We start from the raw sequence: 55869 nt of genomic DNA on the forward strand, positions 1-55869 counted from the left end.
TGAGTCCAGCGTGCGGAGAAGGGATCCGAGGGCGGTGCGGCGCGCCGTTGCGTCGGCGCCGGCCTGTCCGGCCCGCTGTGCGGCCTCGTTGATGCCGTACGCGCACAGCCGTCCCACGGCGTCGATCTCCGCTTCCGCGCCGTGCGGGTACAGCGCGGGCCCGTCGGCGCCCGCGCCGCCGAAGTGCCGGGCCAGGTCGCGCAGGATGTGCGGGGTGTGCGTGCTGACGATCCGTCCCGTCCAGTCGTCGCTCAGCACCGGCGCGACGGCGGCTCCGGGATACCGGTGCGAACTGGCCTCGTACAAAGGGCGCAGCGCGGAGTACCCGCCGTCGGGCCGGTCGGGCACGGCGGGCAGCAGTTCCACCGGGAGGACGTCGTCGAGGCCGAGCAGGCTGTGGGTGAGGGCGATCCTCAGACAGTGGGGACAGGACAGCGAGAGGTGGAGGCGGTAGCGGCGCACCGAGGCGTAGTAGCCACTGCTCGCGTCGCAGCCGATCCTGCCCCGGAACAACGGCAGGGACGGCGCGGAGGCCGGGCGTGCGGCAGTCATGTGTCGTACCGGGTCCGGGGTCGGCTCCAGACGCTCCATGTTTTCCTACCCTTTCACTGGGGATTCTGCCCTGGAGTGTTCGGGGGCTCTCACGGCCCCGTCAAGAGGGCCGCGTGGCTCGCGGCGGGTGCGGCATGACTGCTGTCGCCCCTGGGGGCGGGGGACGGGACGCATGTCCCTCGCCCGTCAGGTCTCAACCGGCGGCCGCCAGCAGGGCGGTACGGCTGCCGACGGCGTCGGAGAACTGGTCGACGACCTGTGCGAGCGCCTCGGCCGATCCCGGCGCGACCGTCAGTGTGCCGTCGTCGCCCACCGCGATGTCCTTGTCCAGCGTGAACCAGCCCGGGACGATGTGCGCGGCGCCCATCGAGCTGAGCACCGGGCGCAGCGCGTAGTCGATCGCCAGGACGTGTGCCGTGGTCCCGCCGGTCGCCAGCGGCAGGACCGTCTTGCCTGCCAGCCCGTACTGCGGCAGCAGGTCCAGCAGAGACTTCAACAGCCCCGAGTAGGCGGCCTTGTAGACGGGCGTGCCGATCACTATTCCGTCGGCGCGGGCGAACAGCGCGGCCGCCTCGACGATCGCCGGGTGTGCGAAGTCGGCGCCGAGCAGTGCCTCGGCGGGGAGGGTGCGAACGTCGAGCGGGATCACCTCGTGCCCCTGGGCCGTGAGCCTGGTGTCCAGGTGGCGCAGGAGCCGGGCGGTACGAGAGGTGGCGGAGGGACTGCCGGAGACTGACAGGACGGTGGCCATGGCGGATCCTTCGTGGAGGAGAGCGGACTGTGCGGGTGGGGCGCCCGTCCGGTGTGACGCGACGGGCTCCCCCGGAGAGTCAGGGGCGAGGAATGGGCTGGGCGGCCCTTCGTTCACGTGCCGCGGCCGGCAGGTGCTTCTCGAAGGGCAGCGGACCGATGGTTTCCGGGGCGGCCCTCGTATCGAACAGCGGTGTGCAGCCGGTGGCAGGTACAGGCTGCGGGCCTCGGGTTGGCGTGGCCCGGTGGGCCGTGGTGCAGCCGTGTGACGGCGCTTCAGGGTGATGGGGACGGTGCGGGAACGGGGGTGACGAGGCCGGATGTGCCGGGCTCCGGGCGAGGTGTTCCGGCGGCGGCGCGCGTCCCAGCCGGCGGAACCGTCCGTACGCGGCGGATTCAGCGCAGGTGCACGACGGTGCCGCGGACAGGGAACGCGGCCCGCGAGGGGGCGCCGAGGCAGAGCAGAGCCGCTCGGGCGGCCCGCCGCCGAGTCAGGCGTGACACGCCGCGGACCACACCCGACCGAAGTCGATGTGGTCACGGGTGACCAGGCGCTGCTCGGCATTCATGCGACCCATTGAGCAGTGCATCGGTCTCGGCGTCAACTGCGGCCCGGATGCCGGACACCGGCATGTGCGAGGGCGACACGGCCCCGTTCACGGCAGGGATCAGGACACCACGGTGGCCGGATCGGCCAGCCTTCCCTATCTTTCCTATCGAATTACTGGGAAAGCATTGACGGTACCGAGGGTGACGCGCAGGATGATCCGCATGTCCCCCACAGAGCAGCTACTCGCCGGTCCCGGCCGCGCGCACTGGCTGCGCGTGGCCCGCGAGACCGCGGACGACCTGGCCACGGACGCGGTGGCCCGGGACCAGGCGGGCAAGGTCCCCTTCGACGAGGTGTCCCGCCTGCGCGAGGCGGGACTGCTGACGCTGCTGACGCCGGCCCGGTACGGGGGCGGTGGCGCGGACTGGGACACGGCCTGCGCCGTCGTCCGGGAGATCGCCGCGGCAGACGGCGCGATCGCCCAACTCCTCGGCTCCCACTACTTCCTGTCATGGAGCACCCGGTTCTTCGGTGCGCCCGCTCGCGCCGAGCGCCTCGACCGGGAGTCAACGGCCGGACAGTGGTGCTGGGGTGGCGGCTTCGCCCCTCAGGAGCCGCCTCTGACACTGACGGCGACCGCCGACGGCCATCTCCTCAACGGCCGCCTGAGCTACGTCTCCGGAGTCCTGGTCGCCGACCGGCTCGCCGTGCGGGCGGTGCGCTCCGACACCGGCGAACCGCTCGCCGTCACCGTCGACCCGGCCCGTCAGGGCGTGCTGACCGAACGCGACACCGACCCCTTCGGCCAGCGGCTGGCGGCCGGCGGCAGCGTGGAGTTCGACTCCGTACCGGTGGCCGCCGACGACGTCCTCGGTTCGCTGTCCGCGGACGACGACATCCTGTCGCCCTCGGCCGCTCTGGCGTCGCCGGCAGGGCGTCTCGTCTCGGTGCAGCTCTGTCTCGGCATGGCCGAGGGCGTCCTCGCCGAAGCCCGCGAGTACAGCAGGGCGGGCGCCTCGCCCCGGCAGCCGGCCTGGCCGGCCGGCTCCCTCGCGGATCCGCAGGTACTGGCCACCTACGGGGAGCTCACGGTCGTCACCCGCGCCGCGGCAGCGCTCGCCGAGCAGGCGACGGCAGCTCTGCACACCGGGATGGCGCGCGGCGAGGACCTCGGCTACGACGAGTACGCGGAGATCTCCGCTCTTGTGGCCGTGGCCGAGGCCGCGGCCTCCAGGGCCGTGCAGGAGTCCACCTCCCGCGCCCTGGACATCATGGGTGCCCGCTCCGCGTCCGCACGGCTGGGGTTCGACCGCTTCTGGCGCAACGCCCGCACCCACACCTTGCACCAGCCTGTCGCGCCTCGGCTCCGGGACGTCGGGGACTACTTCCTCAACGGCGCGTATCCCCCGTTCGTCCTCCCTGCCTGACCGCAACCGCCCCAAAAGGCGTTCCCTGGCCTGCCGTACCCCGCCGTTCGACACGGCAGAACCTCGAATCACACGCCACGTAATGCCCCGTCATGACCGCGCGTCGGAGCGTTTGTGAACGCGACGCTTCACGCACATGTCAGGTAATTCAGTATGCGAGACGCAGCTGAACGAGACATTGACGTGGCCGGTTTCCGCTGCAACTCTCTTGGCTATGAGCACGTTCGAGAACCTCGCCGCGCGGCTGCACGTCGATCTGCGACGCCAGGCCAGCGCCATCTGTGCCGTCGGCCGCTAGGGCCTCTCGTTTGGATCATGCCGGGCTCGCGGGCCCTGGCACGCACGCTCGCCGCGTTGTCGTCGGTCGCCATGGCTCCGCCATTGTCTCCCTCCTCCGCCTTGCGATCGCACGCACCAGACCCCGCTCACTGATCCGGCATGATCCAAACGAAAGACCCTAGACCCGTCGTCGCCGACAGGCACCGCTCTCCTGCTCTCTTTCCGGAATCCTCGCAGGATTTCTCTGCCGGGACTCGCCGTACGTAATCGGCATCTGCCATTCCCTCGAAAAATCCGGCGCGCCGCTTTCTGCTGACATTTCCCAAGCGAGCGGACAGATGGCGGCCGGAAGAACGCCGCACATTGTGCTCCAGCCGCTCCCCGCACTCCCAATCGACCCGAACAGGACCTTTCCATGGCCACGACTGCATCGACCCGACGACAGTTCCTCACTCTGCTCGGTCTTTCGGCGGTCGCGGTGAGCTGCGGCACGACCGCAACGGGCGCCACGTCCGGCAAGGGCGGGACGAAAACGCTCCGGTACCAGGGCTGGGCCGGCCAGGTCACGCCGCCCGAGCTGGCCGAGGACCTCGGCTATCTCGAGGACGGGAAGCTGGAGTGGGTCGGCAACACGATCAGCGGGCCGCAGGACATCCAGTCCGCGGCCACCGGCCAGACCGACTTCGGCGGCGCCTTCAACGGCGCGGTCGTCAAACTGGCCGCGAACAACGCCCCCATCAAGGCCGTCATCAGCTACTACGGGTCGGACGAGCACGCCTACAACGGCTACTACGTCCTCGAGGACAGCCCGATCCGCTCCGCCCGCGACCTGATCGGCAAGAAGGTCGGCATGAACACCCTCGGAGCCCATTCCGAGGCCATGCTCGACATCTACCTGCAGCGCGGCGGCCTGTCACCGGCGCAGATCGGCAGGGTCGAGCCTCTGGTGGTGCCGCCGGTCAACACCGAGCAGTCGCTGCGCCAGCAACAGATCGACGTGGCCGTCCTCGGCGGCATTCTGCGCGACAAGGCTCTCGCCGCCGGCGGTATCCGCCCGCTGTTCACGGACCACGAACTGCTCGGCTCCTTCAGCGCCGGCACTTATGTGATGACCGACCGCTTCCTGAAGCAGAACCCGGACACGGCCCGGACCTTCGTCACCGCGGTGGGGCGGGCCATCGAGTGGTCCCGGTCCGCCTCTCACGAAGAGGTCATCGCCCGGATGACGGACATCGTGAAGAAGCGGGGCCGCAACGAGGACACCGCGCCCCTGAAGTACTGGCGGTCCTACGGTGTCGCCGAGACCGCGGGCCGGATCAACGGCAAGGAACTCCAGCTGTGGATCGACTGGCTGGCCGAGCGCGGTGACATCGAGAAGGGCCGGGTCGCGCTGTCCGACCTCTACACCAATGAGTTCAACGCCGGCGGCGGCACGGCGTCCGCCTCGCCGACCCCCTCCGCTGCGAAGAGCGGGAGCTGATCACCATGCCGGAACCTCTCACTCCCAAGATCGAGTTCGAGCGCGTACGCAAGGACTTCAGGGTCAAGGACGCAGCCCGCAAGGACCGTTCGGGAGCACGGAAGTCCACGGAGTTCACCGCTCTCGACGGCATCGACCTGGAGATAGCGGCAGGCGAGTTCGTCGTGCTGGTCGGTCCCAGCGGCTGCGGCAAGTCGACGCTGCTGGATCTGCTCGGCGGCCTCGCCCGGCCCACCGGCGGACGGATCCTGCTGGACGGCGCGCCCGTCACGGGGCCGGGCCTGGACCGCGGCATCGTCTTCCAGCAGTACGCGCTGCTGCCGTGGCGCACCGCGCAGGGCAACGTCGAGTTCGGCCTGGAGGCCACCGGCGTCCCGCGGCGCGAACGGGCCGCATGTGCCCGGGAGTTCTTGGACCTGGTGGGTCTGTCGGGCTTCGAGGACCGCCATCCGCATGAGCTGTCGGGCGGGATGCGGCAGCGGGTGGCGATCGCCCGCAGCCTCGCCTACGACCCCGACGTCCTGCTCATGGACGAGCCGTTCGCCGCGCTGGACGCCCAGACCCGGGAGTCCCTGCAGGACGAGCTGCTGCGCATCTGGCAGCGCACCGGCAAGACCGTCGTCTTCATCACGCACGGCATCGACGAGGCCGTCTACCTGGGACAGCGCGTCGCCGTCATGACGTCGAGGCCGGGCCGCATCAAGCGGATCGTGCCGGTCGCCCTCGGCTCCCGTACGGCGACGGACGACGTCCGCTCCAGTCCCGAGTTCGCGCGCCACCGGCACGAGATCTGGTCACTGCTCCACGACGAGGTGGCCAGGGCCCAGCAGTTGGAGAAGGAGGAGGCTTCCGTATGAGCCCCGCAGCCGGCACCACCACCGAGAAGACGACGTTGCCGGGCCCCGCGGGCGTCGCCGAATCCGCCCGCGCCCCCTCCCTCGCGTCGGCGCCGGCCGCGGCGTCGCCGCCGGCCGTGCGCCGGGCACCCGCCTGGACGACCGCCGCCCGGGCGGCCCGCCGCCTGCCGTCCCTGCTGGTGAAGGGGGCGACCACATCCGCGGCGATCGTGGCTCTGCTGCTGCTGTGGGAGACCGCGCCGAGGCTCGGCCTGGTCGACCGGACCTTCCTGCCGCCGTTCAGTGAGGTCGCCCGCGCCTGGTGGGGGCTGGCCACCGACGGTCAGCTGGCCGACAACGCACGTGCGAGCCTGGTGCGTTCGTTCAGCGGATTCGGTCTCGCCGTGGCCCTCGCCGTGCCGCTGGGCCTGCTCATCGGCTGGTACCGGCCGGTCGCCGACCTCCTCGGACCTCTGCTGGAGGTCTTCCGCAACACCGCGGCGCTGGCCCTGCTGCCGGTGTTCGTCCTGCTCCTGGGTATCGGCGAGACGTCGAAGATCTCCATCGTCGTGTACGCGTGCACGTGGCCGATCCTGCTCAACACCATCAGCGCGGTCCGTAACGTCGACCCGACCCTGCTGAAACTGGCGAAGTCGATGGATCTGTCCGCGCCCCGTCTGTTCCAGAAGGTCATCCTGCCGTCCGCGGTCCCGGTGATGTTCACCGGGATCCGGCTGGCCGGTGCCGTGTCGATCCTCGTACTGGTCGCCGCCGAGATGATCGGCGCCAAGGCCGGGCTCGGGTATCTGATCAACGCCTCCCAGTACAACTTCGCCATCCCGCAGATGTACGCGGGCATCATCACGATCTCCGCCATCGGCGTGGTCTTCAACCAGTTCCTGGTGGCCGTCGAGCGGCGGCTCAGCTCCTGGCGCGTTCCCACCGGCGGCTGACGTGGCCGCACTCTCCGTCTTCCGACCCCCGATCCGAGGTACCTCATGACCGCGTCACGCCCCCGACACCTGCGTCTCAACGCCTTCCTGATGAACGCGGGCCACCACGACGCCGCTTGGCGGCACCCGCGCACCCAGCCCGAACGCGTCACCGACCTGCGCTACTTCCAGCAGCTCGCGCAGACCGCCGAGCGCGGCCTGCTCGACTCGGTCTTCCTCGCCGACGGCCTCGCCCTGTGGGGCAAGGTCCGGTACAACGCGCTCGGCGGCTTCGAACCGCTCACCCTGTTGTCCGCCCTGGCGGCGGTCACGGAGCACGTCGGCCTGATCGCCACCGTGTCCACCACCTTCAACGAGCCCTTCCACACCGCCCGCAAGTTCGCCTCCCTGGACCACATCAGCGGTGGCCGGGCCGGCTGGAACATCGTCACCTCCGGCACCGTGAACGAGGCCCGCAACTTCGGGCAGGAGGAGCACCTGGAGCACGGTGTGCGCTACGAGCGGGCGCGGGAGTTCGTCGAGGTCGCCACCAAGCTGTGGGACAGCTGGGAGGACGACGCGATCCTGCTCGACCGTGAGCGGGGCGTCTACGCCGACACCGACAAAGTGCGGGAGATCAACCACCGCGGGGAGCACTTCGGGGTGCAGGGTCCCCTGAACGTTCCGCGCAGCCCGCAGGGCCACCCGCTGCTGGTGCAGGCCGGCTCCTCGGAGGACGGCAAGGAGTTCGCCGCCCAGTACGCCGAGGCCGTCTTCACCGCCCAGCAGACCCTCTCCGACGGCCAGGCCTTCTACAAGGACCTCAAGTCCCGGCTGGCCCGTTACGGCCGCACCGAGGACCAGCTGCTCGTGCTGCCCGGCATCGCCCCCGTCATCGGGTCGACCGAGGCCGAAGCCCGTGCGCTGGAAGAGGAGCTGACCGAACTTCAGGTCCCGGAGTACGGGCTGGCCCAGCTGTCCGGGATGCTCGGCACCGACCTGACCGGGCTGCCGCTGGACGGGCCGCTGCCCGAGCTGCCGGAAGAACGGGACATCAACGGCAACAAGAGCCGCTTCACGCTCGTCGCCGAACTCGCCCGCCGCGACGGCCTCACCCTGCGCGAGCTCATCGCCCGCCTCGGCGGCGGACGCGGCCACCGCGTCTTCGCCGGCACGCCCGAGCAGACAGCCGACCAGCTCCAGGAGTGGTTCACCCAGGGCGCCGCCGACGGCTTCAACATCATGCCGCCCCACCTGCCCGGTGGCCTGGAGGACTTCGTCGACCATGTCGTGCCGATCCTGCAACGGCGCGGCCTGTTCCGCACCGAGTACACCGGCCGCACTCTGCGCGAGCACTACGGCCTGGCCCGCCCCGCCAACCGGCTGACCGCGGCGGCCACAGGAGAAGGGCGACCGGTGTGACCGGGCTCGAACTCACCACGGACGTCCTCGTGGTCGGCGGCGGACCCGCGGCCACGTGGGCCGCGCTCAAGGCGGCCCAGGACGGAGCGGACGTCGTCCTGGCCGACAAGGGCTACTGCGGCACCAGCGGCGCCACCGCCTCGAGCGGTACGGGCGTCTGGTACGTCCCGCCGGAGCCCGCCGCACGGGAAGCGGCCATGGCGAGCCGGGAGGCACTGGGCGGACATCTGGCCGACCGGCGCTGGATGACCCGGGTGCTGGACCAGACGTATGCGGGCATGAACGAGCTGGCGGCGGCCGGACGGTACCCCTTCCCGACGGGGCCGGACGGACAGCAGCTCAGGAACGGCCTGCAGGGGCCGGAGTACATGCGCAGGATGCGTATCCGCGTCCAGCGGGCCGGGGCACGCATTCTCGACCACAGCCCGGTCACCGAGTTGCTCACCGACCCCTCCGGCGCGGTCGCCGGGGCCAGGGGGCACCGGCGCCAGGCCGGGCGGCCGTACCGGGTGCGCGCGGGGGCGGTCGTCCTGGCCACCGGCGGCTGCGCGTTCCTCAGCGGCGCGCTGGGCTGCAACGTCAACACCGGCGACGGTGCGCTGTTCGCCGCCGAGGCGGGCGCGGAGATGTCCGGCATGGAGTTCTCCAACGCCTACGGCATCGCACCCGAAGGCACCTCCGTCACCAAGACCGCGTTCTACTCCTTCGCGACCTTCTACCGCGAGGACGGCTCGGTCCTGGAGGGTGCGGCCAGTCAGGGCGGCCGGTCCGTGATCGCCAGGACACTGCTCGGCGAGAAGGTGTACTGCCGCCTCGACCGGGCGGACGCGGCTGCCCGGCAGGCGATGCGGCTGGCCCAGCCGAACTTCTTCCTCACCTTCGACCGGCTCGGCATCGACCCGTTCACCCAGCGCTTCGCCGTCACGCTCCTCGCCGAAGGCACCGTGCGCGGCACCGGCGGCATCCGCATCACCGGCGACGACTGCTCCACCACCGTCCCCGGGCTGTACGCGGCCGGAGACGCGGCGACCCGTGAGCTGATCTGCGGCGGCTTCACCGGCGGTGGCAGCCACAACGCCGCATGGGCCGTCTCCTCCGGCACCTGGGCAGGCCGTGGCGCGGCCCGCCACGCCCGCTCGCTCGGCGGCCGTGCAGCGACGCGGCGTCTCGCCGCTGCCGGCGGAGCGGGGCTCCGGCCCACCGGGACTCCCGGTCCGGCCGACGGATTCCGGGACGTCGTCGCGGCAGTCCAGGGCGAGGTGCTGCCGTACGAGAAGAACTATCTGCGCCACGGCGACCGGCTCGCCGCCTCGCTGGAGGTGCTCGACAGCGTGTGGGAGGAGTCGCGCGCCTCTCTGCGCGCAGGCGGCGGGGACGTCGTACGGGCCAGGCAGGCGGCGGCGATGGCGGCCCACGCCCGCTGGATGTACACCGCGGCGCTCGCGCGGACCGAGACCCGCGGCATGGCGAAACGGCTCGACTTCCCGGAACAGGACCCCGGGCAGCACCACCACATCGTCACGGGTGGCCTCGACCGGGTGTGGACCCGCACCGAGCCCCTGGCAACCGCACCGGCAGCACCCCTGGAGGTGGCATCGTGATCGAACTGGTCTCGGCGGAACGCTGTATCACCTGTGACAAGTGCATCAAGGTCTGCCCGACCGACGTGTTCGACCGCGGCGAGGACGGCATCCCGGTGCTCGCCCGCCGCGACGACTGCCAGACCTGCTTCCAGTGCGAGGCGAACTGCCCGGCCGACGCCCTGTACGTCTCGCCCCTGACGCGCCCGGCCGACGACTCCGCCGCCCGGGACGAAGAACACCTGGACCGTACCGGCCTGCTCGGGAGCTACCGCCGGCACATCGGGTGGGGACGGGGCCGTACACCCGGCGCGCTGCGAGCCGTCGGCCCTCCCCTCGGCCCGCCGGAGGCCAAGGGCCCCTCACTGCCCATCACATCCTGATCACCTCCGGAAGGACCGCACATGACCACCAGCACCGGCTTCGACGTCCGCAGGATCGGCGGCCGTATCGGCGCGGAGATCCTCGGTGTGGACCTCGGCGCCGACCTCGACCCCGCCGTCGTCACCGAGATCAACTCCGCGCTCCTGGAACACAAGGCGCTCGTCTTCCGCGACCAGCAGCTCGACGACGCGGGCCAGCTCCGCTTCGCCTCCCTCTTCGGCGAGCTCACCACCGCGCACCCGACCGTCCCTTCCGTCGACGGCCGGCCCCAGGTGCTGCCCGTCGACGGCGACGAGGGCATCCGCGCCAACCACTGGCACACCGATGTCACGTTCGTCCGTACGCCTCCCAAGGCGTCCACGCTGCGCAGCATCGTGGTCCCGCCCTACGGCGGCAACACCCTCATCGCCAACTCGGCGGCCGCGTACCGGGATCTGCCCGAGCCGCTGCGCGAGCTGGCCGACAAGCTGTGGGCGGTGCACACGAACGCCTACGACTACGCCGCCCCGAAGAGCGAGAAGGCGGCCGAGCACCGCAAGCAGTTCGTGTCCCGGAAGTACCGCACCGCGCACCCGGTCGTCCGGGTGCACCCCGAGACCGGGGAGCGCGGGCTGTTCATCGGCGGCTTCGCCCAGAGCATCGTCGGGCTCGGCCCCTCCGACTCCCGCGACCTGCTGCGCCTCTTCCAGTCGTACGTCACCCGCCCCGAGAACATCGTGCGAGTGACATGGACGCCGGGCGACCTCGTCCTGTTCGACAACCGCATCACCCAGCACTACGCCCCGGACGACTACGGCGACCTGCCGCGCCTGCTGCACCGGGTGACCGTCGCGGGCGACGTGCCCGCCGGTGTCGACGGCACACTCAGCCATGTCCTCGAGGGCGACGACGCCTCCCACTACACCCCCGCCGCGGCCTGAGCCCCTCGGCCGCCGGGCAGGTGCCCCCTGCCCGGCGTCGGCGGCCCCACCCGCGGCGGACGCCGATCTGCCCCCGGGATATCCCCACTGGCCCGCGCCCCGGTCCCCGGACCGGCCCCTGATCCCCTCGTCCATCAGGGGGTTCTCACGACACGAGATGCGGTTGTCCATCATTTGGGCAGCCCCTTGGGGCGAGCGCCGCCCTCTGCCAATATCCCTATCAACCAGGTGGGAAAACTAGGGATCGGGTGAGGTGGCCGTGCGAACGCTGAACCACGCAGGCCGTCCGCTTCCCCTTCTGACCTCCCGGCGCCACATCGACTTGGGCCGCACGTCCAGCGCCATCTGTCAGCCCGTCTGACGCCGTCCACAGGACCTGGCTCCGCAGAGCACCGCTGTGCTCCTTGCCCCCGCCGGCCGTCGGCCGGGCGCCCCCTGTACCGACCACGCCACCCCCGTCTCCATGACTGCCTGTCCTCGGGCGCGGCGTGGCATTGACGACGGCTGGACATAACCCCGCGGCATCCGACACATATCCGCTTCTCCGCCTGCGACGTCGCCCCCGTCGCCGCCGGCCGGGGAGCGGGTGCAGTGCATGCCGACGGCTTTGCGTCGCGTATTTCCGTACCTCCCTGAACACCATCCCGTGAAAGGACACCCACCGTGTCTGCCGCAAGACCGCTCACCACCCTGCGCGCCATCGCCGTCATGGCCACGCTTCCCCTCCTGCTCACCGCCTGCGGCTACGGTTCCGAGCCCGACGACGACAAGAAGACCGAGGTGGCCGCCAAGGGCGAGAAGCTCTCCGCCGACACCGTCCGCATCGGCTACTTCCCGAACCTCACCCACGCCACAGCACTCGTCGGCGTCCAGGAAGGCCTGATCCAGAAAGAGCTCGGCGGCACCCAGCTCAAGCCGCAGACCTTCAACGCCGGCCCCTCCGAGATCGAGGCCCTCAACGGCGGCGCGCTCGACATCGGCTTCATCGGCCCCTCACCCTCCATCAACGGCTACGTGAAGTCTGAGGGCAAGAGCCTGCGGATCATCGGCGGCTCGGCCTCCGGCGGCGTCAAGCTGGTCGTGAACCCGAAGAAGATCAGGACCCTGGACGACGTCAAGGGCAAGAGGATCGCCACCCCGCAGCACGGCAACACCCAGGACATCGCGTTCCTCAACTGGATCGCGGAGAAGGGCTGGAAGGTCGACGCGGAGAGCGGCAAGGGCGATGTCTCCGTGGTCCGCACCGACAACAAGGTCACCCCGGACGCCTACAGGTCCGGGGCGATCGACGGCGCCTGGGTACCCGAGCCGACCGCGTCCAAGCTGGTCTCCGAGGGTGCGAAGGTCCTCCTCGACGAGTCCACACTGTGGCCGGACAAGAAGTTCGTGATCACGAACATCATCGTGTCCCAGACCTTCCTGAAGGACCACCCGGACGTGGTCGAGGCCGTGCTGCGCGGCACGGTGAAGACGAACGCGTGGATCAACGCCAACCCGGACAAGGCGAAGGCGTCGGCCAACGCCGCCCTGAAGGCGGAGACCGGCAAGGAGTTGGTGGCCAAGGTGATCGACCCGGCGTGGCCGAGCATCCAGATCACCGACGACCCGCTGGCCGCGACGCTGAAGACGCAGGCCGACCACGCGGTCAAGGCCGGTCTGCTCAAGGAGCCCGATCTCAACGGCATCTACGACCTGACGCTCCTCAACAAGGTGCTGAAGGCCGAGGGCAGGCCCGAGGTCTCCGACGCCGGTCTCGGCGCCGAGTAACCGCGTCCGCACTGCTCAACCCGGTCACCGGGGCCGAGGCCCGACAGCCGGCTCCAGCGACACTCCCGGCGGCCCGGCGACGGGCGGGGGGATACACCCGCGGTCCCGCCGCCCACCGCACACCTGGCCCACAACACCGGCTCCGCGAAGGCATTGCCCGCAGCGGAGCCGGTGTTGTGATGCGTGGAGGGACACGCAACGCAGGCGGACGGTCCCGGGGGCTATCGGCGAAGCCAGGGAACTGATCGCATCCTGGGCACCTGATGTCCGCGATATGGGCAACAGGATGGCGGATCTTACTGTTACACCACTGAAACCGCAGGTCAGAGCGTTCCTTACAGGTTGCCTGGTGGCGCAATATTGCGGCAACACCACCAGCGGCGCTCGCCCAGTACGTTCCCTTCCATGCCAGCCGAACCCGCCCCCGCCGTCTCTCCCCCGGTCGCCGCCGCGCGTCGACGACGACTGCGTGCGGACCGTGCCCGGCAACTGGCCGACCTGCTGCGCCACCAGATCCTGGCGGGAGGCTTCCCCGACGGCGTCCTGCCCCTGGAGGACGTCATCGCCGCCGACTACCGAGCCAGCCGCAACACCGTGCGGCAGGCCCTGGACCTGCTGCGCGGCGAGCGGATCGTCGACCGGCAGCCCGGCGTCGGCACCGTGGTGGTGTGCGAGAAGTACCCGCACGGGCTGGACCGCCTCCAGGGCCTGGCCGAGACCCTGCACGAGCACGGCCGGGTCACCAACGAGGTCCGCACCGTCGGGCCGGTCACGGCCCCCGGCCCGGTGGCGCACCGGCTGGGGCTGCCCGAGCACACCGACGTGCTGTGTATCGAGCGGTTGCGCCGCCTGAACGGACTGCCGCTGTCCCTGGACCTGTCCTACCTGCCGATGGACGTGGGCGGTGAGCTGCTCGGCTGCGACCTGGAGAACACGGACGTGTTCCGGCTCCTGGAGTCGTTGACCGGCGGTCCACTGGGCCATGCCGAGATCACCCTGGAGGCCGTGAACGCCGACGCGCACTCCGCCGCGGTGCTCCAGGCCCCGCGCGGGGCGGCCGTGCTGATGCTGGAGCGGCTGACCTGTCTGCCCGACGGGCGGCCGGTGGACCTGGAGTTCATCCGGTTCCGCGGCGACCGCATCACCATGAGCGGCGTGCTGCGCCGCTCCCTCTGATCCCTCGCGAGAACTTTCCCGGGTTCCCGTGTTCCTTCCCCCGTTCCAGTTCCCCGCCCTTTCCGGGCGCTTGGAGACAACCATGCCTCTCGTTCCGCAGCGCGCCGACGTGCCCGTGACCATCGACGAGTCCAAGTGCATCGACGGCTGCACGCTCTGCGTCGACATGTGTCCGCTCGACTCACTCGCCATCCGCGAGGACAACGGCAAGGCGTACATGCACGTGGACGAGTGCTGGTACTGCGGCCCGTGCGCGGCCCGGTGTCCCACCGGCGCAGTCACCGTCAACATGCCCTACCTGCTCCGGTGAAAGGCCGAATTCCCATGACCAGCAAGAGAATCCCACTCCTCCCGCTCCTCCCGGTCGCCCTGCTGCTCCCACTGACCACCGCTTGCGGCGGCACGGCCGGCGCCGACGGCAACGCCGGCGCCAAGACGGTCACGGTGACCGTCGGCTACCAGTCGAAGACCATCAACACCGTCACCGCCGGCACCCTGCTGCGCTCCCTCGGCTACTTCGAGCAGGAGCTCGCGGCCCGCGGGAAGAGGGACGGCACCACCTACAAGGTCGAGTGGCAGGACTACGCGACCGGCGCCCCGATCACCGCCCAGATGACCGCCGGGAAAATCGACATCGGTTCGATGGGCGACTTCCCGCTGTTGATCAACGCGGCCCGCGGCAAGCAGCTGGGGCAGCCGACCCGGCTGGTCGCGGTCACCGGCTACAACCTGCGCGGCGGCCTGAACACGGTGGTCACCGCCCCCGGTTCGCCCTTGCGGTCACTGGCCGACCTGCGCGGAAAGAAGGTGTCCACCAGCGTCGGATCGGCTGCCGACGGCACCCTGGTCCGGGCCCTCCAGCAGGCCGGCATCGACCCGGACAAGGGCATCCGGAAGCTCAACCAGCAGCCCAGCGTGGGTGCTTCGGCCCTGGCCGCGGGCAGCGCCGACGCGCTCTCCCAGTTCGTCGCCTGGCCCGGCAAGCTGGCCTTCGAGGGCCGGGCCACCGCTCTGTACGACGGGGCGGAGCTGAACCTGCCGACCTTCCACGGGGTCACGGTCCGGGAGAAGTTCGCCAAGGAACGGGCCGGGGTCCTCGACGACTTCCTCAGGGCCCAGCGGCGGGCCACCGACCACCTGCGCGCCCAGCCGGTCGCCGCCGCCGAGTCGGTGGCCGAGGAGACCGGTCTGCCGGCCGAGGTGGTCTACCTCTACAACGGCGCCAACGGCATCGCCACCTTCGACCCTGAGCTCCGCCCGGAGCTGATCGCCGCGCTGAAGGAGGACGTGCCGGTGCTGAAGGCGGCCGGGCTGGTGGGCGACGTCGACGTGGACGCCTTCGTCGATCCGGCGCCGCTGAAGCGGGCCGTGCGGTCCCCCGCCTACCCGAAGGCGAGCGCCGCCAAGTCCGAACTGTGGCTGAAGGGCAGGACCACCACCCGCACCTTCGACAGCCCCAAGGAGCTGCTGAAGGCCGCCGAGGCCGCCGACGTGCGGGCCGCGTACGTGCCGGACGCGCTGACCGGAACCCTGTGGTTCGCGGACAAGGCCGTATGGGTCGCGGACGGCGCCGAGCTGCGCGCCTTCGTCACCCCGGCCAGTGCGAAGAGGTACCTCGACGGTCACGCCGGGGCCCGGATCATCCGCTACACGGACGCCGTGGGTCTGGCGTCATGAGTGGGGGCCGCCGGCTGCTGCGCGCGGCCTCCCTGACCGCGGCCCTCGGGCTGTGGCAGCTGCTGACCTCTTGGGACGTCAACCTGTGGCTGCGGTTCGAGCAGTTCCCCACGGTCGGCGAGGTGGCGTCCGCCTTCGCCGACCGGGTCACCACCGGCCCGTACTGGCAGGACCTGGGCCACAGTCTGCGCCGGATCGTCGTGGGCTTTGTGCTGGCCGCGGTGGTGGGGGTGGCGGTCGGCACGGCCGTCGCCCGGTCCCGGTGGGCCGCCGACCTGCTCGGCCCGCTGGTGGAGGTGGTGCGGCCGGTGCCGGCCATCGCCCTGGTCCCGGTCGCCATCCTGCTGTTGCCCACCAACGAGCAGGGCATCGTGTTCATCACCTTCACCGCCGCCTTCTTCCCGGTGGTGGTGTCGACCCGGCACGCGGTCCGGGCGCTCACCCCGGTCTGGGAAGAGGCCGTGCTCACCATGGGCGGCGGCCGGCTGCGGGTGCTGTTCTCGGTGGTGCTTCCGGGAGCCCTGCCGGGCATCTTCGGCGGCTTGTCGGTGGGCATCGGCGTCTCGTGGATCTGCGTGATCTCCGCGGAGATGATCTCCGGCGAGTACGGGGTGGGCTACCGCACCTGGCAGGACTACACGATCGTCGACTACCCGGGAGTGTTCGTCGGCATGGCCACCATCGGCGTCCTCGGATGGCTCACCTCGACCGCTGTGGAACTGCTGGGCCGTCGCGCCACTTCCTGGCTGCCCCGCCCGGCCGCGCGGGGAGCTGCCGGCGCCGCACCGCGTCCGGCGTTCCGCAGGGCCGGCCGCACCCCCGCGGCCACCGGCGCCGGTCCCGCCGCCGCGGTCCGTACCACTGTTCCCCGTAAGGAGCCGGTCCCATGAGCACCGCGACCTCGCCCGCCGCACCCGCGCCGGCCGGCGCCGAACTCACCCTGCACGACGTACGGCTCGGCCACCCGGACGGCGCTGCCGTCCCCGGCACGGTCGTGCTGCGGATCGCGCCGGGCGAACTGCTGGCGGTGGTGGGGCCTTCCGGCTGCGGGAAGTCCACCCTGCTGCGCACCCTGGCCGGGCTGCTGCCCCCACTGGACGGGCGGGTCACCCAGGACGGTGAGCCGATCGGCCGGCCGGCCGCCGACCGCGCGCTGGTCTTCCAGCACGACGCCCTGCTGCCGTGGCGGACCGTCCGTGCCAATGTGGAACTGCCGCTGGCGATCCGCCGGTTCCCCCGGGCCGAGCGGCGACGGTCCGCGGCCGACTGGCTGGAGAGGGTCGGTCTGGCCGGGCACGCCCACAAGCTGCCGCATCAGCTGTCCGGCGGGCAGCGGCAGCGCGTCCAGCTGGCCCGCGCCCTGGCCGGCCGGCCCCGCGCGGTCCTGATGGACGAACCCTTCGGCGCACTCGACGCCCACACCCGCGCCGAAATGCAGGACCTGCTGGTGGACGTCCTGCAAGGCACCGGCGCCACCGTCGTCTTCGTCACCCACGACGTGGACGAGGCCCTGCACCTCGGCGACCGGGTCCTGTTGCTCGGATCCGGGCAGGTGCTGGACGTATCCCACCCGCGTGAGCGGGACGCGCGGCACGCCCCCGACACCACCGAACTGCGCCGCCGAATCCTCGAATCCCTCTGAAAGGCACGCCCCGTGCACACCCTGGTGGACACCCCCCTGGCCATCCCCGCCCTCGCCGACGCGACCGAACTCTCCTGCGACGTCCTCGTCATCGGCGGTGGCACCGCCGGCACCATGGCCGCGCTGACCGCCGCCGGACGCGGTGCGCAGGTGCTGCTGCTGGAGAAGGCGCATGTGAGGCACTCCGGCGCGCTCGCCATGGGCATGGACGGGGTCAACAACGCGATCATCCCGGGCCGGGCCGAGCCCGACGACTACGTCGCCGAGATCACCCGCGCGAACGACGGCGTCGTCGACCAGTCCACCGTCCGGCAGACCGCGACCCGCGGCTTCGACATGGTCAAGCGCCTGGAGTCGTACGGGGTGAAGTTCGAGAAGGACGAGCACGGCGAGTACGCGGTCCGCCAGGTGCACCGGTCCGGCTCGTACGTGCTGCCGATGCCGGAGGGCAAGGACGTCAAGAAGGTCCTCTACCGGCAGTTGCGGCGTCGCGAGATGCGGGAGCGGATCCGCATCGAGAACCGGGTCATGCCGGTCAGGGTGCTCACCCACCCCGACGACGGACGGGCCGTCGGCGCGGCCGGGTTCGACACGCGCACCGGCGCGTTCGTCACCGTCCGGGCGGGCGCGGTGATCCTGGCGACGGGTGCCTGCGGCCGGCTCGGCCTGCCCGCCTCCGGCTACCTTTACGGGACGTACGAGAACCCGACGAACGCCGGCGACGGGTACGCCATGGCCTACCACGCGGGGGCCGCGCTCACCGGGATCGAGTGCTTCCAGATCAACCCGTTGATCAAGGACTACAACGGGCCGGCGTGCGCGTACGTCGCGAACCCGTTCGGCGGGTACCAGGTGAACCGGCACGGCGAGCGGTTCGTGGAGTCGGACTACTGGTCGGGACAGATGATGGCCGAGTTCGCGGCCGAACTCGCCTCCGACCGTGGCCCGGTGTACCTCAAGCTCAGCCATCTGCCCGAAGAGACCATCACCGCCGTCGAATCGATCCTGCACACGACGGAGCGGCCCACCCGCGGCACGTTCCACGAGGGCCGCGGCCACGACTACCGCACCCACGACGTCGAGATGCACATCTCGGAGATCGGACTGTGCGGAGGGCACTCCGCCTCCGGGGTACGGGTGGACGCGCATGCCCGCACCACCGTCCCCCGGCTGTACGCGGCCGGCGACCTGGCCTGCGTCCCGCACAACTACATGATCGGCGCGTTCGTCTTCGGCGACCTGGCCGGCGAGGATGCCGCGCGGTACCGGGCCTACGAGGGCGAGCTGCCCCGGGACCAGCTGGCCGCCGCCCACGACCTCGTCTACCGGCCGCTGCGCAACCCGGACGGGCCGCCGCAGCCGCAGGTGGAGTACAAGCTGCGGCGGTTCGTCAACGACTACGTGGCACCGCCGAAGACCGGGGCGAAGCTTTCCCTGGCGGTGGAGGCGTTCACCCGGATGTCGGAGGAGATCGCCGGGATGGGCGCGCGCACGCCGCACGAACTGATGCGGTGCGCGGAGGTCACTTTCATCCGGGACTGCGCGGAGATGGCCGCCCGGGCCTCGCTGGCCCGCACCGAGTCCCGGTGGGGCCTGTACCACGAGCGGCTGGACCACCCGGGGCGGGACGACGCGGGCTGGCTGCACCACCTGGACCTGCGCAAGTCCGCATCGGGGGCGATGGAGTTCACCGCGCGGCCGGTCGAGCCGTACGTGGTCCCGGTGCCGGAGTTCGCGCCGGCGCCGGGGCCGGAGCGGCGCCTCGGCGAGGTCGCGCTGGTGCCGGTGGCCACGGCCGGCCCACGGGACGCCGCCCCGGCCGCCCGCCCGGCCGCGCCCGCGGCGGCTCCGGTCCCGGCCGGGACCCCGGAGGTCTCCGCGCCCAGCCCCGCCCTCCTGCGCCTCCTCTCCCTCGCCGAGGAGTCCCCCGACCTGGACGCGCTGCGCCCCTATCTGGGCGACGCCGATCCGGCGGTGCGGGCGGCCGCCGTGGCCGCCCTCGGTGAGACGGTGCCGGCCGGTGCCGGGCCCGCGCTCGCCGAACGCCTGCGGGACGCCGCGCCACAGGTCCGGGCCGCCGCCGCGGCCGCGCTGCGCGAGCTGGTCGAAGTGCTGCCCGCCGAGGGGGATTTGGGGGCCGGTCTGCGGGAAGCGCTGGGCGTCGCCGATCCGGCCGTCCGGGCCGCCGCGCTCGACGTGCTGCGTGCCCTGCGGCTGGGCGACGCCGGCGTGTACGCCGCCGCGCTCGCCGACACCGACATCGAGGTCCGTATCACCGCCGTCCGGGCCCTCGTCTCGGTGGATGCGGTCCCGGAACTGGCGGTAGCAGCCGCCGACCCGGCCCGCGAGGTCCGGGTCGCGGTGGCCCGCGGTCTCGGGGCCGTGCACGCCGCGGCCCCGGCGCCTCTCGACCCACTGCTGGATGACGCGGACCCGCTCGTCCGGGGCGCCACGTTGACCGCGCTGGCCGCCACCGGCTGCCCGCCCCGCTACGCCGCGCTGGCCGCGGCCGCCCTCGACGATCCCGCCTGGCAGGTCCGGGCCGGCGCCGCGACCGCCCTCCGGGCGGCCCCGCCCGCCCAGGCCGTCCAGGCCCTCGCCGGGGCCTTGGCCGACCCCAACGCGGATGTCCGCAAGGCCGTCGTCCTCTCCCTCCTCTCGCACCGCGACGAGCCCGGGGCCCGCACCGCCCTCGCGGCCGCCACCACCGACCCGGACGCCGACATCCGCGCCTACGCGTCCCGTGCGGCCTCGTGATGCCGGTCGACCAGCGGCCGATCAAGTGGAGTTGCTCATTTCCCATGCCGTACATGGACCACCCGCGCCGCGTCCCCAGGCTCGTCGTCATGGCGGGGAGCCCCCGCGCCCGCGCCGCGGCCTGTGCCCCTCGGCCGAGGGGCACCCACGAGGGACGCCGGCCCACGCCGTACGGGATAATGGGCGCATGCGGATCTCAGCCAGGGCGGACTACGCGGTACGTGCCGCGCTGCAGCTCGCCGCGTCCCAGGACGACGGGCCGCTGAAGGCCGAGGTCATCGCGGACGCCCAGGACATCCCGCACAAGTTCCTCGAGAGCATCCTGAACGACATGCGCCGGGGAGGTCTCGTGCTCAGCCGGCGCGGCGGCAACGGCGGCTACCGGCTTGCGCAGCCCGCGGATTCCATCAGCATCGCGGATGTCATCCGCGTCGTGGACGGGCCGCTGGTCTCGGTGCGCGGGGTCCGGCCCCCGGACCTGTCCTACACCGGCCCGGCCCGGTCGCTGCTCCCCCTGTGGATCGCGCTGCGGTCCAACGTCCGCGAGATCCTGGAGGGCGTGACGCTGGCGGACGTCGCGTCGGCCGACCTGCCCGCCGGTGTGTCCGCACTGACCGAGGCCCCCGGCGCCTGGACCAACCCCTGACCCGGTGCCCCGGCAGGCGGGGCACCGGATCGGAGTGAGGCCGGCGGAATCAGACCGCCGGAGCCGGGTAGGTCGGGTACTCCACCCCGGAGACGTGCTGGACGACGCGGATGACCTGGCACGAGTAGCCGAACTCGTTGTCGTACCACAGGTACAGGATCGCGTTGTCGCCGTCGACCTTGGTGGCGCCGGCGTCGACGATCGAGGCGTGGCGCGAACCGACGAAGTCCATGGAGACGGCGTCGGGCGCGGTGGTGAAGTCGATCTGGCGCTTCAGCGGCGAGTGCAGCGAGACGTCGCGGAGGTAGTCGAGGACCTCCTCGCGGGTGGTCTCGCGGCCCAGGCGCAGGCTGAGGATGGCGATCGAGACGTCCGGCACGGGGACGCGGATCGAGCTGCCGGTGATCGGCGCCTTGAGGTCCGGCAGCGCCTTGGCGACGGCGGAGGCGGCACCGGTCTCGGTGATGACCATGTTCAGCGGCGCGGAACGGCCGCGGCGGTCTGCCTTGTGGTAGTTGTCCAGCAGGTTCTGGTCGTTGGTGAACGAGTGAACGGTCTCCACGTGACCGCGCAGCACGCCGTACTCGTCGTCCATGGCCTTCAGCGGCGGGACGATCGCGTTGGTGGTGCAGGAGGCGCAGGACAGGATCTGCTCGTCCGGCTTGATCGTGTCGTGGTTGACGCCGTGCACGATGTTGGGGACGTCGCCCTTGCCCGGAGCTGTCAGCACGACCTTGTCGATGCCGGGGCGCAGGTGCTTCGACAGGCCCTCGCGGTCGCGCCACTTGCCGGTGTTGTCGATGAGGATGGCGTCCTTGATGCCGTACGCCGTGTAGTCGACCTCGGAGGGGTCATTGGCGTAGATCACCTTGATCGTGTTGCCGTTGGCGACGATCGTGTCGGTCGCCTCGTCGACGGTGATCGTGCCCTGGAACTGGCCGTGGATCGAGTCGCGGCGCAGCAGAGAGGCGCGCTTGACGATGTCCTGGTCGCCGCCCTGGCGGACGACGATGGCACGCAGGCGCAGGCCGTTGCCGGAGCCTGCCTTCTCGATGAGCAGGCGGGCGACGAGGCGGCCGATGCGGCCGAAGCCGTAGAGGACGACGTCGCGTCCCTCACGGCGCTCGATCTTGTTCTCACCGGTGGCGCCGGCGACGGCCTGGGCGGTGAAGTCCTCCACCGACAGTCCGCGGTCGTCGGCGCGGTAGGTCGCGGCGAGCATGCCGATGTCGATCTGGGACGGGCCGAGGTCGAGGGCGGCGAGCGCCTGCAGGAAGGGGAAGGTCTCGGTGACCGAGAGCTCCTCACCGGCGATCTGCCGGGCGAACCGGTGGGTCTTGAGAATGCTGACCACCGACTTGTTCACCAGGGAGCGGCTGTGAAGCAGGACGGTGACGTCCCGCTCCCTGTGCAGCTTCCCGATGATCGGGATCATCGACTCCGCGATCTCTTCGCGGTTCTTCCAGTTGGTGAACGAGTCGTCGTTGACAGTCACAGGTTTATCTTTCGAGCTAGGCGGCGCTCATATGCTAACCCCCTGCCATTTCGATCATCCAATCGACCCTGCGACAGCGTCGACTTGCCCTCGCTTGCCCCGATATACCCCTGGGCAGTCGCCGTCCTGCGTCAGGGACCGCCTGGAGAACCAGGTGATTCCGGCGGCCCTTCCCTCAGCGTGCGCAGGGCCTTCTCCAGCCGCAGGCGCCGGGACCGCGCCGTACCTGCCTGGAGCAGCGGCAGCATCAACAGGTACCGCTCGGTCCTGTCCAGCGCCTCGAACGCTTTCCTCGCCCCGGGGTCCGCCTCCAGTGCGGCCGTGAGGTCGGGCGGTACGGCGGCCGACTTCTGCGACTCGTACGCCCGGGCCCAGCGCCCGTCCTCCTGCGCCCTGCGGACCTCCGCCAGGCCGGGCTCCCGCATGCGTCCCTCTGCCGTGAGCCGCACGGCCTTGTCGACGTTCACCTGGGACCAGAGACTGTGGGGCCGTCGCGGAACGTACTTCTGCAGGTAGTGCCGGTCGTCGAGCGACCGCCGCTGTCCGGAGATCCAGCCGTAGCACAGCCCCGCGTCCACCAGTTCGTCGCTGGTGACCGACGGGATGCCGGAGTTCCGTTTGGCGACCTTGACCCACACGCCCTCCTGGCGCGTGTGGTGGTGCGCCAGCCAGTCCTCGAACGCCCGGGCGTCCGGGAAAGCGATGATCTCCACGCCGTCGAGTTCGTCCACGCGAATCAGGCTATCGCCCGCCGTACGGCCCGAAGTTGTGGTGGCACGGGAGCATGTCGTGCGGGCCCAGCGGGCCTTGATCTCCGCGAGCCGGTCGTAAGCCCGCCGGTGAACGCCTGACGCACGGCCCGGGCTCGCCGCGGACGCGCGGCGGAATCCGGCCCGGGACGGCGGGCCGGCGGCGCGGACAGGCGCCGGGTCAGACGCGGGTCACGCTGCGAGCCCCAGCTCCTGCCGCACCACGACGGCGTCGAGCCGGATCGCGAACGGGGCCACGTCCGAGATCTCCAGGGCGTCGACCTCGCTCCTGCCCAGGCCGACGGTCACATCGATGCACAGCGCCATGGCATAGAGGTGTTCACCGGTCTCCTCGTCCTGCAGGGCGAAGAAAAGGTCCCGGTAGTAGCTGGTGCGGTCCGCACCCTCCTCGTAGAACGAGAGCCCCGGCTCGCCCTTCTGCGCGCCGAGACCGGCGAACGCGCGGACGAGTTCCTGTTCGACGGTGTCCCAGCAGGAGGCGTCGGCGAAGGTCCCCGGGAGCGCCTGGCGGACGGCTTCCTTGAGGGAGATCACCATGACCATGACGGGTGCGGTTTCCTGGAGCCCCCAGCCGCGGACCATCTTGACGATGGCGCTGCCGGGAAGCGAGGCGGCGGCCTGCCGGATGTTGTCGAAGTCGAAGTTGACGGTCGCCGGGGCGATCGCCTCCTGGAACAGCCGGTCGACGGCGCGGGCCTGGTCGAGACGGTCCGGGTCCACCCGGATGACGGTCTTGAAAGCGGCGGCCAAGGCTCCTCCTGTGAGTCGCGGTGATCAAGAGAGGTCAGTATGCCGAGCCGGCCGCGCCGGGGCGACGGCGTCCCGCCGTGCGGACGGCGCCCGTACGAGGCCTGGCATCACGCCCTGGCACCCCTCTGTCACTCCCGAACCGCGCTGCTGCGGCGGGGCCTCGGCGCCCACGGACCCGACGCCCGAACCGCCCTCCGGCCGGGAGCCGCGCGCCCTACGGGGACACGAGCCCGGTCTCCGGCCGGCAGATCTCGCAGGGCCTGATGTCGGCCTCCCCGAGGGCGATCATCGCCTCCTCGCGGTTCAGCCGGCCGTGCGGACGCCGGTACATGTGACAGCCGCCGCGGTGCAGGATCGCGAAGTCGTCGGCCGTCGCCCGGGACGGCTCGATCTTCCACGAGGACCCTTCGCGCGCGGCGCGCTCCTGTTTCAGCCGGCGTACCTCCGCCGCCTCCAGCTCGCTGATCGTGGCCCGGGTGCGCTCCAGCTGGTAGGCCTGGTACTGCTCCACGATGCGCAGCTTCTGGAGACGGGACAGCTGAGGTGTCGGTTCGGACATGGTGCAAAGAGGTGTCTCGGTCGATCGCTCTACGCGGCAGTCCCGACGTCCACGACGGGCACCGCCTCGGGCCGGGTGGCGGCCTTCAACCGCATCCGGGAGTCGACGGCCTTCTCCCGTTCGACGGTCTTCCAGTACGGGTGCGTGGCCACGGTGGCGGACAGTGCGAGGCACTCCGCGCGGAGCCTTTCCACGGCCGCTTTCTGCTCTTCCGTCCAGCCGGGGCTGTCGTCGCGGCCGCCGGTGACCTCGCCGGTGTGCGGATGCGTCAGGCCTTCCCACCCGGCCTGGGGCTCCACGCTCCACGGCAGGGTGCGGCACAGGGCGGCCAGCTCCGATGTCGCCTGGTGGAGGCGGGTCTGGGCGCCCCGCAGATCGTCGGGGAAGTCGGTGTCGGCCATGACCGAAACCATACTCCTGTTCGAATTTAATTGGCGAGTGCGGCGCGAGGTGTCGACACCTTGCTGCGGGCGCCTTGTCTCCTCGCGCCGTCACCGCCTCCGGCCGGTCACCGCGTCACGCGGCGTCGGCGCTACGACCGGCGGCGTGGCCTGCCGCGCTTGCCGCCCCGGGCGGCGCCGGAACCTGCCCTCGAGCTCCGGCCGGCCGACGTGCCGGCGGCGGGCTTGCGCTGTGCGCCGCCCTTGTCCTGGCTCCTGGCCTTCGCCCTGGCCTTGTCCGTCGCCTTGGCCTTGGGCTGGGCCTCGGCCGGGGGGCGGCCCCGCGTGCTGTTGACCGTGCGCCCGCGCACGATGCCGATGAACTGCTCCACCAGGTCGGTGGTCTCGTCCTGCGGCCAGGACAGCGCGACGCGTGACTGGGGGGCGTCCGAGACCGGCCGGTAGGTCAGGTCCCTGCGGTGGTGCAGGCGGGCCAGTGACTGCGGTACGACCAGCAGTCCCACCCCTGCCGCCACCAGTTCGACCGCGTCCGCGGTCGTGGCGGGACGCTCGATCGCGGGCCGCCCCGGAGGGCTCTCCCAGTCGAGAGTGTCGTCGAGGGGGTGCAGCACGATGTCGTCCGCGAGATCCTCGCTGGTCACCTCGTCGACCGCCGCGATGAGGTGGTCCTTGGGGACCACGACCACCGTCGTCTCGGTGTAGAGGGGGATGGCGCTGAGGTCCGTCCGGTCGACCGGCAGCCGTACGAGGCCGGCGTCGGCGCCGCCGCCGCGCAGCGCCTCGAACGCCTCGGCCGCCGCCACCCCGACGAGGGTCAGCGGGACATCGGGCAGCCGCTCGTTCCAGATCCGCACCCACTTCGTGGGCGTCACTCCCGGGACATAGGCGAGCCGGAACGAAGGGGATGCATCCGAACCTGTCACGCCGCAAGGCTACCTTTCGTGGTCAAAGGCAGCACACACGCTCGATACCCTTGACGCATGACGTCGCACCAGAGCACCCAGACGATGAAGCCCGCGACCGCGGCGAAGAAGCTGGGTGTGTACCTCGAGGCCACCCCCGCCGAGTTCCAGGAGGGTGTCGTCTCACGCGCCGAGCTGAACGCTCTGCAGGCCGACCCGCCCCAGTGGCTGCAGGACCTGCGGCGCGACGGCCCGCACCCCCGGCCGGTGGTCGCGGCGAAGCTCGGCATCTCGATCGCGGCCCTCGCCCGGGGCGGGATCACCGAACCCCTCACCACGGAGCAGATCGACGCGCTGAGGAAGGACCTCCCCGAGTGGCTGCAGAAGGAGCGGGCCACCCAGGCCGAAGTCCGGAAGGAAGCGGCGCGCATCAAGGCGAAGAACGCCGAGCGGACCGACCAGACGCGCCCCTGACCACAGGCTCCCCTGACCTCCCGGTCCGCACGACGCGGTCCGGTTCTCGGATCACCCGGCGGCTCGTCGTCGGCGGCGCGTGTGCGCCGAGGCCCACCGGGTTCGGGCCGTCGACCGGGCGTGCAACCTTCTCGCAACCTGTCGCGGAGTTGACTGGTCACCGTCCGCGTCATCAGTCCGTCGAGAGGGGTCGTCCTGTGAACGAGCACGGGAGCCGCCCGGTGGAGCTCACGTCCGCGGCCGCCGGACTGCTGCGGCGGCTGCGGGCGGCCCACGGGCCGCTGATGTTCCACCAGTCGGGCGGGTGCTGCGACGGCAGTGCGCCCATGTGCTACCCGGCCGGGGAGTTCCGGACCGGGGCGTCGGACGTGCTGCTGGCCGAGCTGCGCGTAACGGGGGTCGGGGAGCCGGTGCCGTTCTGGATGTCCCGCAGTCAGTACGAGCGATGGAGCCACACCCGGCTCGTGGTCGACGTGGTCGACGGCCGGGGCAGCGGCTTCTCGCTGGAGGCCCCCGAGGGAGTGCGGTTCCTGATCAGGTCGTTCATGGCCTGAGGCTGCCGACGACATTGGCCGTCGCCGCGATGCCCTCGTGAATGGTCGGCGCCATGCTCGTGCCCGCGAGAAAGAACCCGAGCAGGGCGCAGACCAGGGCATGGGACATCTTCAGACCACCGTTGCGCAGAAAGATCACTGCGAGGACGAGGAGCAGAAGCACCAACGAGATCGAAATGGCCATCGCCAACCTCCTTCGCCGCGCCGGAATTGCGGCATTCGGCGGCCAGTCTGGCGCAGCGCCGGGCCCGCACGGCCGACTGGCGTGTCCGCCGTACGGGTGACTCGGCTCAGCGGTCCTTCGAGCGCAGGAACCTCTCGAGTCCTGCCAGGTCGTCGGTGTTGATGTGGTCGACCCCGGCGGCCAGCAGTTCGCGCCATACGGCGTCGCGCGCCGGACCGGGCGTGTCGGGTGTGGCCCAGAAGCGGACCCGCCGTCCGCGCCCGTGGGCGGTGGCGACGAGGGAGCACAGCTTCTCCCGTTCCGCCGCGGGGAATTCACCGGTGCCGAGCCAGCTGAAGCTGTGGCTCCAATTGCCCGAGATCAGCGGGATGAAGGAAGCGGGAGCGGGTGCCGGGGCGGCGAGGTCGTCGAGGCGCCCGTCGTAGAAGGCGTACCTGTGGCGCTGCGCCTCCATGGGGGCGCGGGCGGCGCGGTCGCCCGAGACGACCGGAGTGACCGCGCCCAGGCGGACGCGGCCGTCGGTGCAGCTGCTCAGCATTCGCCGGTACTCGCGCAGTTGGCGGTCGAGTTCGAGGTAGGCGGCGACGCCGTCCGTCTTGATGTCGACGAGCAGTTGCACCGGCCGGTGGTAACCGCGGTAGACGCTGCCGTGGTTGGCGCGCACGCGGGCGAGCAGCGGTTCGAGGTAGAGGCCGCTCAGGGTGCGGGAGGGGTCGAGCTCGGCGGGCTCGTGGGCGACGAGCAGCTCGCCGTCGACGAGGAAGATGTCGGCCTCGACGCTGGTGAAGCCGTGCGAGAGGGCGTCGTGGAGCGGCCGTTCGTGCAGGTAGTCGTTGTGGGCGTGGGCCCGGCGGAGCGGCCTGGGCCGGGCGGGTCCGCCGCCGCGCTCGGCGGCCTGCGCGTGGGCGGGGGCGGCGACGGCGCCCGCCAGTGCGGCGGCGATCGTCGTGACGGCTCTGCGACGGGTGGTCGGCACGGTGGCCTCCGGGCTCGGCGAGTCGGACGGGACCCGGTGAGTATCCGACGGCGAGGCCCCAAGGGGCAGGGCGCAGCGAGGAGTTCGGCCATTCGTCATCTGTGTGCCCATCGCCGCGACTGCGGCGACGGGCGGTTGGCGTGTGGTCAGGAGGTGATGTCGGACCAGTGGACGGTGCGGTCGCACCAGCGCTTCAGCAGGGCGTGGTCGTGCCCCATCGCGAGGAGTCCGGCGCCGCTGTCCTGCCGGTAGCTCTCGACGACGGCCACGAGGGCCGCCGTGGTGGAGGTGTCCGGCATCGCGGTCATCTCGTCGCAGACCGGCCGGCGCGGACGGAGCACCAGTGCGCGGGCGAGGCAGGCGCGTTGCAGCTGCCCGTCGCTGACCTCGTGGGGCAGGCCGCCGCGCCGAAGGTCAGCGCGGCGGCGTGCGCCTGGCGGCCGCAGCCCGTATCGATCGGGGTGTCACGGGGCCTGGAGATCGACGAGCGCGGCCAGCACCTCCTTGTGCCGGCCCGGGGTGCCGAGCGCGATCTCGTCGGCCTTGGCCCGCTTCAGGTAGAGGTGCGCGGGGTGTTCCCAGGTCATGCCGATCCCGCCGTGCAGCTGCACGCACTCCTCGGCGGCGTGCACGGCGACCCGGGAGCAGTACGCCTGGGCGACGGCCACCGCCACCGCCGCGTCGGGGCTGCCGGTGGCCAGGGCGTCGGCAGCGGCGCGCGCGGCCGCCCGGGCCGAGACGACCTCCAGCCACAGCTGGGCCATACGGTGCTTGAGCGCCTGGAACGAGCCGAGGGGCCGGTTGAACTGGTGCCGCTCCCGCGTGTGCCGGACCGTCTCCTCCAGACACCATTCCGCGACGCCCAGTTGCTCGGACGCGAGCAGGCCCGCCCCCGCGAGCAGCCCTCGCCGCACGGCCGCCTCCCCCGTCTCGCGGTCGGCGACGCGGGTGCCGGCCGGGCCGGGGGTGACGGCGGCGAGCGGACGGGTCAGGTCGAACGCGGTCTGCGGCTCCACCGAGACCTCGGAACGCTCCAGCAGGTACAGGCCGTCCGCGCGGAGCACGAGGAACACGTCGGCGCGGACGGCGTCGGCGACGCCGGTGACGCGTCCCGCGTCGCCCGCCGGCGGTGCGTCGGCGGCCGACAGCGGCAGTGCGGCCACGGCGGTGCGGCGGCCCGCCGCGAGGTCGCCGAGCAGCGCGGTCACGTCCCCGGAGGCGTCACCGAGCGCGAGCAGCACCTCCGTCGCGATGACGGAACTGGTGAGGTACGGCGCCGGGGCGACGCTGCGGCCGAGTTCCTCCAGGACGACGGCCGCCTCGCGGTGGCTCGCGCCCTGGCCGCCCAGCTCCTCGGGCACGAGAAGTCCGGCGGCGCCGACGTCGGACGCCAGGGCCTTCCACAGACCGGCGTCGTACGGGCTGCCGCTCTCGGCGGCGCCCGCGACGAGCGCGGCGGGGTCGGCGTGGTCGGAGAGCAGCGAGCGGACGGCTGCCCGCAGATCGGTCTCGGTCTCGGAGTACAGCAGATCCGTCATCGCGCGAGGTCCTTCCAGGCGATGTCCTTGTCGCTGCGCGGTTCGGCGGGCAGGCCGAGGACACGTTCGGCGACGATGTTCAGCAGCACCTCGCTGGTGCCGCCCTCGATGGAGTTGCCCTTGGAGCGCAGGTAGCGGTAGCCGGCCTCACGCCCGGTGAAGTCGACGAGCTCGGGGCGGCTCATGGTCCAGTCGTCGTACAACAGCCCTTCTTCACCGAGGAGTTCGACCTCCAGGCCGCTGATCTCCTGGTTGAGCCGGGCGAAGGCGAGCTTCGTGCCGCTGCCCTCCGGGCCGGGCTGGCCCGCGACGAGCTGCTGGCGCAGCCGTTCGCCGGTGAGCCGGGCGACCTCGGCCTCGACCCACAGCGTCATCAGCCGCTGGTGCAGGTCGTGGGTGCGCAGCTCCGGGCGTTCGCGCCAGGTGCGGGCGACGGTGCCGATCATCCCGCCCTCGCGGGGCAGCCGCATGCCTCCGATGGAGACCCGCTCGTTCATCAGCGTGGTCTGGGCGACCCTCCAGCCGTCGCCGACCTCGCCGAGCCGGTGCGCGTCGGGGATGCGCACCTCGGTGAGGAAGACCTCGTTGAACTCCGCCTCGCCGGTGATCTGCCGCAGCGGGCGGACCTCGACGCCGGGGTCGGTCATGTCGCAGACGAAGTAGGTGATGCCCTGGTGCTTGGGCACGTCGGGGTCGGTGCGGGCGATGAGGATGGCCCAGCGGGCGACGTGGGCGCTGGACGTCCACACCTTCTGCCCGGTCACCACCCAGTCGTCGCCGTCGCGGACCGCGCGGGTGCCGAGCGCCGCGAGGTCGGAGCCGGCGCCGGGTTCGCTGAACAGCTGGCACCACACCTCCTCGCCGGTCCACAGGGGTTCGAGGAAGCGCTGCTTCACCTCCTCGGAGCCGTAGGCGAGGATCGTCGGCGCGGCCATGCCGAGGCCGATGCCGATGCGGCGCGGGTCGTTGTCAGGCGCGCCGGCGGCGTCGAGCTCGGCGTCGACGACGGCCTGCAAAGAGCGCGGCGCGCCGAGGCCGCCGAGGCCCTCGGGATAGTGCACCCAGGCCAGGCCGGCCGCGAATCGGGCCCGGAGGAAGTCACCGCGCGCGGTGGTGCCCGGAGGGTGTGCGGCGAGCAACTCCTGCGTGCGTGCCCGCAGTTCGGCTGCGTCCGGTGCCTTCTTCATCGGCCGGCTCCTTCCGGGACGACGACGAGGCGGCCGGTGGTCGTGCCGTCGGCGACTCGCTGGACGGCGTCGGCGGCGTCCTTGAAGGGGACCCGCTCACTGACCAGGGGCTTGATCAGACCCTTGGCGGCGTACTCGGTCAGCGTCCGGTGGCAGTGCGCGATGGACGCGGGGTCCTTGCGGGCGTAGAGGCCCCAGTGCAGGCCCATGATCGAGTAGTTCTTGACCAGGGCGTGGTTGAGCGCGGGCGCCGGGATGTCGCCACTGGCGAAGCCGACGATCACGATGCGGCCCTCGAAGGCCACGCACTTGGCGGACTTGGCGTACGCGTCGCCGCCGACGGGGTCGTAGATCACGTCGGCGCCGCGGCCGCCGGTGGCCTCCTTGACGGCGGCGACGATGTCCTCGGTGCGGCGGTCGACGACCACGTCGCAGCCCAGTTCGCGTGCGACGGCAGCCTTCTGCGGGCCGCCGACGACACCGATGACCTTCGCTCCGGCCGCCTTGCCGAGCTGCACGGCGGCGCTGCCGACGCCTCCGGCCGCGGCATGGACGAGCAGCGTCTCGCCCTCCTTGAGGCCGGCCCTGCGGTGGAGTCCGAACCAGCCGGTCTGGTAACCGATGTGCAGGGCCGCGGCCTCGGCGTCGTCCAGGGCGTCGGGCGCGGGCAGCAGAGCGGCCTCGTCCGCGATCACGTACTCGGCGAGACCACCGTGCGGCAGGGCCGGGTTGGCGATCACCCGGCGGCCGTCCTCGGTCTCCCCGCAGATCTCCACGCCCGGGGTGAAGGGCAGCGGCGGCTTGATCTGGTACTGGCCCCGGCACAGCAGCGCGTCGGGGAAGTTGATGTTCGCGGCACGGACCCGGAGGAGGACCTGCCCTTCGCCGGGCGTGGGCCGGTCCACCTCCTCGAGCCGCATCACCTCGCTCGGCTCGCCGCTCCGGTGCACTTGCCATGCCTGCATGTCAGGGCCTCCCACAAGCCGTAGGGCGTACTGTACTGGGAGCATACTAAGCGGTCGCTTGCCCCTCGTGGAAGACCCTTCCCGGCCGCCCGCCGGATTCTCAGCCGCGCTTGGGCCTCGCCCGGACGTGCATCCGCTCCCCCTGCGGGCCGAACAGGCTCAGGAACTCCACCGGCCGGCCGTCGGCCGCACCGAACCAGTGCGGCACCCGGGTGTCGAACTCCGCCGCCTCCCCCGGACCCAGCACCACGTCGTGGTCGCCGAGCAGCAGCCGGAGTCGGCCGGAGAGCACGTACAGCCACTCGTACCCCTCGTGCGTGCGCTGCTCGGGGGGCTCCTCGGCCGGCCTGTGCACCACCTTGTACGCCTGGAGCCCGCCGGGCCGGTTGGTGAGCGGATACATCGTCCGGTGACCGCGCACGATCGGCTTCGACCGCACGCGCGGGTCACCGACGGGAGGGGCCCCGACCAGTTCGTCGAGCGGCACCTGGTGGGCACGGGCGATGGGCAGCAGCAGCTCCAGGCTGGGCCTGCGTCCGCCCGACTCCAGCCGGGACAGGGTGCTCACCGAGATGCCGGTCGCCTCCGACAGGGCTCCGAGCGTGGCGCCTCGCTCGCGCCGGATCCTGCGGAGCCGCGGCCCCACCTCGTTCAGTACGGCGTCCAGCCGTGCGTCGTCGTCCATGCGTTCCATTGCAGAAACAGCAAGGACTTTTGTCAATCTCGCGTGACCCCAGGCCCTACTCGCGCGACCCCAGGCCCTAGCGGACGATGACCTCGGCGATCTGCGGCGTACCGCTCTGCCACACCAGGCGAACCGCGTCGGCCGTGCGGTTGCCCGTGTTCAGCTGCGAGTACGCCCGCCGGATCTCGCCGACCCGCCGCCAGGTGCCGTCCTGTGCCCGCAGCTCGACGAGCGCGCGTGCCACGGTGTCGCCGGGCTGGAGCACCTTCACCGTCCGCACGGCCCGCGCGGGGCCGAGGTCCACGGTCAGGGCCTCGTCCGGCTCGGGAGCACGTCCGGCACGGTAGGCGGTGTCCGGGTCTCCGTCGGCCGCGGCGCGCAGTGCGGAGCCGGCCGCCGGGGGCGGGCCTCCGCTCACGGAGGCGCTGTCCGTGGCGACCGAGAACTCCCTGACGACGAGCCAGTTGGTCTGGCCCGCCGTCGCCCTGGCCCGTACGTAGCGGGCGGTGGCGCCCTCGGGGGCGGTGGCCGTGACGTCGGGCGTTCCGGAGAAGGCCGTCAGCTGCTGCCAGTTCATGCCGTCGGACGAATACTCCAGCACACCCTGGCGCAGGTAGTCGTTCGGGCTGGTCGGCTTGCCCATGGCCAGCGTGACGGTGCCGATCGGCCGCTCCCGGCGCAGGTCGACGCCGACGTGGTCGCCCGCCGCGGGCGCCCTGCTGCTCCAGTAGAACGTGGTGTCGTCGTCGTCGATCATCCGCGCGGGCACGTTGTCACGGTAGGTGCCGATGCTGCTGGTGGCCCTGATGCCGCCGGGCACGCCGAGGATGCGGTCGTGCTCGGCCCGCGCGTCCTCGACGAACCTGTCCAGCACGCCTTCGCCGACGACGACGGGGACCTTCGTGCCGCCGAGTCCCGTGTAGAGGAACGACCTGGCGGTGGCGAGCAGTCCGGGAAGGCGACCGCGCAGCTCCCACGCCTCGGCGGCGTCACCGTCGCGGGCGGCCTCCACGAGCCGCAGCGCGGTGCCTGCCGCCACGGCCCACGCCTCCGTCGCGTCGAGCCAGGGGCCGGCGTCGTCGACGAAGCCCGGCTCGGGAAGGCGGTCGCGCAGCACCGACGGCGCCGTACGCAGCCCGTCCAGGGTCGCGTGGAGCCGGTCCGCGTCACCGTCGCGCCAGAACCCCTCGAAGGCGGCGGCCAGTTCGGGCGCCTGCTGTACGTTCAGCCGCGAGCTGTAGTTGACGTCCGCGAAGGCCCGCAGGGCCCGTTCGGTGCGGCCGTCGCCGCCCGCGTACCACCGCAGCGCGGCCAGCCATGAGGTGCGCGGGTCGTAGGCGCTGTCGTTCCAGGTGTAGTCGGCGACCGTGAACAGCGCGATCTTCGACGCGTACGGCTGGATCATCGGATTCGCGGTGATGCCGGCCAGTTCGGCGGGCAGACCCTTCTCCCGGCCGCTGAAGGGGCCGAGCAGCAGGCGGTTGGTGACGTAGTCGTTGACGGGGTAGTTGTCCCAGGTCAGGATCGGGTGGGCGAAGACCGAGCGGGCGGCGCGCGCCTGGGCGACCGTCATGGTCGGCGCGATGACACCGATGCCGGTCCACTCGACGACGACGTCCGCGTCGAGCTGCCCGGCCAGCGCCTTCTTGTAGGCGGTCGCCGTCACGTTGTAGTACTCGGTCGGCACCATCTGCAGGGGCTCGGCACCGGGGTGGGCGGCGATGAACTCGCGGTTCACCCGATTGAGCAGGTGGGCCTGCGCCGCACCCGCCGCACCGCCGCCGGTGCCCCATCGGGCCTGGTCCTCGGGGCAGTTCCACTTCGTGTAGCTGATGTCGTCCAGCGGCACGGCGAAGGTGCGTACGCCGATGTCCCAGATCGTCCGGAACTTGTCGATGAGGGCGCGGGTGTCGGCCTCGGAGCTGTAGCAGACGGACAGGCCCGGGGACAGGGCGTAGGTGAAGTCCACGTGCCGCTGCTCGGCCCGGTCGACCAGCTCCTCGATGCGCGCCAGCGCCGAGGCCGGGTAGGGCTCGCGCCACTTGTCGCGCAGATAGGGGTCGTCCTTGGGCGAGTACACGTAGATGTTCATCTTGTGCTCGCCGTAGAAGTCGAGCTGGTCCAGCCGGGCCTCGTGCGACCACGGGGTGCCGTAGAAGCCCTCGATGACGCCGCGCAGGGGGGTGGCGGGCCAGTCGCGGACGATCAGGCCGGGCACCTGGGCGCCCGGGCGGTCGCGGTGCGGCAGGACCTGGCGCAGGGTCTGGGCGGCGTAGTAGGTGCCCGTGGCGTCCTTGCCGGCGAGGACGATCCGGTCGTGGCCGATACCGAGGACATAGCCGTCGGCGGGAAGTTGCTCCGGGCCCTCGGCGTCGAGCGCGGCCAGGGCGTCCAGGGCCCCGGCGGAGCCGACATGGACGGTCAGCCGGTCGTCGACGGCACGCTCGCCGCGCACGACCCGGTCGGCGCCCGCCTCGTGCAGCGCCTTCTCGGTGACGTCGAGTGCCTGCGGGTCGGCGTCCTCGTCGGCGACCAGAGTGACGGTCGAAGTGATGGTGACCCGGTCGTCCAGGGACTGGACCTCGCGTGGGGTGGGGGTGACGGCCCCAGACCTGCCGTCCGGCCCGTGCCCGTCGGCGGCCTCGCCGACGGCTGGGGTACATGCGAGCGTGAGTGCCGCGACCAGGGCGGCTATTCGCAGGCGAAGCGTCACATTTCCTCCATGGGCCGCTCGGGTCGCACAAGGAAGTCGCGCATCACATCACTGCCCAGTGATGTGCCCGGTCACAAGCCGTGTCAATCCGCAGCCCACGCTGTCCCGTTCCCGTAGGGCTCGTTCACGGCGCGTACAGGGACGCGGCCGCCGGACGGGCAGCGCCTCGGGACGAGAAAACGAAGCCCCGGACCGCGACGCGGTCCGGGGCCGGGGTGCCGGCGCGTCAGCGCGGGAACACCTCGAACGTGACGGCGGGCCGGCCGCCGAAGCGCGGCGCCGCCGCCTCGGCCATACCGGTGAGGAAGGTGCGGCAGTACTCCTCCGGGTCCTTGTCCGTCAGACCCTCGATGTACAAGCGGTGCTCCAGGAGCGAGCGCACGGAGCGCTCCAGACCGGGCCCCGCGTCGACCGCATGGGTCGGGTTGTTCGAGCCCGCCACGGCCACCCACCGCACGCCGTCCCAGGGTTCGAGCCCTTGCTCGGAGATGAGCTCGGGGAAGATCCAGCGGTTGCCCGCGTCGCCGGCGGCGTCCAGGGTCGCCCGTCCCACGGCGCGGTGGTCGGGGGTGTTCCAGACCGTGCCGCCCCAGGTGTCGCGGTGGTTCAGTGTGATGACCAGCTCGGGGCGGTGGCGGCGGATGGCGGCCGCGATGTCGCGCCGCAACCCCGTCCCGTACTCGATGACCCCGTCCTCGTGGTCGAGGAACTCCACGGTGGGGACACCCACGACCGCGGCGCTGGCGCGCTGCTCCTGCTCGCGCAGCGCCGCGCACTCGGCCGGGGCGATGGAGTCGATGCCCGCCTCGCCGCGGGTGGCGAGGACGTAGACGACCTCGCGTCCCCCGTCGGTCCACCCGGCGATGGCGGCGGCGCAGCCGTATTCGAGGTCGTCGGGGTGGGCGACGACGGCCAGGGCGCGCTGCCAGTCGCCGGGCATCTCCTGGAGCTGTTCGGTCACTTGATCCGTCATGGCCGCAGGATACGGCCCCGCCTGCCGGACACAACGGATGGTGCGTCAGACCTCGTCACGGGCGAGGGCCAGCAGGCGGTCGAGGACCCTGGTGCCGCTCGCCCGCACGCCGTCGTGCTCGTACTCGTCGGTGACCCAGGTGCGCAGACCGCGGACGGCGCGGGCCGTGCGCAGGGAGTCGGCGGTGTCGACGTACATGTCGTCGTGGTAGACGGCCGCGGCGACCGGCACCTCGTTGACGGCGAGACGCGCCGGGTCGTAGAGCGCCGGCCAGTCGGCGCGGGCTGCGAGCAGTTCGGCGGCCTCGCGCAGCGGGCGCAGCGCGGGGTCCGCCTCGAAGTGCCAGGGGTGGATGGTCTCCCCGGTGAACATCAGCGGACTCTCGCCGGCGAGCGTCGTCGCCGCGTCGAACTCCGGGAACTCGGCGCGTACGCGTTCGGCGGACCAGCCGGTGGGCCGGCCGCCCTGGGCGTAGATCGCCTCGTGGAGCACGGCGTACAAGGGGTTGGCGGCGAACGACAGGACGGGGCGGACGGCTTCCTGGAAGGCGTCGGAGAGTTCCTGGCCCGCCGCGGTGCGCACGAAGGCGTTCTCGAGCAGGTAGTGCAGCTGGTGGCTGCCGTCCTGGCCGCCGAGGAGGATGCCGAGCGACTGGAAGGCTTCGGGCGTGAGGGTGTAGCCGCCGGGCAGCACGGTGGGACGGTCCGCGAGGTGGGCGGCGATGCGGCGGGCGCGCTCGACGTCCTGCGGGTAACGGGCGTAGTGGGCCTCCACCTTGCGGCGGATACGCGGATAGGCGGCGCGGTAGACGTCGTCGGCGTGCGCGTCCAGGGCGGGCAGACCGCCGGTGATCAGAGCGGTGTGCAGTCCTTCGGGGGCCGTGGACAGATAGTGGGTGGTGCAGAAGCCGCCGAAGCTCTGGCCGAGGACGGTCCAGGGCGCCCCGCCGGTGAGCCGCCGCCGGATGGTCTCGCAGTCGCGGACGATGGAGTCGGCGCGGAAGCGGGCGAGGTGCGCGACCTGTTGCCGAGGTCCGCCGCGCAGCGGGAGCGTCTGGCGGTTGAGGGGCGTGGAGCGGCCGGTGCCGCGCTGGTCGAGGAGGAGTACGCGGTACTCCTCCACGGCGCGGGCGAGCCAGGCCTGCGCCCCGGTGAAGCGGCGGGCGGCGTTGCCGGGACCGCCCTCCAGGTACAGCAGCCAGGGCAGGTCGTCGCCCGTGCGGCCGGCGCCGGTGACCTCGCGGCCGTAGAGCTCGATCTGCTCGCCGTCGGGATCGCCGTGGTCGAGCGGGACGGTGAAGCGGTGGTCGGTGAGGACGACTCCCGGCTGCCGGTAGCTGGCCAATGCTGCTCCTGATGTGTGACCTGTGTTCCCTGTGCGCGCCCCCGCCCGCCCAGTGGATCACAGGGGCGGGCGGGGACGCGCGACGGGCCGGTCAGCCGGTGGGGAAGTCGTCCGGTGTCCTGATGCGGTCGCGGACCCAGACGCCGGCGGGCTTCAGCGACGTGGTGCCGGTCCAGGGACCGTTGTCGGCGCACGTCCCCGTCTTGAACACGGCTCCGGAGCGGTGGTCGTCCGAGTAGTTCCAGTTCACCCAGCTGATCTTCTTGCTCGCCATCAGATCGAGGTAGCGCTGGGACATGGCGAAGTCGTTCGCCCCTTCGCCCGCGTAGTCCTGGGTGCCGAACTCGGTGACGAACACGGGCAGTTTGTCGGCCGCGCGGGACAGGGTGTTCAGGTACTCGTCCCGGTGCGAGGCCGCGTAGAAGTGGAACGTGTACATGATGTTGGCCGCGTCGACCGGGTTGTTCACGACCTCGCTCTCGTTCGAACCCTCCGAGACGCCGAGCGAGGACCAGGCGCGGGTGCCGACGAGGACCGGGGTGTCCGGGTCGTTCTGCCGGATGACGGGGACGAGCTGCTCGGCGTAGTTCTTGATCGTGGACCAGCTCACTCCGCTGGGCTCGTTGGCGATTTCGAACAGCAGGTTGTTCTTGCTGCGGTGGCGCTGGGCGATCTCGGTGAAGAACGTCCTGGCGCGGGCGAGGTTGTGGTTCGGGTCGCCCGGGCTGAGCATGTGCCAGTCGACGATCGCGTACATGCCGCGTGCGGTGGCCTGCTCGATGATCGAGTGGACCTTGTCGGTGAAGCCGCGGGGGTCCGTCTCGTAGCCGCCTTCCTGGATGTACATGGAGATGCGCAGGACGTCGGCGTTCCAGTCGGTGGCCAGGGCGCCCAGGGATCCGGTGGTGACGCACTGGCTGTACCACTGGAGGCCGTGGGTGCTCATACCGCGCAGCTGGACGGGCTTTCCGTACTGGTTGCACAGCTTGGTGCCGCACACCTTCAGCTGGCCGTTGACGGCGACGGGCGTGCCGGCGGAGGCGGGTGCGGTGTCGACGGCGAGGTGGTCGACGTTGGGTCCGCCGTTGGCGGTGGTGGCGGTCGCCCTGATGGTGTTGGCACCGGCCCTGAGGTCGGCCGCGACGGTGACCGTCGACCAGGAGGTCCACGAGCCGGTCCCATTGAAGGCGCGCTCGTCGGCGGCCAGGGTGCCGTTGACGGAGAGGTCCATCGGGCGGTTCGCGGTGGTGCCGTTGGCGTAGCGCAGGGTCAGGGTCGCCCGGCCGGCCTGTGCGGCGTTGACCGTCCACTGGACGTAACCGCCGCTGACATTGTCGTAGTTGACGAAGCCGGTGCCGGTGTAGCCGGTGTGGTCGGACTCCACGAGCCCGCGCGAGACGGTCGCGTTCTCGGCCTCGTGGGTGACGGCCGCCGCGGCGGCGCGGGGTTCGGGGACGGGGGCTGCGGGCGCCGTGGGCGCGGCGGTCAGGGCGAGCGTCAGTGCGGTGCCGATCACGCCGAGGGCGGTGAGCGGGTGTTTCCAGAGCCGTGCCGGTCTCATGGGGGGTCTCCGTTGGCTGGGCGGAAGGGCCGGGACAAGAACCGGTGCATCGCGCAGGGTCGATTGGAAGGAAACTTTCCTAACCGAGAGGGATAGCAGGGGTGACCGCCGCTCGGCAAGGGCCCTGACGGCAGGAGCCCGTCCGCCATGGGAGCGGCGCGCCGCTCGTGAGCCGTGCCCTTGCCAGGCGGTGGCAGGCCATGTTGATCTGCTCCCTGCCCCCGTAAGTGAAGGTGGTTCCCATGGCCCTGTTCGATCTCCCGCTCGACGAGCTGCGCAGGTACCGCAGCGCCTCCGCCGAACCGGCGGACTTCGACGCGTTCTGGACGAAGACGCTGGAGGAGTCCCGCGCCCACGCCCTCGGCGCGCGCTTCGAGCCCGTCGCGACCGGTCTGACGTCGGTGGAGGTCCACGACGTGACCTTCGCCGGATTCGGGGGCCACCCGGTGAAGGGCTGGCTGGTGCTGCCCGCCGGGACCGCCGAACCGGTGCCGGTGGTCGTGGAGTTCCTCGGCTACGGCGGCGGACGCGGACTGCCCCACACCCATCTGCTGTGGGCGTCGGCGGGTCTCGCACACTTCGTCATGGACACCCGCGGGCAGGGCAGCGGCTGGACGAACGGCAGCACACCGGACCCGGTGGGCAGCGGGCCCGCCTTCCCCGGCTACCTAACGAGGGGTATCGAGGACCCGCACGAGTTCTACTACCGGCGAGTGTTCACCGACGCCGTACGCGCGGTCGAGGCGGCGCGCTCGCATCCGCTGACGGACGCCTCCAGGACGGCGGCCGTCGGCGTGAGCCAGGGCGGCGGCATCGCGCTCGCGGTGGGCGGCCTGGTGCCGGATCTCGCGGCCGTCGCCCCGGACGTGCCGTTCCTGTGCGACTTCCCTCGTGCCACGACGCTGACCGACCGTGACCCCTACCGGGAGGTCGGCAACTACCTGCGGACCCATCGCGGCCGAAGCGAGCAGGCGGCGCGCACCCTCGCGTACTTCGACGGGGTCCACTTCGCGGCGCGAGGGCGTGCCCCGGCGCTCTTCTCGGCGGCGCTGGAGGACCAGACGTGCCCGCCGTCGACGGTGTTCGCCGCCTTCAACGCCTATGCCCACGAGGACAAGCGGATCGAGGTCTACGACTTCAACGACCACGAGGGCGGCGGCCCGCACCAGGAGGCCGCCCAACTGGCCTGGCTGCCGGGCGCGTTGAGGCGGTGACGGGACGGCCACAGGCGGGGCCCTCTTGACCGGACCGGGCACCCTCCCTAACGTGCCGTAGAAAGCGCTTGCCCAACCGGCCGCCCGCGCACCCCGTACTCCCCCGAGGAGGCCCGAGATGAACCCTCCCGGTGCAGCCGCCGTGTACGACGGCCTGCCCGGCGGGATCGGCGTGTCCCGCCTGCGCGTGTACGACTGGCCGGCAGCGGACGGTCTGCGCGGCGGAACGCCCCATCTGCACCTGACCTGTTCGGAGGGGTACGCCGTGACCGGAGGGCGCGGCGCGGTGCAGACGCTGGCCGCCTCCGGGTTCGAGGAGACGCCGCTCGCTCCCGGCGCCCTGGTCTGGTTCACGCCCGGCACGATCCACCGGCTGGTCAACGAGGGCGATCTGACCATCGTCGTCCTCATGCAGAACTGCGGTCTGCCGGAGGCCGGTGACGCGGTGCTCACCCTGCCGCCGCCGTACCTGGCCGACCCGGCCCGCTACCGGGCGACCGTCGCCCTGCCGCCGACCGCCTCCGAGGAGGAGCTCGCCACGGCCGCCCGGCGCCGCCGCGACCTGGCGATCGAGGGCTTCACCGCGCTGCGCGCGGCGGCTGCGGCCGGGGACCCTGAGCCGCTGGCCGCGTTCCATCGGGCGGCGGCCTCCCTGGTGCGCCCGCTCGCGGGCCGCTGGCGCGAGCGGTGGCTGACGGGTGCCGCGGCCGCGTCGGCCGCCACCGGCACACAGTTGGCGCGCCTGGAACGGGGCGACGCCCGCTACCTCGCGGACGCCGTCGTACGGGCGGAACGACCCGCGGCACGCGGCCGGTTCGGCATGTGCGGCCGCCTCGACGTGTACGACGCAGAGCCCGCAGACGTACGCGACGCGCGGCCCGCATGAGGCCGGCCCGGGGGGTCGGTCCACTGAGCCGGGGCGCGGGCGCGGGCCGGAGGGCGGCCGGCGGTGTCCCGGCAGTCCCCGGGACGGCGGCCCACGCGACGGTGAGCCGCCGGCACGTGGGCGCATCGAACCAGTCGCCGCCCAGCGCATGCGGCGCGTTCACAGGAGGGAGCGCGAGGACACCTCCCGTACGGTTCCCGAGGCCAGTCCCCGCGGCAACAGGCTGCGCGGCAACGCCCAGGCGCACCCCGCGTTCGGACGTGGCGAGGATCAGATGACGCCGCGGATCGCCGCCTCGAACCCTTCGACGTGGCCCGCGGCGAGGGCTGCGGCCTTCTCCGCATCGCGGTCGATGACGGCGCGCAGCAGCGGCCCGTGCTCGTGCACGTGACCCGCCAGATCCGGCAGGCGGTCGATGAACAGACACCAGATCCGCGTGGCCAGGTTGTCGTACCTGACCAGGGTCCGCACGGTGCTGGCCCAGGGCTGTGCCATCGATCTGGATCCGCGGGTGACGCCCGTCGGTTCGTGCCTGACAACGGTGCTGGCGCAGGCTCCGATCACCCTTGTCGTGCGGGGTGAAGGAGCTTCCAGCGTGTGGCTGATGGTCCGCTCCTCGTTCGCGTCCTACCTTGCCACCTGGCTCGTCGACGCCTGCACGGAATACCGGGGAGACACCGGATGAGCATCAGTGTCTTCGACATGTTCAAGGTCGGCATCGGGCCCTCCAGCTCCCACACCGTGGGCCCGATGCGCGCGGCACGCTCCTTCGTGTACGCGCTGGAGCAGGACGGCCTGCTGGCGGAGACGAGCCGCGTCCATGTCGAGCTGTTCGGCTCGCTGGGCGCCCACCGGGCACGGCCATGGCAGTGTGAAGGCCGTCGTCCAGCCTGACGTGCGATCCGGTCGGCGGTCTGGTCCAGATCCCCTGTATCGAACGCAACGCGGTGGCCTCCCTGAAGGCAACCGGACCGTGGTCTTCAGCTGACGCTGCTGAGCCTCCCGCTACGCGGCCGGAGCCGCCGGTGCGGCGAGGAAGCGGTGCAGTGAGGTCTTCAGCGCGGCGACGAACGCCTCGCGGGTCGCCTCGTCGACGAGGTCCAGGGACAGGTACGGGTTGAGGTCCTCGAGTTCGACGAGCAGCAGTCGCAAGTCGCGGGTGCGGCAGGCGTCGACGCGCTGGATGCCGTGGTCGACGGTGTTCCAGGCGATGAAGCGCCGGGCGAAGTCGAGGTCGGCCGCGGTGGGTTCGTACGGCTCCAGGTCCCAGCGGCGGGCGGGGTCGGGGGCGTGGAGGGCGTACTGGAAGGTGTCGTCGACGAAGTAGAAGGAGACCTCGTAGAGGAAGTCGACGCGCGGCTGTATCAGCACGTCGCCGCGTATGAGGCCGGGGAGCTGCTCGGCGTCCGCGAAGTGGAGGCCGATGGAGTCGGCGCCGGCCCTGGGCTTGACGGCGTACGCGTCGCAGGCGGGCAGCAGGCCGAGGTCGTCGAGCCGGTCCACCGTGGGGATGACCGGGTAGCCGGCCCTGGTGAGGTCCAGCAGGTACTGCTTGCCCGCCATGTCGCCGCGTGCGGTCAGCGGGTTGTAGATCCGGGCGCCGGTCCTTGTGGCCTGCTCGCGGAAGGCGTCGTACGCGTCCTGGTAGTGCAGGACGGGCCCGCTGTTGCGCACCACGACACCGTCGAAGCCGTCCATCAGCGCGGCCGCGTCCGCCGGGTGGGCGAGGGCGAGGTCGAAGTCCTCGCGCAGCCGTGAGGACAGGTGGATGTCCTCGTCGCAGTACCGCCGTCCCTTGGCCGGGTAGGCGAGGTCGGTGACGTACAGCAGGCGGGGCCTGGCGGACACGGGGCGGCTCCTGAGTTCGGTTGACCGTAAAACTACCCGGGTCCGGTCACAGGCGGTGCAGCAGGACCTCGGTCAGCACGCCGTCCGCCGCCCGCGCGGTCATGTACGTGTGGTGGGGCTGTCGCCTGCGGTCGGTCGGGGAGCCCGGGTTGAGGAGCCGCAGGCCGCCGGGGGCCGTGGTGTCCCACGGGATGTGGCTGTGGCCGAAGACCAGCACGTCGAGGTCCGGGAACCGCTCGGCGCAGCGCCGTTCGCGTCCGGCGGCGGGGCCTGTCTCGTGCACCACGCCGAACCGGAGACCGCCGAGCTCCGCGCGGGCCACCTCCGGCAGCCGGGCGCGCAACGCGTCGCCGTCGTTGTTGCCGTACACAGCGAGGAGGCGGGCGGAGCGGTCCTCAAGGAGGTCGAGGGTCGCGGTGTCGACCCAGTCGCCGGCGTGGATCACCACGTCGGCCTCCCCGACACGGGCCATCACCTCGTCGGGAAGGCGGCGGGCGCGCCGGGGCACATGGGTGTCGGAGATCAGCAGCAGTCGCATGCCTCCCACCTTCCCGCCGTCGGCGCCGGGTGAGCACATGGCCGCGCCGGGCGCCGCCCTGACGTGGTGTCAGAGCAGGCGCCCGGCGCGATTCCCTCTGCAATCGAAGCCGCGAATTGCGGGGCTACGGTCAGTACGGACCGTTCACGTTGTCGATGGAGCCGTACCTGGCTGCGGCGTAGTTGCACGCGGCGGTGATGTTCGCGACCGGGTCGTAGCTGTCGAACGGCGTGCCGGGCACGTGGTAGGCCCGGAACGTGGGGTCGATCACCTGGAGAAGGCCCTTGGAGGGCGTTCCGTTCACCGCGTTGATGTCCCAGTTGTTGATCGCCAGCGGATTTCCGGAGGACTCACGCATGATGTTCCGGTGGATTCCCTCGTAGGTGCCGGGAATTCCGTGCTTGGCCATGATGTCGAGCGATTCCTTGATCCAGCCGTCGAGATCATTGGAATACGTCTTGGCCTTGGCGGGCTTCGCGGCCGGGGCCTTCTTCGCCACCGGCGTGGTGCGGGCCTCGGAGCGGTCGGCGCGGCCGGCGTCCGCGGCGCGGTCCGCGGGCTTGGCCTTGGCGCCGATGGTCAGCTTCAGGCCGGGGCGGATGAGCGCCGGGTCGGCGCCGATGTTCCGGCGGTTGTCGTTGTAGAGCTTCTTCCAGCCGCCGCTGAGGGAGTACTCCTCGGCGATCTCCGACAGGGAGTCGCCCGCGACGACGGTGTACGTCGCGGGGGCCTTCTTCGCCGCGGCGGGCGCCGTGACGGCGGCCTTCGCGGTCGCGGCCTGGGCCGGCTGCGCGGCACCGGCGGTGGTCGCGCCGAACAACGGCAGGGCGAGCGCGGCGCCGCCCGTGCCCGCGGCGACGAAGCCGCGGACGAGTCGGCCGGACTTGGGACGGCGGTGCTTACCCTTTGCAGGCATGACGCATTCCTCTCCGTCGCCTGCGAGGTGAGCTGTCGGGTTCGGGCTGGAGATGCCCGGTCGCATGGTCGGTGCGACTTCACCCCGAGCCGTTCCGGTTTCCGGATCGGCGGCTTACCTGGGTCCCCCGCTCCTGCCGAACGTGAGTGTGGTCGGATTCCCGGACGGCGGCAGGATTCGGCGGTCCATCCGGATTGCGGTGACCGTAAGCGAGAGCGGCCCGGCGGAACAAGCCCTGAATTCACAACCGCAATGCAAGACCGGAGAAAAGAGACGAAAATGACCTTCCTGATTTCCTGTCGGGAACTCAACTCTCTTTCCGCGCAAGGTGTCTGCGAAGCCTGCCCGCCACCCCGGGCATTCCGTCACGTGACCGACGTCACGAAACCGGCAATCAGGAAAACCCGTCGCACACTTCATACGCAAACGGACATACAGGCAATGAAAGATAAACGCCCCATACCGGAAAGTCCGGCACTCCATTGAGTGCCAATAGTCCGTTTTCTTCTGTATGTAATGGCATCGCCCGCTTCGGGTACTCGGGCGTGGTGGCCGGGTGCACGGCGCCGCCCGTACGACGGCTGTAGGCCGCCCACCGGAGAGCAACGCGGGAGGACAACGATGCGCGCACTGACATGGCAGGGCCGGCGGGACGTCCGGATCGAGACCGTCCCCGATCCCCGCATCACCGAGCCGAAGGATGTGATCGTCCGGGTGACGTCCACCGGCATCTGCGGTTCGGATCTCCACCTCTACGAGGTCCTGGGCCCGTACCTCGACCCCGGTGACATCCTCGGCCACGAGCCCATGGGCATCGTGGAGGAGACCGGTCCCGAGGTGACGGCCCTCTCGGCCGGCGACCGCGTCGTCGTGCCGTTCAACGTCTCGTGCGGCGAGTGCTTCATGTGCGCCCAGGGCCTCCACTCGCAGTGCGAGACGACCCAGGTGCGGGACCGCGGCACGGGCGCGTCGCTGTTCGGCTACACGAAGCTGTACGGGCAGGTGCCCGGCGGGCAGGCCGAGTACCTGCGGGTGCCCTTCGGCGACACACTGCCGGTCAAGGTGCCCGAGGGGCCGCCGGACGAGCGTTTCGTCTACCTCTCGGACGTGCTGCCGACGGCGTGGCAGGCCGTGGAGTACGCGGACGTACCGCCCGGCGGGTCGCTGACCGTGCTCGGCCTCGGACCGATCGGCGACATGGCCTGCCGCGTGGCCCTGCACCGGGGCGCGGGACTCGTGATCGGCATCGACCTCGTCCCCGAGCGGCTCGACCGGGCCGAGGCGCGGGGGGTGACGGTCCTCGACCTGCGCGAGCACGACGAGGTCGCCGACGCGGTCCGCGACCTGACGGACGGCCGCGGCTCGGACGCGGTCATCGACGCCGTGGGGATGGAGGCCCACGGCGCACCGGTCGCCAGGGCGGGGCAGTGGGCGACCGGTCTGCTGCCCGGACGCGTGGCCCGGCTCGTCATGGAGCATGTCGGCGTGGACCGGCTGGAGGCGTTCTACACGGCCATCGACGCGGTACGGCGCGGCGGCACGATCTCCCTGGCCGGGGTCTACGGCGGCATGGCGGATCCCGTGCCGATGCTCACCCTCTTCGACAAGCAGATCCAGCTCCGTATGGGGCAGGCCAATGTCCGGCGCTGGACGGACGACATCCTTCCGCTGCTGACGGACGCCGATCCGCTCGGCGTCGAGGGCTTCGCCACGCACACCTTGCCGCTGGAGAAGGGCCCCGAGGCGTACGCGACGTTCCAGGCCAAGGCCGACGGCATGATCAAGACCCTCCTGAAGCCCTAGCGACGCCGAAGCCGGGGCTCCGTGCGCGGCCGGCACGCTCCGCGCGGCTCAGCTCTGGCAGGCGGGACACCACACGGAGCGGCGGCCGCCGGTGCGGCCGGAGCTCAGCGGCCCCCGGCAGCGCGGGCACACCGGATCGCGGTCGTCCCGCCGTCCGGTGAGCCAGGTCCGCCGGGGCGGCACGCGCGCGGCCGGGACCGCGGACCGCAGGACCCGGCCCATCGCGGCGTGGATCCGGCGCAGTTCGGCCTCGTCCAGATCGCGCGCGGGGCGGCCGGGCGCCACCCCGGCGCGCCAGAGGATCTCGTCGCTCAGGAGGTTGCCGAGCCCGGCGAGCACCGACTGGTCCATCAGCACGTTCTTGACGGCGCCCCGCCGCCCGGCGACGCGCTCGAGGAACGTGTCCCGGGCCAGGCCGAGAGCGTCGGGCCCCAGGTCGCCGAGGACGTGTCCCACGCCCTCGTCGCTGCCGGCCAGGTGGACGCCCTGGAGCTTGCGCTGGTCGCGGTAGTGCAGCCTGCGGTCGTCGTCGAGCGTGAGCACGATCCGGTCGTGGTCCGCCACGGGGTCGCCGGGCGCTGCGGCCAGCAGCAGCCCCGTCATCCCGAAGTGCCAGACGACGCGGGGTCCGTCGGTGGGTGCGACGAGCCATTTGCCGTGCCTCCAGGGCTCCTCCAGCCGCCGCCCCTCCAGTTCCTTCCGCAACCGCCGTACGGTCACCCCGCGCAGCACGCCCGGGTCGCGCACGTCGACCCTCCTGATCCGCCGGCCCGTGCCGCAGGAGCGCAGCACTTCGCGGAACCCTTCGACATCCGGCAGCTCGGGCATGCCCTTCTCCCTCGTCGGTCGCCCCCTGTACGACGCGCCCAGCGACCCCCGGGTACCCGCCGCACGGCCGGCATCCCAGCGGAGGGCCCGCCGGCCGGGGCCCATCCGGGGTGAAGGGGTCGCCACGTTCCCCCGCGTCCGCAGACGGGCCTCCCAAGACCTGCGCACGGGTGCCCTCGGGCGCGGCCGGGTGCTCCGGCCGGGGTGCGGCTGCTGCTGACCTGAGACGCGGCCCGCGTCAGCGGAAGTCCCACGGCGCCGGCGCATCGCGCACGAGGATGCGGCGGCCGGTGACCCGGTCGGGGGCGAGGACGATCCACAAATCCCGCTCGCCGCCCGCCCACGGCGCGCTGTACGCCTGCCGCTCCAGCTCTTGTACGGCGTCCTGGTCCGTGACCGACCGTGCCGCGCCGACGATCAGGACACTCCAGCCACGGCTGAACGCCTCGTCGATGTGGTCCACCTCGAAGGCGATCTCCTCGCCCGCCACCTGTCCGGGCCGTGCCTCCCGGGAGGTCCGGAAGGCCACCTCGCCTTCGGTGACCAGGTAGTTGACCGGGAGGATCGCGGGCCCGTCCCGGCCCGCGACGGCGATGCGCCCCACTCCGTGCGTACCGAGCAGCGCCCAGCACTCGTCCTCGGCCAGCTCCACCAGTTCGGGGCGGCGCGCGGCGCGCCCCGAGCCGGGCGGCGCGTCCGCGCCGCCTCCGGTCAGGGCGGTGACGGTGGTCTCCAGGGCGTCGGCCAGCCGCAGCAGGAAACCCATGCCCGGGGTCGCGGTCTGCTCCTCCAGGTACTCGATGTAACCGGGCGCGGATCCGGCCCGCAGCGCGACGTCCTCGCGGGACAGCCCGAGCTGCTGCCGGCGGGCGGCCACCCGGCGGCCGATGTCGCCCTTCGACGGCCCCGCGGCCGGGCCTCCCGTCTGCGGTTTCTCGGCCATGGTGGCACCTTCCCAGGTCGGCGTTCCCGGTGCGGCTCGCGCCTCGCGCCCACGGTAGTCAGGCGCCCGGCGGGCCGCACGGCGACGATGCCCCGGCGCGCCGCCCCGCCGCGACCGGCCGGGGCGGCTCGGAAATACTGGGGTCGAGGAGCTGTACGCAGGTGGAGGTGGAGCCATGACGCCGAGGACCGGTGCGGGATGAGACACCGCTGCGTCGCCGACCTGATGACACCCGAGGCGGTGAGCGTCCAGCGCGGCACCGTGTTCAAGGAGATCGCCCGGCTGCTCGACGAGTTCGGCATCACCGCCGTGCCCGTGATCGACGACGACGGCCGGCCCGTCGGCGTCGTGTCCGAGGCGGATCTGCTGCGCCGGCACACCAGCGGCACCGGCTCCGACACGGCCGAGGGGCTGATGACGAGCCCCGCCGTGGTCGCGCGGCCGGAGTGGAGCGCGGTGGAGGCGGCCCGTGTGATGGAGGACCGGCACATCAAGCGGTTGCCGGTGGTGGACGGCTCGGGGCAGCTGATCGGGGTGGTGAGCCGCAGCGACCTCCTCCAGCTGTTCCTGCGGCGGGACCGGGCCATCCAGGAGGAGATCGTGGAGGACGTCCTCGGCGGCACGCTGGGCGTGTCCCCGGCGGCCGTCACCGTCCAGGTCGACGAGGGCCGGGTGACGCTCAGCGGGACGCTGGACCGCAAGAGCCTGGTGCGCGTGGTCGTTCGCCTGTGCCAGAGCGTCGACGGCGTCGTGGACGTGGTGGACCGCCTCTCCTTCGCGGACGACGACACGCGCGCGACGTGAGCCGGGCTGATCCGGAAGACCGGCCTGATCCGAACGAAAGACCCTAGCCGACCGGGAACGGCAGCACGCAGGACGTGCCCGGCTCCACCGACACCATGCGGTCGGTGAGGCGTACGTCGATCGGGGACTCGTCCGAGTCCGGTACGCCGATCTCCAGTTCCCCCGGCCGCATGCGTACGCGCACGCCCCAGTGCCCGTGGTAACGGATGGAGAAGCCGTAGTCGGGGAGTTCGGGCGAGTGGACGGGGTCGAACCAGAGCGCCCCGCTGCGGGTCTCCATCCCGGTCAGGCCGCGCTGCACGAGGTCGAGGGTGCCCGCCATGGCGCCCAGGTGCACACCCTCCTCGGTGGTGCCGCCGTGCAGATCGGCGATGTCGCCCTCCAGCGCCTCGCGGCAGTACTCCCATGCGTCCTGCCGTCGCACCCGGGCGAGGACCCAGCCGTGGACCAGGCCGCTCAGCGTCGAGCCGTGGCTGGTGCGCTCCAGGTAGTAGTCCACGGTCCGGTGCCAGGTGTCGCCGTCGAGGTCGTAGCCCAGGCGCCGGAAGAGACCGCGCAGCTCGGCGGGCGAGAACAGATAGCCGAGCATGAGGACGTCGGCCTGCTTGGACGCCTTGTAGCGGTTCACGGTGTCGCCCTCGGCCTCGAGGACGCGGTCGAGACGGCGGATGTCCCCGTGGCGTGCGCGCAGTGCGGCCCAGTCGAGTTCGGTCAGGTCGCCGTAGCCGTGGAACTGGCTGATGACACCGTCGTGGAAGGGCACGTACAGCCGCCGCGAGACCTCGTCCCAGTGCTCCAGCTCCGACTCGTCGAGCAGGGTGCGCTCGCTCAGTTCGCGGCGGCGGGGCGCGGGCAGTTCCCGGATGACGTCGAGTGCGCGGGCGAGCACCCAGGCGGCGGTGACGTTGGTGTACGCGTTGTCGTCGAGGCCCGGCAGCTTCGATCCCGGGTACGCCTCGTGGTACTCGTCGGGTCCGACGACCCCGCGGATGCGGTAGCGCTCCCTGTCCTCGTCGTAGGTGGCGCAGTGGGCCCAGAAGCGGGCGATCTGCGTCAGCATCTCCGCGCCCTTGGTGTGCAGGAACTCCGCGTCTCCGCTCGCCTCGCAGTACTGCCACACGTTGTACGCGATGGCCGACCCGACGTGGTGCTGGAGCCGGGAGTGGTCGGGCAGCCAGCGCCCCGAGCGCGGGTTGAGATGCAGCTCCTGCGTCTCCTCGCGGCCGTCGCTCCCGCTCTGCCACGGGTACATGGCCCCGATGTGCCCGATGTCGCGGGCCAGCCGCAGTGCCGCCTCCAGGCGGCGGTGGCGGTACATGAGCAGCGCCCGTGACACCTCGGGGAAGTGCAGGTTCAGATAGGGCAGGACGAACAGCTCGTCCCAGAAGATGTGCCCGCGATACGCCTCGCCGTGCAGCCCGCGGGCCGGTACGCCGACGTCGAGGTCGGCGGTGTGCGGCGAGAGGGTCTGCAGGACGTGGAAGAGATGCAGGCGCAGGATGCGCCCGGCCTCCCCCGGCACGTCCAGTTCTCCCCTGCCCCACAACTGCCGCCAGGCGGTGCGGTGGGATTCCAGAAGGGCGTCGAATCCGGAGGCGCGGTCGACGCGGTCGACGGCGGCGTGCAGGGGGTCGCTGATCGCCGCGTCCCGGGACGTGTGCAGGGCGACGGTCTTGTCCACGGTACGGGTGCGGCCGTCTTCGAGGAACAGCCGCATCAGCTGTACGGCACGCAGCGGTTCGTGGGCCGCGCGCAGCCGCTCGGCGTTCGCCCGCCGCGGGTCCCCGGGCTCGTCGGCGGTGGTGCGGGCCGCCATGCCGATGCGGATGTCGGAGGTGGTCGTGCGGCAGCGCAGCCACACCGCCTCACGGTCGCCGTCCCCCGCGTTGACGTGGACGAGGTGGCTGCCGTTGAGCTCCCGGTAGCGGGCGACGCCGCTGTTGGTCACGGAGCCGTCGAGCGCGGCCTCGACCTCGATGTTCCCGGACCAGCCCTCGGCGGTGAACTGGGTGCGCAGCACGGCCAGATGCGGGTCGCCCATGTGGACGAACCGCAGCTGGCGCACCGCCAGTACGCGTCCGTCGCCCGCCGCGTACCGCAGGCTGCGTTCGAGCGTCCCGGAGTACAGGTCGAGTCGCTGGCGGTGTTCGCGCAGGGCAGGGCTGTCGGGGTGGAACCAGGGTGCGTCGCCGCTCATGGTGTGCATGCGGAAGCGCAGCGGCAGCCAGTTGGGCAGGTTGACCATGTCCTCGTTGACGACCTGGCGCCCGGCGACGGTGGAGGTCAGCCGGTTGTAGCAGCCGGCCGCGTAGGTGCCGGGGTAATGCACGACGTCGGCGACGCATTCGGGGGCGGCGCCGCGGGTGGCGAAGTAGCCGTTGCCGAGCGTGCACAGGGCCTCCCGCAAGCGCTCTCGGCCGGGGGCGTAGCCCTCGTACGTCCAGATCCACTCGGGCATGGTCAGTCCTCGGGTGTGGCGGGGAGCAGGTCGGCGAGGTCACGGACGACGAGGTCGGCGCCGTGTTCCAGCAGCGCGGCCCCCGTTCCGGGGCCGGCGGTGCGGTCGACACCGACGACCAGGGCGAAGCCGCCGCGCCGGCCCGCCTGCACACCGGCGAGCGCGTCCTCGACGACGGCGCACCGGCCGGGCGGCACGCCGAGCCTGCGCGCCGCCTCCAGGAAGAGAGCGGGGTCGGGTTTGCCGGGCAGCCGCAGCCGGGCGGCCTCCTGCCCGTCCACCAGGACGTCGAAGTACGGCAGGACGCCGGCCTGGGTGAGCAGTTCGCGGGCGTGGCGGGACGCGGACACGACGGCGAGCGGCACGGCCCGGGAGCGCAGCTCGGTGAGGAGCCGTACGGTCCCCGGAAAGGCGTCGACGCCCTGCCGCAGCCGTTCGGTGAACAGCCGTTCCTTGTACGCGGCGACTGCGGCCACGGTGCCGGTGCCCGGCGGGTCGTCGGGACTGCCCGGCGGCAGGCGCATGCCGCGGGAGCCGAGGAACGCGGCGGCCCCGTCCAGGCGGGACCTGCCGTCCACGTGGCGCAAATAGTCGTCGCGTACGTCGAAGGGGCGGCGGTCCTGGGGGTCGTCCGGCGGATGCTCCTCCAGGCAGGCGTCGAAGGCGGTCTTCCAGGCGGCCGCGTGGAGACGGGCGGAATCGGTGACGACACCGTCGGTGTCGAGGACGACGGCCGCGACACCGCGCCAGAACCGACGGGTGCCGGGGTCCGGCCACGCGGCGCCCCGCCCGGCCGGCCCCTGGGCGCGGTCCGGCCGCCCGGCGCCCCTGTCCACGGTCATGGCGTCCCTCCCTGTCGTTCCCCCCGCGGCACCGCTGCGTGCGGCGGCCCCGTCCTCCGCAGCCGGGGCGGCGGAGGGGGACGGAGCCATGCGGTCGGGGCAGGCGGGTACCCCGTCCTGCGCCCGCCGAACGGCGTCCCCCGGCCGGCCACGCGCCCCGGCAGCGGGCCCGGGCGTACGCGCGCGGTCGTGGGCCGCCGGGCGGACGACGCCGGGCGCCGTCGAGCGGGACGCTGGAAAGTGGCCGCAGGAGCGATCCGAAGGAGGAACGGACCATGACGCATGTGACCGTGGGCCTGGACAACTCGCCCGAGAGTCTCGCGGCGGCCCACTGGGCGGCCCGGGACGCGGGGCTGCGCGGCGCGGACCTGCTCCTGGTGCATGTGGAGGAGTGGCCGCTGCCGGTGGCCGTGGCCATGCCCACGATCACCCACGACGACCACCGCAGCTGGGCGGACAGGCTGCTGGAGAGCGCCGCCGGGGAACTGCGGCGCGCTCACGCCGGCCTCCGGATCTCCACGCGCCGGGTGTCGGGGCGGCCTCCCGCCGCACTCGCCCTCGAGGCCGCCGACGCCGAGCTGCTGGTGCTCGGCTCGCGGGGACTGGGGACGGTGATGGGGGCCCTGATGGGCTCCGTCGGTCTGGCGACCATCGGGGCCACGCGGACCCCGGTCGTCGTCGTGCGGGCCGAGGGCAATGTCGGCGGGCACGACCGGGACAAGGACGTCGTGGTCGGAGTGGATCTCCACCGGCCGGCCGGTCCGGTGCTCTCCTTCGCCTTCGGCGAGGCGGCGCGGCGCGGGTGCGCGCTGCGGGCCGTCCACGGCTGGAAGCTGCCGCTCGTGGTCGGGCACTCGGCCGAGGGCGGGCGCGAGGCGGCCGCGGCGCTCGGCGCCGCGCTGCTGCCCTGGCACCGGGAGCATCCCTCGGTGGAGGTGGTGGAGCGATCCGTGATGGGCTCCGCCGCCGAGGTGCTGGTGGACGAGGCCGCCGACGCGGGGCTGGTGGTCGTCGGGCGCCATGTCCGCCACGCTCCCCTGGCACCGCACATCGGTCATGTCGCGCACGCCGCGATGCACCACTGCAAGGCGCCGGTGGCCGTCGTCGCCCACGAATGATCCCGGCGCCTGGTGAGCGCGAGGGGCTCACGGAGTCGTGTACGGCCAGCCGTATCCGGCCCCGGGCGGGCTGCCGTCCCCGGCTCCTACCGCTTCCAGGTCCCGGTCGGCGGCCTTCATCAGCTGCCGGGTGAGGCTGTGCATCGCGCGGGCGGCCGCCAGCTCGTCGCCGATCTCGGGTACGTCCACGTCCTGCGGGTTGCGGTGGGCCGTGCCGTGACCGGTGATCGTGGTGGTGCCGGTGTCCAGCACGGCCCGGGCCCTGGTCGTGCCGTCCTCCTCGACGAGGACGATCGCGACCTTCCACTCCAGCGTCCTTGCCATGGCGCACTCTCCCGCCCTGTCGGAGGTCCTGCTTCCAGCATCCGTCCGGGCCCGCTCTTCGGCGACCGGCTGCGGGGCCCGGAACCGGCGAAGGCACAATGGCCACCATGACGAGTGCGATACTGCGGCCGCGGAAGCGGGTCCGTACTGCCACGCCCGACGGGAGGGCCGCGGACGGGAGCACCGAGCCGACGCGGATCCTGGACTGGCGCCATCCGCGGGTCGGCGAGCTGCTCGGCAGCCTCGGCTCCGCTGCGGGCCGCGACGTGTCCCCCGGCGCTCGGCTGGCGGCCCTGCGCCGTGCGCACCGCAGAATCGCCGCGACCGTCCGGCCGGTCTACTCCGTGCAGGACGAACGCCCCGTGTCGGAGGTGCTGCGGCGCGGCCGCGGGTCGTGCAGCCAGCGGCTCGCGGTTCTCGAGTCGGTCGCGCGGGCCGGTGGCGTCGCCACCCGTGTCCGGGGCCTGGTCGTCGACGGGGCGCTGTGGTACCCGCGCTTTCCCCGGATGCGCCGGTTCGTCCCGGACCAGGTGCTGCTGGCGTGGCCCGAATTCCGCATCGGGCCGGCCGAGGAGGCGAACGGCGGGTGGCTCGCCGTCTCCGAACTCTTCGGCGGACTCGACGAGTTGAGCGGGCACCCCGGCGGCGGCTTCACCAACGCGGGACCGGAGACCCTGTTCGAGGCACTGTCCCGTACGGCGATCGACTGGGACGGGCACACGGTCTGCCCGGCGGACGCCGCGGCCTGCGACCTGTCCGGGCATGTCGTCGCGGACCTGGGCCGTTTCGACTCGCGCGACGACCTCTTCCACCTCCACGGCCAGACGTTGTGCCGCACGGCACGCCTGGTGGCCGAGCCGGTGATGGGCCGCCGCTCGGCGGGGGCGTCGGCCGGCTGATCGAGGCCGGGCGTGCTCCGCGCCGGCCGCGGTCCGGGCGAGGCCCCAGGGCACGGCGGGCGCTCCCCGCAGGCCGCCTTCCCTCTGCGGGCGCAGCCCGGCGGGCGGCCGGGCCGCTCCCGGCCCGCCGCAGTGCGAACTGCTTCAGGCCGCCGCCGGCTGACCCCTCCGGCCGCCGGGCGGAGCCTCCGGTGGGGGGCCCGCCCGGTCCGGGGGCGGGACGCGGGCCGCCACCGGGAAGTGGTACGTCTGGTGTCCGCCGCTGGCCAGCATCCGCACCTCGCCGCGGTCGCTGATCTCCGCGCGCACGATGCCGGTGTCGTCCTCGTAGACGGGGTAGCCGCCCGCGCCCGCCCGCTCCGTACGACGGACCACGACGACGTCGTCCTCCACGGCGGGCGCCTGGAACACGAGCTCATAGGTTTCAGGACTGTTGTTCATGAATGCCACCGCCTTCTTCCATCGTGGCCCGGGCGCTCGGTCGGCGCCTCCCAGGACGCCGTACCGGCGCGGCCACTGCGATGACCTGCCGCTGCGCATGCATGTCGTTCAGAATCGGGGTACCCGCAGGGTGTGATTTCACTCGGCCGCGGACCTGCGGCCGCCTGCACACGGGAGCACATCATGGCGAAGAACAAGGGCAGGGGCGACAGGCTGAAGGGCAAGGCCAAGGAAGCCATGGGCAAGGCCACCGGCAACGAGCGGATGGAGGCCGAGGGCCGCACTGACAAGGCGAAGGGCCACGCCAAGAAGGCCGTCGGCGACACCAAGGACAGGGTGCGCGGCGTAGACGAATCCCTGCGGGACGAATCCTGACCCGGCGGCTCCGCCGCCGTCCCTCCTCCGGACGGCGGCGGAGCCTCGCTCACAGACCGAACTCGGTGGGTGACAGACCGAGGACGGAGCACGCCTCGCGCAGCATCTGCTCCTCGGCGGGCGCCACGTATCCGTCCGCGCCGGCGACGACGAAACCGGTCTGGATGACGGCGCGGGCCTCCGCCGGCTTCTTCGCCGCCTTGGCGACCTCCTGCATGGCCTCTCCCTTCCCCTGCGGGAAGTTGAAGGCCAGCTGGTCGACATGCTTGTTGAACCGCTGGCGCAGCTGCTCCGGCGGGAAGTTCTGCAGGACGTCGTTGCTCAGGATCAGCGATTCGACGTGCTGCCTCTCGGCCGGGTCGACGTGGCCGTCGGCGGCGGCGACGAGGGCGCACATCGCCATGCTCGCGTCCCGGTAGGCGCCGCTCTTCAACTCCGTCTTCAACGAGGTGAGCTGCGACTTCAGCGTGCTCACCAGCTGGGCCCGGGAGCCGCCCGAGGAACCCGCTCCCGGCCTGCCGTGTCCGCCTGCGCCCCGCACGCCCTGGGACTGCTGCTGCAGGCTCTTGGCCTGGTCCTTGATCCGATCCCACATCGCCACTGGTGCACCTCGGCTTCTGCATGTGTCGTTCCGGTCCGTACTCGGCGCGTACCCGCGCGTCACCATGGCAACGCCGTGGGGCCCCGTGAGGTTCCTGGCCGGATACGCGGCCGTGCCGGCGGGGGCCGCCTCGCGCCGCCGGGCCGGGGGACGCCACACTGAACGCACCCGACCGACGCGGAGGAGTGGACGGATGCCGAACGAGCGCGCGGGACAGCAGGCG

56 protein-coding genes, 4 pseudogenes and 1 riboswitch (2 of these 61 running past the window's edge) are annotated in these 55869 nt (G+C 72.0%); of the genes and pseudogenes, 29 read left to right on the forward strand and 31 right to left on the reverse strand.

The window, feature by feature from the left end:
* From HW130_RS20990 to HW130_RS36040, 3 genes and pseudogenes are all read right to left on the reverse strand, one after another.
* Positions 1-552 carry the 5' portion of a glutathione S-transferase C-terminal domain-containing protein gene (locus HW130_RS20990; RefSeq protein WP_177151198.1) on the reverse strand. 405 nt of this gene lie to the left of the window's left edge, so only the first 552 of its 957 coding nucleotides appear in the window; its start codon is at positions 550-552; its stop codon lies beyond the left edge, outside the window.
* A gap of 193 nt (positions 553-745) precedes the next feature.
* The gene (ssuE, locus tag HW130_RS20995; RefSeq protein ID WP_177151199.1) at positions 746-1303 is read right to left on the reverse strand and encodes an NADPH-dependent FMN reductase; all 558 of its coding nucleotides are present in this window, start codon (positions 1301-1303) and stop codon (positions 746-748) included.
* A gap of 79 nt (positions 1304-1382) precedes the next feature.
* Positions 1383-1549: pseudogene (locus HW130_RS36040) on the reverse strand (GNAT family N-acetyltransferase); the annotation flags it as partial.
* A gap of 524 nt (positions 1550-2073) precedes the next feature.
* Here HW130_RS36040 and HW130_RS21000 point away from each other — a divergent pair.
* The 17 genes from HW130_RS21000 to HW130_RS21075 all read left to right on the forward strand — a co-directional run bounded on the left by HW130_RS21000 (position 2074) and on the right by HW130_RS21075 (position 20777).
* On the forward strand, positions 2074-3279 hold the full coding sequence (locus tag HW130_RS21000; RefSeq protein ID WP_256356218.1) for an acyl-CoA dehydrogenase family protein: 1206 nt from the start codon (positions 2074-2076) through the stop codon (positions 3277-3279).
* A gap of 694 nt (positions 3280-3973) precedes the next feature.
* Entirely contained in the window at positions 3974-5038 is a 1065-nt protein-coding gene (locus tag HW130_RS21005; protein WP_177151200.1) for an ABC transporter substrate-binding protein, read from the forward strand.
* Between the two features lie 5 nt (positions 5039-5043).
* On the forward strand, positions 5044-5895 hold the full coding sequence (locus HW130_RS21010) for an ABC transporter ATP-binding protein (protein WP_177151201.1): 852 nt from the start codon (positions 5044-5046) through the stop codon (positions 5893-5895).
* Positions 5892-6827 carry an ABC transporter permease gene (locus HW130_RS21015; RefSeq protein ID WP_177151202.1) on the forward strand — a complete coding sequence of 312 codons (936 nt, stop codon included), beginning with the start codon at positions 5892-5894 and terminating at the stop codon, positions 6825-6827. Before HW130_RS21010 ends, HW130_RS21015 begins: the two co-directional genes overlap by 4 nt.
* Positions 6828-6872: 45 nt before the next feature.
* Positions 6873-8228 carry an LLM class flavin-dependent oxidoreductase gene (locus HW130_RS21020; RefSeq protein ID WP_177151203.1) on the forward strand — a complete coding sequence of 452 codons (1356 nt, stop codon included), beginning with the start codon at positions 6873-6875 and terminating at the stop codon, positions 8226-8228.
* Entirely contained in the window at positions 8225-9829 is a 1605-nt protein-coding gene (locus HW130_RS36770) for an FAD-dependent oxidoreductase (protein WP_177151204.1), read from the forward strand. Before HW130_RS21020 ends, HW130_RS36770 begins: the two co-directional genes overlap by 4 nt.
* On the forward strand, positions 9826-10191 hold the full coding sequence (locus tag HW130_RS21030) for a ferredoxin family protein (RefSeq protein WP_100109758.1): 366 nt from the start codon (positions 9826-9828) through the stop codon (positions 10189-10191). Before HW130_RS36770 ends, HW130_RS21030 begins: the two co-directional genes overlap by 4 nt.
* A 21-nt stretch (positions 10192-10212) precedes the next feature.
* Positions 10213-11112 (forward strand): TauD/TfdA family dioxygenase, encoded by a 900-nt coding sequence (locus HW130_RS21035; protein WP_177151205.1) that lies wholly within the window; start codon positions 10213-10215, stop codon positions 11110-11112.
* Between the two features lie 259 nt (positions 11113-11371).
* A complete protein-coding gene (locus tag HW130_RS37005) occupies positions 11372-11473 on the forward strand; it encodes a putative leader peptide (protein ID WP_329125058.1) in 102 nt (33 codons plus the stop codon).
* A gap of 347 nt (positions 11474-11820) precedes the next feature.
* Positions 11821-12879 (forward strand): aliphatic sulfonate ABC transporter substrate-binding protein, encoded by a 1059-nt coding sequence (locus HW130_RS21040; RefSeq protein WP_218183811.1) that lies wholly within the window; start codon positions 11821-11823, stop codon positions 12877-12879.
* 405 nt (positions 12880-13284) lie between these two features.
* Positions 13285-14055 (forward strand): GntR family transcriptional regulator, encoded by a 771-nt coding sequence (locus HW130_RS21045; protein WP_100109756.1) that lies wholly within the window; start codon positions 13285-13287, stop codon positions 14053-14055.
* Between the two features lie 82 nt (positions 14056-14137).
* Positions 14138-14365: a ferredoxin family protein gene (locus HW130_RS21050; protein ID WP_125741086.1), complete on the forward strand. Its 228-nt coding sequence runs from the start codon at positions 14138-14140 to the stop codon at positions 14363-14365.
* A 14-nt stretch (positions 14366-14379) separates the two neighbouring features.
* On the forward strand, positions 14380-15732 hold the full coding sequence (locus HW130_RS21055; protein ID WP_177151207.1) for an ABC transporter substrate-binding protein: 1353 nt from the start codon (positions 14380-14382) through the stop codon (positions 15730-15732).
* On the forward strand, positions 15729-16622 hold the full coding sequence (locus tag HW130_RS21060; RefSeq protein ID WP_177151208.1) for an ABC transporter permease: 894 nt from the start codon (positions 15729-15731) through the stop codon (positions 16620-16622). Before HW130_RS21055 ends, HW130_RS21060 begins: the two co-directional genes overlap by 4 nt.
* Positions 16619-17374 carry an ABC transporter ATP-binding protein gene (locus tag HW130_RS21065; protein WP_177151209.1) on the forward strand — a complete coding sequence of 252 codons (756 nt, stop codon included), beginning with the start codon at positions 16619-16621 and terminating at the stop codon, positions 17372-17374. The genes HW130_RS21060 and HW130_RS21065 overlap by 4 nt, the downstream gene beginning before the upstream one ends.
* A 36-nt stretch (positions 17375-17410) precedes the next feature.
* Positions 17411-20131 (forward strand): fumarate reductase/succinate dehydrogenase flavoprotein subunit, encoded by a 2721-nt coding sequence (locus HW130_RS21070; RefSeq protein ID WP_177151294.1) that lies wholly within the window; start codon positions 17411-17413, stop codon positions 20129-20131.
* A 187-nt stretch (positions 20132-20318) separates the two neighbouring features.
* The gene (locus tag HW130_RS21075; RefSeq protein WP_177151210.1) at positions 20319-20777 is read left to right on the forward strand and encodes an Rrf2 family transcriptional regulator; all 459 of its coding nucleotides are present in this window, start codon (positions 20319-20321) and stop codon (positions 20775-20777) included.
* Between the two features lie 49 nt (positions 20778-20826).
* On the opposite strand, the gene HW130_RS21080 is transcribed toward HW130_RS21075, so the two are convergent.
* The 6 genes from HW130_RS21080 to HW130_RS21105 all read right to left on the reverse strand — a co-directional run bounded on the left by HW130_RS21080 (position 20827) and on the right by HW130_RS21105 (position 25675).
* Positions 20827-22272, reverse strand: coding sequence for a glyceraldehyde-3-phosphate dehydrogenase (locus tag HW130_RS21080; RefSeq protein ID WP_177151211.1), 1446 nt, complete (start codon positions 22270-22272; stop codon positions 20827-20829).
* A 131-nt stretch (positions 22273-22403) separates the two neighbouring features.
* The gene (locus HW130_RS21085; protein WP_177151212.1) at positions 22404-23003 is read right to left on the reverse strand and encodes a YdeI family protein; all 600 of its coding nucleotides are present in this window, start codon (positions 23001-23003) and stop codon (positions 22404-22406) included.
* A gap of 210 nt (positions 23004-23213) precedes the next feature.
* A complete protein-coding gene (locus tag HW130_RS21090; protein WP_177151213.1) occupies positions 23214-23792 on the reverse strand; it encodes a Type-2Aa cytolytic delta-endotoxin in 579 nt (192 codons plus the stop codon).
* Positions 23793-24006: 214 nt separating this feature from the next.
* Positions 24007-24351 carry a DUF6233 domain-containing protein gene (locus HW130_RS21095; RefSeq protein ID WP_177151214.1) on the reverse strand — a complete coding sequence of 115 codons (345 nt, stop codon included), beginning with the start codon at positions 24349-24351 and terminating at the stop codon, positions 24007-24009.
* A gap of 29 nt (positions 24352-24380) precedes the next feature.
* Positions 24381-24752, reverse strand: coding sequence for a hypothetical protein (locus HW130_RS21100; protein WP_177151215.1), 372 nt, complete (start codon positions 24750-24752; stop codon positions 24381-24383).
* 131 nt (positions 24753-24883) lie between these two features.
* The gene (locus HW130_RS21105) at positions 24884-25675 is read right to left on the reverse strand and encodes a LysR family substrate-binding domain-containing protein (protein WP_177151216.1); all 792 of its coding nucleotides are present in this window, start codon (positions 25673-25675) and stop codon (positions 24884-24886) included.
* A gap of 57 nt (positions 25676-25732) precedes the next feature.
* Between HW130_RS21105 and HW130_RS21110 the strand changes: the two genes are divergently transcribed.
* Complete coding sequence (locus HW130_RS21110) at positions 25733-26128, forward strand: DUF5997 family protein (protein WP_177151217.1); 396 nt, start codon at positions 25733-25735, stop codon at positions 26126-26128.
* A 197-nt stretch (positions 26129-26325) separates the two neighbouring features.
* A complete protein-coding gene (locus tag HW130_RS21115; RefSeq protein WP_309140506.1) occupies positions 26326-26682 on the forward strand; it encodes a DUF779 domain-containing protein in 357 nt (118 codons plus the stop codon).
* Here the strand turns inward: HW130_RS21115 and HW130_RS21120 are convergent.
* From HW130_RS21120 to HW130_RS21170, 11 genes and pseudogenes are all read right to left on the reverse strand, one after another.
* Complete coding sequence (locus HW130_RS21120; protein ID WP_177151218.1) at positions 26672-26866, reverse strand: hypothetical protein; 195 nt, start codon at positions 26864-26866, stop codon at positions 26672-26674. The two genes, HW130_RS21115 and HW130_RS21120, sit on opposite strands and share 11 nt — an antisense overlap.
* A 106-nt stretch (positions 26867-26972) precedes the next feature.
* Entirely contained in the window at positions 26973-27842 is an 870-nt protein-coding gene (locus tag HW130_RS21125; protein WP_309140507.1) for a phosphatidylinositol-specific phospholipase C/glycerophosphodiester phosphodiesterase family protein, read from the reverse strand.
* 146 nt (positions 27843-27988) lie between these two features.
* A pseudogene (locus HW130_RS21130) lies at positions 27989-28246 on the reverse strand (ABC transporter ATP-binding protein); the annotation flags it as partial.
* 60 nt (positions 28247-28306) lie between these two features.
* Complete coding sequence (locus HW130_RS21135) at positions 28307-29380, reverse strand: acyl-CoA dehydrogenase family protein (protein WP_177151220.1); 1074 nt, start codon at positions 29378-29380, stop codon at positions 28307-28309.
* Entirely contained in the window at positions 29377-30567 is a 1191-nt protein-coding gene (locus HW130_RS21140) for an acyl-CoA dehydrogenase family protein (RefSeq protein ID WP_177151221.1), read from the reverse strand. The genes HW130_RS21135 and HW130_RS21140 overlap by 4 nt, the downstream gene beginning before the upstream one ends.
* Positions 30564-31532: an NADPH:quinone oxidoreductase family protein gene (locus tag HW130_RS21145; RefSeq protein WP_177151222.1), complete on the reverse strand. Its 969-nt coding sequence runs from the start codon at positions 31530-31532 to the stop codon at positions 30564-30566. The genes HW130_RS21140 and HW130_RS21145 overlap by 4 nt, the downstream gene beginning before the upstream one ends.
* Before the next feature lie 100 nt (positions 31533-31632).
* A complete protein-coding gene (locus HW130_RS21150; protein WP_375256561.1) occupies positions 31633-32217 on the reverse strand; it encodes a helix-turn-helix domain-containing protein in 585 nt (194 codons plus the stop codon).
* A 76-nt stretch (positions 32218-32293) separates the two neighbouring features.
* Entirely contained in the window at positions 32294-34930 is a 2637-nt protein-coding gene (locus tag HW130_RS21155) for a beta-N-acetylglucosaminidase domain-containing protein (RefSeq protein WP_177151224.1), read from the reverse strand.
* A gap of 226 nt (positions 34931-35156) precedes the next feature.
* Positions 35157-35903 carry a PIG-L deacetylase family protein gene (locus tag HW130_RS21160; protein WP_177151225.1) on the reverse strand — a complete coding sequence of 249 codons (747 nt, stop codon included), beginning with the start codon at positions 35901-35903 and terminating at the stop codon, positions 35157-35159.
* Between the two features lie 45 nt (positions 35904-35948).
* Positions 35949-37247, reverse strand: a complete 1299-nt coding sequence (locus HW130_RS21165) for an alpha/beta fold hydrolase (protein ID WP_177151226.1) — start codon at positions 37245-37247, stop codon at positions 35949-35951.
* Positions 37248-37338: 91 nt separating this feature from the next.
* Positions 37339-38808, reverse strand: coding sequence for a cellulase family glycosylhydrolase (locus HW130_RS21170; RefSeq protein ID WP_177151227.1), 1470 nt, complete (start codon positions 38806-38808; stop codon positions 37339-37341).
* A gap of 242 nt (positions 38809-39050) precedes the next feature.
* Here HW130_RS21170 and HW130_RS21175 point away from each other — a divergent pair, with 242 nt between their 5' ends.
* Both HW130_RS21175 and HW130_RS21180 read left to right on the forward strand, forming a co-directional pair.
* Positions 39051-40022, forward strand: coding sequence for an acetylxylan esterase (locus tag HW130_RS21175; protein WP_177151228.1), 972 nt, complete (start codon positions 39051-39053; stop codon positions 40020-40022).
* Positions 40023-40140: 118 nt separating this feature from the next.
* The gene (locus HW130_RS21180) at positions 40141-40908 is read left to right on the forward strand and encodes a cupin (protein ID WP_177151229.1); all 768 of its coding nucleotides are present in this window, start codon (positions 40141-40143) and stop codon (positions 40906-40908) included.
* A 270-nt stretch (positions 40909-41178) separates the two neighbouring features.
* On the opposite strand, the pseudogene HW130_RS21185 reads toward HW130_RS21180, so the two are convergent.
* Positions 41179-41373, reverse strand: a pseudogene (locus HW130_RS21185) (FCD domain-containing protein); the annotation flags it as partial.
* Here HW130_RS21185 and HW130_RS21190 point away from each other — a divergent pair.
* Both HW130_RS21190 and HW130_RS21195 read left to right on the forward strand, forming a co-directional pair.
* Positions 41324-41593: a sarcosine oxidase subunit gamma family protein gene (locus HW130_RS21190; protein WP_256356219.1), complete on the forward strand. Its 270-nt coding sequence runs from the start codon at positions 41324-41326 to the stop codon at positions 41591-41593. The pseudogene HW130_RS21185 and the gene HW130_RS21190 overlap by 50 nt on opposite strands.
* Positions 41590-41794 (forward strand): annotated as a pseudogene (locus tag HW130_RS21195) (serine dehydratase beta chain); the annotation flags it as partial. The gene HW130_RS21190 and the pseudogene HW130_RS21195, both read left to right, overlap by 4 nt.
* A 119-nt stretch (positions 41795-41913) precedes the next feature.
* On the opposite strand, the gene HW130_RS21200 reads toward HW130_RS21195, so the two are convergent.
* From HW130_RS21200 to HW130_RS21210, 3 genes are all read right to left on the reverse strand, one after another.
* Positions 41914-42756, reverse strand: coding sequence for a hypothetical protein (locus HW130_RS21200; RefSeq protein WP_177151231.1), 843 nt, complete (start codon positions 42754-42756; stop codon positions 41914-41916).
* A 46-nt stretch (positions 42757-42802) separates the two neighbouring features.
* Entirely contained in the window at positions 42803-43294 is a 492-nt protein-coding gene (locus HW130_RS21205; protein ID WP_177151232.1) for a metallophosphoesterase family protein, read from the reverse strand.
* A 130-nt stretch (positions 43295-43424) separates the two neighbouring features.
* On the reverse strand, positions 43425-44210 hold the full coding sequence (locus HW130_RS21210) for a transglycosylase SLT domain-containing protein (protein ID WP_177151233.1): 786 nt from the start codon (positions 44208-44210) through the stop codon (positions 43425-43427).
* A 4-nt stretch (positions 44211-44214) separates the two neighbouring features.
* A riboswitch (cyclic di-AMP (ydaO/yuaA leader) is annotated at positions 44215-44403 on the reverse strand.
* A 428-nt stretch (positions 44404-44831) separates the two neighbouring features.
* Here HW130_RS21210 and HW130_RS21215 point away from each other — a divergent pair.
* On the forward strand, positions 44832-46013 hold the full coding sequence (locus tag HW130_RS21215) for a zinc-dependent alcohol dehydrogenase (protein ID WP_177151234.1): 1182 nt from the start codon (positions 44832-44834) through the stop codon (positions 46011-46013).
* Between the two features lie 48 nt (positions 46014-46061).
* On the opposite strand, the gene HW130_RS21220 is transcribed toward HW130_RS21215, so the two are convergent.
* Together HW130_RS21220 and HW130_RS21225 are read right to left on the reverse strand one after the other, a co-directional pair.
* Positions 46062-46841 (reverse strand): Fpg/Nei family DNA glycosylase, encoded by a 780-nt coding sequence (locus tag HW130_RS21220; RefSeq protein WP_177151235.1) that lies wholly within the window; start codon positions 46839-46841, stop codon positions 46062-46064.
* Positions 46842-47079: 238 nt separating this feature from the next.
* Complete coding sequence (locus tag HW130_RS21225; protein ID WP_177151236.1) at positions 47080-47784, reverse strand: pyridoxamine 5'-phosphate oxidase family protein; 705 nt, start codon at positions 47782-47784, stop codon at positions 47080-47082.
* A gap of 198 nt (positions 47785-47982) precedes the next feature.
* Here HW130_RS21225 and HW130_RS21230 point away from each other — a divergent pair, with 198 nt between their 5' ends.
* Positions 47983-48588, forward strand: coding sequence for a CBS domain-containing protein (locus HW130_RS21230; RefSeq protein ID WP_177151237.1), 606 nt, complete (start codon positions 47983-47985; stop codon positions 48586-48588).
* A gap of 43 nt (positions 48589-48631) precedes the next feature.
* Here HW130_RS21230 and HW130_RS21235 read toward each other — a convergent pair whose 3' ends face one another.
* Both HW130_RS21235 and HW130_RS21240 read right to left on the reverse strand, forming a co-directional pair.
* Positions 48632-51046 carry a glycoside hydrolase family 65 protein gene (locus HW130_RS21235; RefSeq protein WP_177151238.1) on the reverse strand — a complete coding sequence of 805 codons (2415 nt, stop codon included), beginning with the start codon at positions 51044-51046 and terminating at the stop codon, positions 48632-48634.
* 2 nt (positions 51047-51048) lie between these two features.
* Positions 51049-51888 carry an HAD family phosphatase gene (locus HW130_RS21240; RefSeq protein ID WP_177151239.1) on the reverse strand — a complete coding sequence of 280 codons (840 nt, stop codon included), beginning with the start codon at positions 51886-51888 and terminating at the stop codon, positions 51049-51051.
* 275 nt (positions 51889-52163) lie between these two features.
* Between HW130_RS21240 and HW130_RS21245 the strand changes: the two genes are divergently transcribed.
* On the forward strand, positions 52164-53006 hold the full coding sequence (locus HW130_RS21245; protein ID WP_177151240.1) for a universal stress protein: 843 nt from the start codon (positions 52164-52166) through the stop codon (positions 53004-53006).
* 27 nt (positions 53007-53033) lie between these two features.
* On the opposite strand, the gene HW130_RS21250 is transcribed toward HW130_RS21245, so the two are convergent.
* Entirely contained in the window at positions 53034-53330 is a 297-nt protein-coding gene (locus HW130_RS21250; RefSeq protein WP_177151241.1) for a dsRBD fold-containing protein, read from the reverse strand.
* Between the two features lie 107 nt (positions 53331-53437).
* On the opposite strand from HW130_RS21250, the gene HW130_RS21255 reads away from it, so the two are divergent.
* A complete protein-coding gene (locus tag HW130_RS21255) occupies positions 53438-54229 on the forward strand; it encodes a transglutaminase domain-containing protein (RefSeq protein ID WP_177151242.1) in 792 nt (263 codons plus the stop codon).
* Between the two features lie 144 nt (positions 54230-54373).
* Here the strand turns inward: HW130_RS21255 and HW130_RS36055 are convergent, their stop codons facing one another.
* Positions 54374-54670 (reverse strand): DUF6296 family protein, encoded by a 297-nt coding sequence (locus tag HW130_RS36055; protein WP_256356220.1) that lies wholly within the window; start codon positions 54668-54670, stop codon positions 54374-54376.
* Positions 54671-54853: 183 nt separating this feature from the next.
* Here HW130_RS36055 and HW130_RS21265 point away from each other — a divergent pair, with 183 nt between their 5' ends.
* Positions 54854-55045, forward strand: a complete 192-nt coding sequence (locus HW130_RS21265) for a CsbD family protein (protein WP_177151243.1) — start codon at positions 54854-54856, stop codon at positions 55043-55045.
* 49 nt (positions 55046-55094) lie between these two features.
* Here the strand turns inward: HW130_RS21265 and HW130_RS21270 are convergent, their stop codons facing one another.
* Positions 55095-55646: a tellurite resistance TerB family protein gene (locus HW130_RS21270; RefSeq protein ID WP_177151244.1), complete on the reverse strand. Its 552-nt coding sequence runs from the start codon at positions 55644-55646 to the stop codon at positions 55095-55097.
* 193 nt (positions 55647-55839) lie between these two features.
* On the opposite strand from HW130_RS21270, the gene pgm reads away from it, so the two are divergent.
* Positions 55840-55869, forward strand: the beginning of a protein-coding gene (gene pgm / locus HW130_RS21275) for a phosphoglucomutase (alpha-D-glucose-1,6-bisphosphate-dependent) (protein WP_177151245.1). It continues 1611 nt past the right edge of the window; 30 of the gene's 1641 nt are visible here — the first part of the coding sequence; it begins with the start codon at positions 55840-55842; its stop codon lies off the right edge, out of view.

The sequence above is a fragment of the Streptomyces sp. PKU-EA00015 genome (genome assembly GCF_013387495.1).
Taxonomy (GTDB): domain Bacteria; phylum Actinomycetota; class Actinomycetes; order Streptomycetales; family Streptomycetaceae; genus Streptomyces.

Coding starts and splice junctions, on each gene's coding strand:
- HW130_RS21225 (WP_177151236.1), bottom strand. CDS start 47,784: ATGGCCGAGAAACCGCAGACGGGAGGCCCGGCCGCGGGGCCGTCGAAG.
- HW130_RS21235 (WP_177151238.1), bottom strand. CDS start 51,046: ATGCCCGAGTGGATCTGGACGTACGAGGGCTACGCCCCCGGCCGAGAG.
- HW130_RS21265 (WP_177151243.1), top strand. CDS start 54,854: ATGGCGAAGAACAAGGGCAGGGGCGACAGGCTGAAGGGCAAGGCCAAG.
- HW130_RS21210 (WP_177151233.1), bottom strand. CDS start 44,210: ATGCCTGCAAAGGGTAAGCACCGCCGTCCCAAGTCCGGCCGACTCGTC.
- HW130_RS21250 (WP_177151241.1), bottom strand. CDS start 53,330: ATGGCAAGGACGCTGGAGTGGAAGGTCGCGATCGTCCTCGTCGAGGAG.
- HW130_RS21120 (WP_177151218.1), bottom strand. CDS start 26,866: ATGGCCATTTCGATCTCGTTGGTGCTTCTGCTCCTCGTCCTCGCAGTG.
- HW130_RS21100 (WP_177151215.1), bottom strand. CDS start 24,752: ATGGCCGACACCGACTTCCCCGACGATCTGCGGGGCGCCCAGACCCGC.
- HW130_RS21060 (WP_177151208.1), top strand. CDS start 15,729: ATGAGTGGGGGCCGCCGGCTGCTGCGCGCGGCCTCCCTGACCGCGGCC.
- HW130_RS21245 (WP_177151240.1), top strand. CDS start 52,164: ATGACGCATGTGACCGTGGGCCTGGACAACTCGCCCGAGAGTCTCGCG.
- HW130_RS21015 (WP_177151202.1), top strand. CDS start 5,892: ATGAGCCCCGCAGCCGGCACCACCACCGAGAAGACGACGTTGCCGGGC.
- HW130_RS21050 (WP_125741086.1), top strand. CDS start 14,138: ATGCCTCTCGTTCCGCAGCGCGCCGACGTGCCCGTGACCATCGACGAG.
- HW130_RS21075 (WP_177151210.1), top strand. CDS start 20,319: ATGCGGATCTCAGCCAGGGCGGACTACGCGGTACGTGCCGCGCTGCAG.
- HW130_RS21220 (WP_177151235.1), bottom strand. CDS start 46,841: ATGCCCGAGCTGCCGGATGTCGAAGGGTTCCGCGAAGTGCTGCGCTCC.
- HW130_RS21135 (WP_177151220.1), bottom strand. CDS start 29,380: ATGACGGATCTGCTGTACTCCGAGACCGAGACCGATCTGCGGGCAGCC.
- HW130_RS21255 (WP_177151242.1), top strand. CDS start 53,438: ATGACGAGTGCGATACTGCGGCCGCGGAAGCGGGTCCGTACTGCCACG.
- HW130_RS21150 (WP_375256561.1), bottom strand. CDS start 32,217: ATGGACGACGACGCACGGCTGGACGCCGTACTGAACGAGGTGGGGCCG.
- HW130_RS36055 (WP_256356220.1), bottom strand. CDS start 54,670: ATGAACAACAGTCCTGAAACCTATGAGCTCGTGTTCCAGGCGCCCGCC.
- HW130_RS21065 (WP_177151209.1), top strand. CDS start 16,619: ATGAGCACCGCGACCTCGCCCGCCGCACCCGCGCCGGCCGGCGCCGAA.
- HW130_RS21000 (WP_256356218.1), top strand. CDS start 2,074: ATGTCCCCCACAGAGCAGCTACTCGCCGGTCCCGGCCGCGCGCACTGG.
- HW130_RS21170 (WP_177151227.1), bottom strand. CDS start 38,808: ATGAGACCGGCACGGCTCTGGAAACACCCGCTCACCGCCCTCGGCGTG.
- HW130_RS21095 (WP_177151214.1), bottom strand. CDS start 24,351: ATGTCCGAACCGACACCTCAGCTGTCCCGTCTCCAGAAGCTGCGCATC.
- HW130_RS21140 (WP_177151221.1), bottom strand. CDS start 30,567: ATGAAGAAGGCACCGGACGCAGCCGAACTGCGGGCACGCACGCAGGAG.
- HW130_RS21040 (WP_218183811.1), top strand. CDS start 11,821: ATGGCCACGCTTCCCCTCCTGCTCACCGCCTGCGGCTACGGTTCCGAG.
- HW130_RS21020 (WP_177151203.1), top strand. CDS start 6,873: ATGACCGCGTCACGCCCCCGACACCTGCGTCTCAACGCCTTCCTGATG.
- HW130_RS21035 (WP_177151205.1), top strand. CDS start 10,213: ATGACCACCAGCACCGGCTTCGACGTCCGCAGGATCGGCGGCCGTATC.
- HW130_RS21055 (WP_177151207.1), top strand. CDS start 14,380: ATGACCAGCAAGAGAATCCCACTCCTCCCGCTCCTCCCGGTCGCCCTG.
- HW130_RS21175 (WP_177151228.1), top strand. CDS start 39,051: ATGGCCCTGTTCGATCTCCCGCTCGACGAGCTGCGCAGGTACCGCAGC.
- HW130_RS21240 (WP_177151239.1), bottom strand. CDS start 51,888: ATGACCGTGGACAGGGGCGCCGGGCGGCCGGACCGCGCCCAGGGGCCG.
- HW130_RS21005 (WP_177151200.1), top strand. CDS start 3,974: ATGGCCACGACTGCATCGACCCGACGACAGTTCCTCACTCTGCTCGGT.
- HW130_RS21205 (WP_177151232.1), bottom strand. CDS start 43,294: ATGCGACTGCTGCTGATCTCCGACACCCATGTGCCCCGGCGCGCCCGC.
- HW130_RS21160 (WP_177151225.1), bottom strand. CDS start 35,903: ATGACGGATCAAGTGACCGAACAGCTCCAGGAGATGCCCGGCGACTGG.
- HW130_RS21180 (WP_177151229.1), top strand. CDS start 40,141: ATGAACCCTCCCGGTGCAGCCGCCGTGTACGACGGCCTGCCCGGCGGG.
- HW130_RS21215 (WP_177151234.1), top strand. CDS start 44,832: ATGCGCGCACTGACATGGCAGGGCCGGCGGGACGTCCGGATCGAGACC.
- HW130_RS21145 (WP_177151222.1), bottom strand. CDS start 31,532: ATGCAGGCATGGCAAGTGCACCGGAGCGGCGAGCCGAGCGAGGTGATG.
- HW130_RS21230 (WP_177151237.1), top strand. CDS start 47,983: ATGAGACACCGCTGCGTCGCCGACCTGATGACACCCGAGGCGGTGAGC.
- HW130_RS21045 (WP_100109756.1), top strand. CDS start 13,285: ATGCCAGCCGAACCCGCCCCCGCCGTCTCTCCCCCGGTCGCCGCCGCG.
- HW130_RS21110 (WP_177151217.1), top strand. CDS start 25,733: ATGACGTCGCACCAGAGCACCCAGACGATGAAGCCCGCGACCGCGGCG.
- HW130_RS21190 (WP_256356219.1), top strand. CDS start 41,324: ATGAACAGACACCAGATCCGCGTGGCCAGGTTGTCGTACCTGACCAGG.
- ssuE (WP_177151199.1), bottom strand. CDS start 1,303: ATGGCCACCGTCCTGTCAGTCTCCGGCAGTCCCTCCGCCACCTCTCGT.
- HW130_RS21010 (WP_177151201.1), top strand. CDS start 5,044: ATGCCGGAACCTCTCACTCCCAAGATCGAGTTCGAGCGCGTACGCAAG.